This window comes from Flavobacterium sp. Flavsp81 (assembly GCF_059491325.1).
The window spans coordinates 692058-749728 of the sequence record NZ_CP168505.1; the positions used below are offsets into that span (position 1 = coordinate 692058).

Genomic DNA, 57671 nt, shown 5'->3' on the forward strand with positions numbered 1-57671 from the left:
TTTGCCTAAATACGAAGCCTGGGGTGACATTTTACGTTGGAATTTACAGGAAAATGTTCCCGGAGAATTTCCGTTTGCGTCAGGTTTGTATCCGTTTAAGCGTGAAGGTGAAGATCCGTCAAGAATGTTTGCGGGTGAGGGCGGACCTGAAAGAACCAATAAGCGTTTTCATTATGTGAGTGCAGGATTGCCGGCAAAACGACTTTCAACAGCCTTTGATAGTGTGACTTTATATGGAAACGACCCCGATATCCGTCCGGATATTTACGGAAAAATTGGAAATGCAGGAGTTTCAATCTGTTGTTTGGATGATGCCAAAAAACTGTATTCAGGTTTCGATTTGGTTCATGCCATGACTTCGGTGAGTATGACTATTAATGGGCCGGCACCAATGTTGTTGGGGTTTTTCATGAATGCAGCGATTGATCAGCAATGTGAATATTACATCAAAGCTAATGATTTAGAAAAAGAAGTTGAAGACAAAATCAACAAAATATATGCAGTAAAAGGTACGGAACGCCCTAAATACCAAGGCGATTTACCGGAAGGAAACAATGGTTTAGGATTAATGCTTTTGGGCGTTACCGGAGATCAGGTTTTACCTTTGGAAGTTTATAATGAAATAAAAGCCAGAACATTATCACAGGTTCGTGGAACGGTTCAGGCAGATATTTTAAAAGAAGATCAGGCACAGAATACCTGTATTTTCTCAACCGAATTTGCTCTAAGATTAATGGGTGATGTTCAGGAATATTTTATTACCAAAAACGTACGTAATTTTTATTCCGTTTCGATTTCGGGATATCATATTGCCGAGGCAGGAGCGAACCCAATCACGCAATTAGCATTCACGCTTTCGAATGGTTTCACTTACGTGGAATATTATTTGAGCCGTGGAATGAGCATCAACGATTTCGGACCAAATTTATCATTCTTTTTCTCCAACGGAGTTGATCCGGAATATTCGGTAATTGGACGTGTGGCGCGTAAAATTTGGGCAAAAGCCATGAAAAACAAATACGGAGCCAACGAAAGAGCACAAATGCTGAAATATCATATTCAGACTTCCGGACGTTCGTTGCACGCTCAGGAAATTGATTTTAATGATATCAGAACCACTTTGCAGGCCTTGTATGCTATTTACGACAACTGTAATTCATTGCATACCAATGCGTATGACGAAGCGATTACAACACCAACCGAAGAATCGGTGCGTCGTGCCATGGCCATTCAGTTGATTATCAATAAAGAATTAGGTTTAGCGAAAAACGAAAATCCAATTCAGGGGTCATTTATCATCGAAGAATTAACAGATTTAGTAGAAGCTGCCGTTTTACAGGAATTTGACCGAATCACAGAACGCGGGGGAGTTTTGGGTGCAATGGAAACCATGTACCAACGTTCTAAAATTCAGGAAGAAAGTTTGTACTACGAAACCTTGAAACACAACGGAGATTTCCCAATTGTGGGTGTAAATACTTTTCTGAGTTCAAAAGGTTCTCCAACGGTAATTCCGGCAGAAGTTATTCGCGCCACCGAAGAGGAAAAACAATATCAGATTACGATGCTGAATAATTTACACCAATTCCACGAAGAAAAAGTAAACGAGCATTTAAACAAACTACAGGAAGCCGCCATTAAAAACGAAAATTTATTTGATCATTTGATGGAAGCTACAAAGGTTTGTTCGTTAGGCCAGATTACTTCGGCATTGTTTGAAGTGGGAGGGCAGTATAGAAGGAATATGTAAGATAGGATATATGATGACAATCGAACAATATCAAGATAAAATAAAAACCTTATGCACAGAAGGCATCTGCAAAAATCCTGATCATACCGATCTGGATAATATTATCATGAAAATTTCTGTAGATATTAATAAATTCTATTTTAATCTTTCTAATTTGTTCCTGGAATTAATAGACGACCAAGAAAATAAAAATGGGGAAGAAACTATACTAAACCCTGAAATCATAAATCAAGTTTCAAATTGCTTAGGTTTACTATTTATAAACGAAAAAGAAACAGAAGGAAATCTTTGTTTCATCAATAGTAGCGAATTACGTCCCGAATTCAGACAAAGTTTTACAAGTACAGATTTATTGGATTATTGTTTTGCTGTTTTGCACTCTACGATTAATGAAATTTCAGAGATCAATTCTGCCAGGATTCCAATTATATCTGATTCTTCAGTTTTTTGGGAACTGGTAAATTACGGAAGTGAATTACGAAAGAAAATTTCATTAAAATAACATACTTGGATTATAGCATAAAAAAGCAGCTCAATTAAGAGCTGCTTTTTATATATGTATTGGTTGTTGAAATTATTTTTATATTCCTTATTTTAAATTATGAAAGTATAAAACAAAAAAAAACAGCTCGAGAACCACCAAGAGCTGTTTTGAAAACATTTAAGTTTTTAAACTTTACTAACTATCTAACCTCATTTTATACTGTATGCGAGTATAACTTTTTTAGCGTACTGCTACGCTTGTATTTTTAGCAGAGGAACCTGCTTTGTAAACTAATGAAACTGTTTTTGGTGATAAAATTATATCGTCACCTTTAATAGTGATTTCATGTTTTGTTGTTTTTACGCTATCTTCTACTTTTAAGAAATAAGTTCCTTCCGGAAATTGTTCAAATCTAAAAGTTTTTAAGATTCCATCTTTGCCTGAAGCATTTTCAGAATAAATTAGAGTTCCTTCACTATCATAGATGGATAAGGTTGCTTTTGTTACATTGTTTAATGCAAAAGTAACTTCGTTACTGCCATTTCCATTAATTACATGAAGAAATGAATCTCCATTCCCGTCAATTGCATATGTGTTGATTCCTGCAAAAAGTACTGCTACTACTAAACTTAATTTTAACATCTTTTTCATGGCTTTATTTTTTTAAATTATTGTTCTAATTCTATAGTGCTAAATTACTTCAACAAGGGAGTAAAACACACAACTCTATTTTCCTATATATGTGCTATATTCTCATTTACGAAACCGTTATAGGTTAAAATTTAAATTATAGTAGGTGTTTTTGTTAATTTGATTATTATTTTTCAATGTTTTTGATCGGATTGAGAATATGGAAACCAATCAGCTGATTTTATTTATTACTCGTAATTTTTGTCAGAAAAAAATTAGTTTATAATAATTTATTGGTAAAAACAGAAAATAAAAAAACAGCTCAATAACCACAGTGAGCTGTTTTAAAAAACAATTAAGTTTTATTTCTAACTATCTAACCATTCTTATACCTGACTAAGTATAATTTTTTTAGCGTACTGCTACGTTTGTATTTTTAGCAGAAAACCCTGTTTTGTAAACTGATGATATTGCTTTTTTTGATACAACTGTTGTATCCTCAGTAATAGTAATTTCATGTTTTGTAGTTTTCACACTGTCTTCGATTTCTAAGAAATAAGTTCCTGTTGGAAATTCCTCAAAACTGAAGGTTCTCAAAATTCCTTCTTTACCTGAAGCATTTTCAGAATAAATAAGTGTACCGTCTTTATCATAAATAGATAAATTTGCTTTTTTTACATTATTTAATGCAAAAGTGATCAGCTTACCGTTTCCTTTAATTACATGAAGCGCAAAATCTTCATTCCCGTCAATTGCATAAGTACTCATTCCTGTGAAAAGCACTGCACATACTAAACTTAATTTTAACATCTTTTTCATGACTTTTATTTTTTAGATTATTGTTCTGATTCTATAGTGCTAAATTACTTCAATAATAAGGTTTAGTGCACAACCCAGTTTTCTTATTTATGTGTTATATTCTCATTTACGAAACCGATATAGGTTAAAATTTAAACTATTTTAATCGTTTTAGTTAATTCGCTTATTATTATTTAATGTTTTGGAATTTATAAATTTTGCTTTTTCCTAACTTTATGGTAACCTTATTGATTGTATAAAAGGAATCAGGCTGAATCTTTTTCTTCAAAAAACAGGGCACAAAAAAACAGCTCACTAACCACAATGAGCTGCTTTCAAAAAACAGTTACGTTTTATTTTTTTTACTATCTAACCATTTTTATACTGATAAAAGTATAACTTTTAACGTACTGCTACGTTCGTATTTTCAGCAGAAAAACCTGCTTTGTAAATTGATGAAACTGCTTTTGTTGATAAAACTGTTGTATCATCAGTAATAGTAATTTCATGTCTTACTTTTTTTACTTTGTCTTCAGCTTCCAGGAAATAAGTTCCTTCCGGAAATTCTTCTAAGCTAAAAGTTCTCAAAATGCCTTCTTTACCTGAAGCATTTTCAGAGTAAATTAAATTGCCGTCTTGGTCATAGATTGCTAATTTTGCTTTTGTTACTTTGTTTAAAGCAAAAGTGATTCGCTTTCCATTTCCTTTTTTCAGTACATGAAGATTAAAATCCTCATTTCCGTCAATTGCGTAAGTACTCATTCCGCTGAAAAGTACCGCACATACTAAACTTAATTTTAAAATCTTTTTCATAGCATTAGTTTTTAAATTAATAGTTCTAATTCTCTGATGCTAAATTACTTATATCTTCCGCTGTTTTGTACAGCTGAGTTTTCTGATTTATATGCTATATTCTCATTAACGAAACCGATATAGGTTAAAATTTGAATTATTTTAACTGTTTATGTTAATTTGATTACAATTATTTAAAGTTTCTATGTTATGAAATTTACTTTTCCCTAACATTATAATAACCTGTTGGATGTAATTAATTGTGGCTCTTTATTTGATATAAAACGAATAGATCAAAAATATAAATTAGAGTAAAACATCTTCATACATTCAGAAATCTAATGTCATCCTGAGCGGAGTCGAAGGCTTTTACATAGAAAGAGTTCCGACTAAGTTTATCCTGAGCGAAGACGAACGGATTCAACCCGGCACTTTTTTGAATTAGATTTAACTTTGATTGTAGAAAAACATTATTCCAAAGCTTGTCTTTCAAAAAAAATGGCAAAAAAAAAACAGCTCAAGAACCACCAAGAGCTGTTTTAAAAACATTTAAGTTTTAAACTTTACTAACTATCTAACCTCATTTTATACTGTATGCGAGTATAACTTTTTTAGCGTACTGCTACGCTTGTATTTTCAGCAGAGGCACCTGCTTTATAAACTGATGAAATTGCTTTTGATGATAACACGGTTGCATCATCAGTAATAGTAATTTCATGTCTTACTTTTTTTATGCTGTCTTCAACTTCTAATATGTAGGTTCCTGTTGGAAATTCCTCAAAGCTGAAAGTTTTTAAAATTCCGTCTTTACCTGAAGCATTTTCAGAATAAATTACAGTACCATCAGTAGAATAGATAGTCAGGTAAGCTTTTTTTACATTGTTTAATGCAAAAGTTACTTCTTTGTCTTTATTCTTTCCTTTCATTACATGAAGAGCAAAATCTTCATTCCCGTCAATTGCATAAGTACTCATTCCTGAAAAAAGCACTGCACATACTAAACTTAATTTTATCTTTTTCATGATTTTTATTTTTTAGATTATTGTTCTAATTCTATAGTGCTAAATTACTTTAACAGACCAGTAAAACACACAAGCCTATTTTCCGATATATGTGCTATATTCTCATTTACGAAACCGTTATAGGTTAAAATTTAAATTATAGTAGGCGTTTTTGTTAATTTGATTATTATTTTTCAATTTTTTTGATCAAATTGAGAATATGAAAACCAATCAGTTGATTTTATTTATTACTCGTAATTTTTGTCAGAAAAAAATTAACTTCTGATAATTTATTTGTAATTGACCAAATAAAAAAAGAGTCAGTATAACCAAAAAAGCTGCTTTTTTAACCAATTTTCAATTCCGGGAGTTGATTTTCTCCATTATTTGTATAGTTTAAATTAACCGATAAAGACTAAAATTTAATTTTAAAAAACCTTTTTCGTGACATTAGTTTTTAATTAATGTTCTAATTTTATCTTGTTAAAATTATTCGATTTTGTACAGACTTATTCATTATTTTCTATGTGTTATTCTTATTCACGAAAGCGTTATAGGTTAAAATTTGAATTATTTTAGGTGTTTTTGTTAAATTTGCTAATATTTTTTAAACTTTTTTTGAAATGAAAACAATTGCCCCAGCTCTTGAATTAATATCAAATTCTTACGGAAGTTCTTTTACCTATACTAAATACGCCCAAAAGACGAACAGTAAATCGCATTTATTACACTATCATCCTGAAATTGAAATCGTTTTTGTAAATGGCGGAGCAGGGAAGAGACAGGTGGGAAGCCATATATCCTATTATACGAACGGTTCTTTGGTAATGATAGGTTCTAACTTGCCTCATTGTGGATTTACAGATGAAAAAACAGGTAATAAGGATGAAATTGTAATTCATTTTAAACCTGATTTTCTGGGCAATGATTTTTTTGGCGCTCAGGAGATGAAAAAGATACAAAATCTTCTTAATCAGGCAAAGGCAGGAATTGCGTTTGGTGGTGAAACCAAAAAGCGTGTAGGAACGAAAATGGAATTAATGGAAAATAAGTCTCCGTTTGAGCGCTTATTAACACTTTTAAGTATTTTAGATGAATTAGAATCTTCTGAAGAATATACGATTTTAAATGCTGATGGTTTTTCGCTGGAAATGCAGGTACAGGATAATGACAGGATCAATGTAGTGTTCAATTATGTGAAAGACCATTTTCAGGAACCCATTTCAGTTGATGAAATTTCAAGTCTGGTCAGTATGACAACACCTTCATTCTGCCGCTACTTTAAAAAAATATCCAATAAAACCTTTACTGAATTTGTGAACGAATACCGTTTGGTTCATGCTTCTAAACTTTTAGCGGAAAAAGCAATTAGCATAAATGAAGTTTGTTATGAAAGCGGATTTAATAATTTTAGCCATTTCAGCAAATCTTTCAAACAATATACAGGCAAAAGTGCTTCGCAATACCGTCAGGAACATACGGTTATAATTATGTAACTTTGTGGGAATACCTAATGATAAACTATTGTAAGTCTTTTAAGGATTTATGTGGCATCACAATTTTTCTGGAATGCAATAACTAAACCATCAACTCTTTGATGGTTTTTTATATTCAGGCTAAATGGTTTTTATAATTTTAAAACATAAAAAGTTATATTTACATTTCTCAAAACCATAAAAATATGAAGTATTTTAAAATTCTACTGTTTATAGGTATCGTGTTCTTTTCAGGCATTTCATATGCCGCAAAAGCAGATACTTTACAAATTGCCAGTACAGCTATGAACAAAACCTATAAAATAGCTGTTGTTTTGCCCGACTCTTATGCTAAAAGTAAAACATCACTTCCTGTTCTTTATTTATTACATGGTGCTTATGGACATTTTGATGACTGGCTAAAAAAGACCCCGAATAAAAATCTGGTAAAAAGCTTAGCAGACCAATACAATTTGATTATTGTAATGCCGGAAGGCGAAACCTTTAGTTTTTATCTGGACAGTCCTGTCAATAAACAAAGTCAGTTTGAAACATTCATTACACAGGAAGTGATTCAGAAAGTAGATAAAACATACAAGACCATTAATGATAAAAGCGGCCGTGTAATTACCGGGCTTTCAATGGGTGGTCATGGAGCGTTGTATTTATCAGCAAAACATCCTGATTTGTTTTGCGCTGCAGGAAGTATGAGCGGTGCGGTAGATATGACAGTTATGCTTAATCGTGATCCTTCTGCTCAGGTAGTTAAATTAATGGAGCCGGTTTTTGGAGATAAAAACGCTGACTCTGAAATGTATGCCAAATACTCGGTTTTAGGAATGCTGGATAAAATAAAAGCCAATAAATTGCCCTTAATAATTGATTGTGGTGTGGATGATTTTTTAATAGAACCCAATCGTGAATTACACCGAAGACTGGTTTATAATAAGGTAGATCATGATTATACCGAACGCCCCGGAGCGCATACCTGGGAATATTGGGAAAACGCATTGCCGTATCATGTATTATTTTTCAATAAAATTTTGCTTAAAAATCAAGCTGTTACCGAAAAAAGATAAAAAATTATACCAAAATTCCTTTCAATTATTTTTTTTGGTTTAATTTTTGAAATACCTTTATATATAAACCTTAAAAAAATAAAAGTCATGAAAAAAATACTTTCCCTATTTGCCATTGTTGGATTAATGGCGTTTTCTAGTTGTGAAGGACCAGAAGGGCCTCCGGGGCCGATGGGACCAGTTGCTGAAGTTTTTGAAGTAACAATGAGCTTTACTGCAGCAAATAATTATGGACAAACATTTCCTTTAAGCCCTAAAATTTATTCAGGAGATAATCTTCTAGTTTATGAATTGGTAAATACTAATAGTGGAATCGATACTTGGGCATTACTACCTCAGATTTATTATTTTACAGGAGGTTCTGCGCAATATAATTATGAATTTTCGTATGATCAATTTTCAATTCTTGCAGACGCAAACTTTCCTTTATCTCAGCTGCCAACGAGTTTTACATCAAATAAAACATTTAGAATCGTTATCGTTCCAGGTGATGATGGAGTAAATTCTGGAGGTCCAAATTCTAAATTATCTGTAAGCAAAGTTGATTATTCAGATTACAATGCAGTTATCAAAAAATATAATATTGATGATAGTAATGTTAAGAAATTAAACTAATAATTTTTAGAATACAAAAAAAGGAAATCTTGCGATTTCCTTTTTTTATGAATATATGTATAGAAAAAGCTATTCTTCATCTAAGTCAGTAAGTTCTTTTTCTTCTCCAAATTTTAAGGAAACCAGAACTCCTACCAAAAGTGAAAGGGCAATAAATCCTAAAGAAGCCCATTCCGGAAGGTGAATAAAGTCGTGAAGAATCATTTTTAATCCAACGAAACTTAAGATTGCAATTAAGCTGTATTCAAGGTAACTGAATTTAGCCAGCATATTTGCCAGGAAAAAGTACATAGAACGTAATCCAAGAATTGCAAAAATATTAGAACTGAATACTAAAAACGGATCTGATGTAATGGCCAGGATTGCCGGAACGCTGTCTACAGCAAATAAAACATCCATAACCTCAATTACAATCAAAGCTACGAATAGAGGAGTAGCTGCTTTTTTTCCTTTTTCAGTTATGATGAAGAATTTCTCATGATCCATTTCTGAGGTAATCGGAATAATTTTTCCTAATGTTTTATAGACAAACGAGTTTTTAGGCTGAAAATCTTCTTCCTCACCTGAAAACAGCATTTTTATTGCGGTAAACAATAAGAAACCTCCAAATAAATAAGTAGTCCATGTAAATTTATTGATTAGCATCACGCCAAAGAAAATCATCAATCCACGGAAAATCACAGCACCTAAAATTCCCCAAAATAAAACACGATGCTGGTATTTTTGAGGGATTTTGAATGAAGCAAAAATAATGGCAATCACAAAAATATTATCGATACTTAAAGAAAGCTCAATTAAATAACCGGTAATAAACTTCATTGAAGCAACGGCCGGTTTTAGTTTATCTGGATTTGCAATGTAATCTGTAGTGTAAAGCCAATAGATCACTCCTGAAAAAAGAAAAGATAGTGTTACCCAAATCAATGTCCATTTGCTTGCTTCTTTTGTACTGATAATATGTGGGTTTTTATTGAAGACTCCCAAGTCTAAAGCAAGAATAAGTACTACGGCTAATAAAAAGAAAATCCAGACCATTATGAAGATATTTTTTTAAATGATTTACAAAGATAAGTTTTGAAGTTTAACTTAAAAATTAATTATTGAAAAGTTAGCTTCAAATTTAGATAAACGTTTAAATCTTTTGTGTCTATTGAGAGAAGTCAGAGTAATAAAGGTTCTCGACTCCGCCCGAACTGACAATAAGATGAGTTATTATTATTATTATTATTATTTATGGTGTCACATTGAGCGGAGTCGAAATGTAATTTAGGTTCTCGACTATTTTCGAACTGATAATAAAAAGGGGCTTCGACTCCGCCTTTACTTTGGATTTGATAAAAAGCTTTAAATTTATTCAAAGGAAAGCAGAGGTGAACTTTCGACTCCGCTAGTTAAGAACTATGCTGTGCATTAGTCCTCTGCCTTCCCCTTGAATCCCGTTGAATTGCTTCAAATAGAATGATAGACATAGCGGTCTAATAAAGGCTCTAAAGAAGTTCAACATTTTTGTTTATCTTAAATTCAAAGTTATGAAAAAGTATTCATTTTATGTCGGCATTGATGTATCAAAAGCTAAATTAGATATTAATATTCTTGATGCTTCAACTCTTAGGTCAGAGCATTTTAGCATAGAAAATAATATCAAAAACATTTCTGTTTTTATCAAAAATATGAGCAGGCAGGTTAATAAAGAATATATTCTTTTTTGTTGTGAAAACACAGGTATTTATACCAATCATATATCAAGTGCTTCAGTAAAACTCAATCTGGATTTATGGATTGTTCCTGCGATTGAAATAAAAAAATCAAAAGGAATTTCAAGAGGAAAAAATGATAAAATTGATGCCAGGGATATTTCTTATTACAGTTACAGAAACATAGATAAATTAAAACTATTTACTTTAACAGGCATAGAGATTCAAAAACTAAAAATTCTTTATACCGAAAGAGAAAAAATGCTAAAAGCCTTATTGCTTATACAAGCTACAAAAGAAAATAAAGATTTTACAGATAAAATAATTTTCAGGGAAGTATCTCAAATTAACCAGGCTCTGGCTAAATCTATTAAAAATTCGATCAATAAAATTGAGTCGAGAATTAAAGAAATAATTAAATCAAACGATCAATTAACCAAACAAATCCAACTTATCAGATCAATTCCCGGGCTCGGAGAACAAACCAGCGTGTATTTGATTATTGCAACAAAAGGATTTACAGCGTTTAAAAACTGGAGGCAATTTGCCTGTTACTCTGGTGTTGCCCCTTTTGAACATAGCTCTGGTTCCAGTGTAAAAGGAAGGACCAGAGTGAATCATATGGCTGATAAAAAAATGAAGTCACTATTGCAAATGTGCGCTATGACAACATTAAAATATGATCCACAATTAAAGGAATATTACAATAAGAAAAAAGTGGAAGGCAAAAACTCAATGTTGGTTTTAAATAATATCAGATGCAAACTTATAAGCAGGGTCTTTGCTGTTATAGCAAGGGAAACTCCATATATAAATACCTATAAATTTGCATCGTAATTTTTTAGTACTTTTTGTTGTTTTTTATCATAGAATGCTCAGCCGGACAAAGGTTTCGATGGGATTTAGGATCTTAATTTGGTAAATATTGTTTTTTTTTTGAAAAATCAGTCTCGAACTGACACCCAAAAATCATTTTCCCGATTCAAAGCAGCCCAAATCAGGGCTTTTTCCTTTAAACGGTTGTCCAATATTTATTCCGGCATCAATCAAATTACTTGATGGATTAAGCCTTAAAAAAGGGGTTTCAGGAAGACTTCCATCAGCTTGTCTGGGGGCGGTTAAAAAAGCTTCGTCCAGGCTTAAAAAATCTGTAACGCCAATCGTTAAACCAAGATCAAAATAATTGTTTTTTAAAGTACAGGCCGACTTATTTATATTCACCAATTCTGCACCTGTGGCACCATATCCCAGATTGTTAGTCAATGCATGATCCCAACCCTGGGTGTCTTCAAGATACTCGACTGGTTTTATAGCTTTTCTATTCAGCATATCGTAGTTTGCCCTGTTTTTATACGCCGTATTATTGTACCAATTACTCCCGTTTAAATGATGGTTGGAATAAAAGCCGCCTTGCTTATTTCCCACCGCCAGACAAAACTGAATGGTATTTCTGGGTATCGGATTAGGAAGATACTTCAGAGGGGTGCTGGCATAACCTCCGCATTTAAATCCATTGCCATCAGCACGTTTTTTAAAGTCGGGAGTATAACCATTATAAAAAGCCCAGCAATGATCAATTAAAACAGGCTCGGCAGAATTGATCAAATCAAAACCATCATCGCTGTTGAACCAGGCACGACATCCTCTAAAGACATTATTTTTATTCCCTGCAGGCGCATGACATCCAAAACCGTCCGTATTGCCGCCTTTTCCGTTTTCAGAAACCGAATCCCAATTTCTGTAAGCGTCACAATTTAAGATCAGGTTATTGGAGCCTCGTATAATATAAACACCTATCGCCATATTATCATGCATCTTTATTTGTTCCAGCGTATTATTGTTTCCCTGAATCTCAAAACATTCAGATTGGGTATGGCTTTTTATGGTTACCTGAACACCTGTGATTTCAATTCCTTTAACGGTAATATTATTTCCACTAATAAGAAATGCAATTACACGACGGTTTTCAGGCTTAATTTTCTCATAATTAAACACAGGCATTTCGTTTTTATAAGCCAAATAACTAATGCCATTCTTGTCAAGTTTGGTCACATACGCCCAAATATGATGGTATTGCGCTATTTGTTCCTCTTTAAGTTTATAAACACCTCCGCGGATATAAACAATATCTCCTGAACTGGCCAATTGCTGCGCCTTGTTAACTGTTGCAACGGGATGTTTTATGCTTCCGTTATTGGAATCGTTTCCATTTGGTGCAACATAATATTCAGCCGAAAAGCAAAAATGACAGCTTAGCAAAAAGACAAAAAGTAAAATTTTAGATTTCATGTAAATTCCGTTTTGGAGATTAATTTATTGCTTTTTTTAGGAGCAGAAATTTATGTAATATCTCAATTGTCAGTTCGAGCCTTTCGACAAAAAGCTCAGGACAGGCTAAAATCGAGTACCTTTAGGATCGCGGGCCTCTATTGCATCTTGACTCCGCTCGATGTGACAAAACAACCGATGTAATATTTAGTCCAAAAAATAACCCGAACTCATCATTAGACTTCTAATGTGAATCCGGGTTTAATAGGATACAATAAAAAACTTTTTATTTAAGAATTTCGATATAGTCTTTAAGTCCGCAATCTTTTATTTTTTTGAGACTTTCTGCAACAGCAAGTGCATTAAAAGCAGCTCCTTCAGCTCCGGTATGCGTGTGATCTTTTGGGAAAAATAGCTTCACTTTTTCTTTTCCTAAAGCTTCATATTTCAAGGCAACAATTTCATTCAGATCGATATAAAAAGCACCTTGGTTTTCAGCAGCTGTTTTAGACCATTTCCCATATGAATCGCTTCTGCGTTCCACCTTATCATTTGGCCATTCGTTTCTTGGCGTCTGACTTAAAACAATCGGAACAGCATCTTTTTCTTTACTTTCCTTGATGAATTTTTCCATGTACCAGCCAAAAGTATGAACGGTTTCGGTTAAGCTGTCACGAACAACCTGTTGTGTTTCATCTCCATTTCCTTTTAATGAACCTCTGAATTTTTCTTTGTCAACCGCTCCGGCATCGTTATGACCAAACTGAATCATTACAAAATCACCAGGTTTCAACTGATTTTTAACTTCATCCCACAATCCTTCTTTGGTATAAGTACGGGTGCTTCTTCCACCTCGTGCTTTATTGATAACTTCAATTCTGGTAGTATCGCAATATTGAGGAAATGCAACTCCCCAGCCCACAGCATTGGGGTTATTACCGTTGTTTGCCATCGTAGAATCACCAATTAAGTATACTTTTTTCTTGGAAGGAAGTACAATTTTCGGGTCTTTTAAAATATATTTTTTTAAAGAATTTTTGCTTGATTTCAATTCATTGATAATTAACGAAGCAGCTAAAATAGCACCTTTTGCTGATGGATGTGTATGATCTTTTTTATAGAAATATGTTCCGGTTACTTTTTGTTCGCCTAACTTTTCCATTTCAAAAGCCATTTTATCATTCAAATTGATAAAAGTTACTTTTTCCTTTTCAGCAATTTGTTTGGCCCACAATCCATATGATTTGTCGTTGCGCGGTACTTTTCCTTCCTTCCAGTCATTTCTTGGAATAGGGGAACAAATAATCGGAATTGCGCCTTTAGATTTCGCTTCCTGAACCACTTTCTGAATGTACCAGCCGTAACTGTGAACGATTTCATGCTTTTTGGTCAGGATGTTATCAATTTCCTGAGTTTCATTTCCAATTCCTTTAATTGTTCCTCTGGCACGAAGACTGTCGTTTAATGGGCCATCATCATTATGCCCAAACTGAATCAGGACATAATCACCTTTTTTAAGCTTTTTATAAACGGCTTGCCACAATCCTTTATTCTGAAAAGTTCTGCTGCTGGTTCCGCCCAAAGCGTGATTTTCGATATTGACTTTTGTCGTATCCAAAAACTGTCCAATATAATCTCCCCAACCCCAAAGTCCTCCGGATCCGTCGCCTCTGCCATTTTTTACGGTGGAATCACCTACGGTATAAACAGTAGGTTTATTGTTTTGTTTTGAGGTAAAATTGAAAAATAATAGACCTAAAAACAGTATTGTGATTATTTTAATTGATTTCATATTAATTGTGAATTGTAAATTGTGAATTGTGTAATTCAGTACAGTTTGTCATTGTGAGGAACGAAGAATCTCCGTAAGTATCTCTACAAAGATTGACAATCGTTATGGATAATTGCCGCTAAGATTCTTCGTTCCTCAGAATGACACAACTATGAACATATATTACAAACAAAGAGAGAAACCTGAAACCTGAAACAAAGAAAGCCTGAAACAAATTTTTATTTCCTAAAATCAAACCATAAAGTCATTTTGATTCCGTCATCGCCGCTTTTAATACGAATGTTGGTTGGCTGGCTTTCAGGTCCCTGATGTTCTAAGGGTTTAAAATCTCTCATGGCCGGAATTTCATACATAAAAGAAATATCTCCTTCGGGAAATGTCGGTTGAGGATAACTTCCTGCAAAACCATTTTTAGGCAAATCAGGTGTAAACAACCTCAAAAATAAATTATCAGACTCGCTGAAAACTTTAAACGATGATGCGCCTGCTTTTAAGTTAGCGCCCAATAAATTCGCATGATACCCTTTAAACTCAGGATACACCAGATTTTCAAAACTTTCTCCGGTTATAGTGGTGTTATAATCCTTCTCCCAAATACCGTAAGTAGTTCCTTTTAATCTGTTTTTCCAAACATGGTAAGGACCTTTTCCAAACCATTTTATTCCTGTAACTCCTTTTTCCGGAAAACTAAAAGTAACTCCCCACGAATTTATTTTATCTTCAAAAGCAGCGCCATCAAAACCGCCATTGTTTTCTGAATTTTTCAACGCAATGATTTCCATTTTAAATCGGCCATCCGGTTCCATAATCCATTTGATAGATGATAAACCGCCCAGATACAAAACTTTACAGATAGCTTTGTCACCTTCCTGTGAAACCTGAACGTCTTTTAGCTTGGCTTTCATTCCAATCGGACGAGGACCATTTGTTAACGGAATAGTAGATGTTCCGTTTTTTACAGAAGTGATTTCTCCTGTCAAAGCATCCAAAGTTACCGTTACATCACTTCCTTTTAAAGTAATTTCATTACCATTTTTTGTTGCTGAAGCTTTTGCTTTTGTATTTTGAACTGCTAAGAATTTTTCAGCATAATATTTTGCTTTGTGAATAGGCCAAGTCCAGGTATAAATCTCTTTATTGAACTGATCGTAAGCCGAGATGGATAAAATATCACCTTCGGCAAAAGTAGTAGGAACAGAGAATTGTATTTTTCGTGTTTCTCCCGGATCAATACTCGGAATCTCGATTTTACCTGAACTTATTTCTTTTGAAGTTCCATTTGAATACAGCACATTTTTATCAGATTGTAATACTTTAAATTCCATTTTGCAGGAATTCAGATTACTGAAAAGATAATCATTGGTAATTAAAAACGATCCGTCAAAAGTAGAAGTGACCTGCTTCGGCTGAAACTGAATAGGCGCCCAAACTTCTTTTACGGTGTAATAACTGCCTTCTTTTTCACGGTGTGGACCTAAGATTCCGTCCGCCGCCAATGAACCTTTTGAGTCGAATTTCGCATCTCCCGTCCAATCAGAACGAAATACGGCCTCGTCTAACATCGCCCACATAAATCCCCCTGCAAAAAGCGGACTTTGTTTGTAGCGTGTCCAGAAATCTTCCAGAGCGGCTCCGTGTCCGTTGTCGTAAGTTCCGTGCATGAATTCTGTTGGAAAGAATACATTTTCTCCGGCATTAAAACGATGCATTCCGGTTAAATAGGTTGGATAATGATGTGTATCCCAGCCATTAAAATCGGACCAAGGATGAATAACAATTCTTTTTTGAGGATCTAGATTGGCAAAAACTTTGTCGGTTTCATAATTCCAGCCTCCTTCATTTCCATTGTCCCAAATAATAACCGATGCATGATTGACATCACGTGTGATCATTTCAGTTGCTAATTTTGTCCCGGTTTCGGTATCATACGAGTTTTGCCAGCCTGCTAATTCATTCAGGACAAAAAGTCCTAAAGAGTCACAAACGTCAAGAAAGTGTTCGTCAGGAGGATAATGTCCGCGAACGGCATTCATGTTCATGTCTTTCAATAACTTCACATCCAAATCACTGATTCTCTTGCTGGTACTTCGACCGCCTTCAGGCCAGAAGGAGTGACGGTTGATACCCTTCATGATGATTTTAGTACCATTTACATAAATTCCGTCTTGTTTTTTGAATTCTAAAGTTCTGAAACCAATTCGCTTATCGTATTTATGAATGATGTTTCCGTTTTGCTTTAAAACAAGTTCCAAATCATATAAATTCGGACTTTCCGGATTCCACGGTTTGATGTTTTTCCATTGTGCTGCAATGGATTCTTTAGTGCTTTTTGCCTTAATCGGGAAAGTAAAAGTTTGAAGATTTTCTCCGCTTAAGGTTTTAAGTGTAGCTTCTAAAGTGGTGTTTTTAGAAATGTTTTTAAGATTCAGATCTACAGTAATCGAACCGTCCATTTTCGGATTTACGGCAATATGCTGAATATTGGTTTTAGGAGAAACCTCCAGCCAAACCGGACGATAAATTCCGCCAAACAGCCACCAATCGGCTCTTCTTTCGGCTGCGTTTACCGATTTATTGGCAGAATGTTTCCAAACATGCACTTCTAAAGTATTTTTAGAACCAAATTTCAACAGCGTAGAAATATCATATTTAAATTCATAAAAGCCACCCTGATGAATAGGTCCCGCCAGTTTTCCGTTGATTTTTACTTCTGTATCCGTCATGGCGGCGCCAAAAGCAATCAGAACTTCCTTATCTTTGTAATCGGCAGGAACTTCAAATTCGTATTTGTATAAACCTTCTTCTTTGCTCGGTTCTTTTTGGTTTAATTCCTTATACCATCTTCCATAAGTATACTCTCCAAAACCTTCCAATTCCCATTGCGAGGGAACGTTTATTTTGGACCATTTTTGACTGTTATTGCCTCCGGTACAATAAAAATCCCATTGTACAGGATGCTCAAAATCTTTTCCGGAAAGGTAGACTTTATCAGTTTGCTGTGCTGCGCTATTTTGGCAGTAGAATAATGAAACGGCAGTAATAGCAAAGTTTTGGATGGTGTTTTTTAGTAACATAAAAGGTTATTTCTATAATGGTTAGTTGCCATCTGGTTTAGTAATTTCAAAACGATCACTCATTGGAAGTGTCCATTTCAAAAAGGAATTAGGTTTCTTTGGATTGTAGTTTGGAACTTCTTTTTGAATTTGTTTTTTTAATGGAATGTCCAATTCGCGAATTCCTTTAAGAACACAAAGCGCAATTTCGTTTGCCCCAAAACTATTAAAATGCGTGTTATCTTCCAAAGCTTTTACCTGCCCCGGAAAAGTATTGGCAGGATATTGCACAAAAGCTTTTCTGGAAGGTTCATCGCCCCAGGTTTCATATAATTCGGTTGTCATTTTGGTAACATCAATAAAGGGAACATTGTTTTTTTGAGCCACAGTTCGCATCGCAGCAGGAAAATCACCATGGGTTTCTTTTAGAGTGCCATTTTCATTAAAAGCACGGCGTTGTGTAGGCGTTACCAAAACCGCATTTGCTCCTTTATCTCTGGTAGCTTGTACAAATTCAGCCAAAAGAGCAGAGTAAGAACCCCAGGCACCGTTTCCTTCACCTTTTATTTTTTCGTCATTATGCGCAAACTCCACAAACAGATAATCTCCTTTTTTAATTAGTGAAAGAATCTTTTTTAAACGATTTCCACCTTTAAAAGAACTAAGTGCTGAACCGGAAACCGCATAATTGGCAATGACAACGCTATCGTCAAAATAGTTCGTGATAAATTGTCCCCACGAAGCCCAAGGCTCCACATCCTGATCGGTAACAGTTGAATCTCCTGCTAAATAAACCACAGTTAAATTATCTTTTGGAGTGATTTTTATGCTTTGAATAGTAACATCGCCTAAAAATTCCAATGTAAGTTTGTCATCCCAGTCAAAAATATCTTTTTCGCGGTCTTTAAGTGAAATATTCAGGTTCTCATCAATTTTTGGAGTTCTGACATTAATATTGAAAATTTTTGTAACAGATTTTCCCTTTTTGATGGAAAGCTGATCCAGCATTAATCTTCGGGATTCTGCTTTTATCGTAATATTCGATTGTTTTTCTGCACTTCCCATAACCACTTCAACCTGATAATTTCCTTCGGGCAGTTTTACTGAAAAGTAAGTTGGTTTACTGGCAGAAAATGTATTCGAATTGATTTTTACATTGGAAGCTGAATTAAAATCAAAACCATAACCTGTAGCAGAATTATAACTTAATGAAGAATTTATTAATGTTCCTTTTTTGTTTTTTGAAGTATTTCCAAAATAAAATAGTTGAGTTTCAGTATTGTTTTTTACTGTATCCTGATCATTAATTTTAGCTAATGAATTATTGTGATTGCTTAAATAGGTATTAAAATTTAAAGCAAATAAATTTACCTGTATCGCAAAACAAAAAATAATACAAAGGGAAGTTTTAATTTCTATCAAGTTTTTTTATTTTAAATTATACAGAATCAAAACTAACGGTTCCTTTTTTATATAGCATCCTGTACTATGATGTTAAAAGATTGAAAGAATATAAATTATGATATTGCAAAAATCAGGTAGGTGCAGGATGCTATACCGTAAAAAAACAAAGAAATTGCGTCTAAATTATCAAAATAAATAAGTATGGATTTCATTAATACCTGCTTTCTGATTGCCTAAATTTATGAAAACCAAAAAATATATTATTCAGATCCTTATTGGCTTATTGTTATGTCCTATTTTAATTATCGGGCAGGAAAAACTAGCTAAGCGTAAAATACATTATGCTCCTGAAGACAATAGTTTTGTTTTAAAAAATGGTACCCGAAAATTCAACCGTGCACTTTATGGTTCTAATACAGGCTTTAGGGTTGAAACCGGAGATTTGCCGGAGTTCGCCATGTACATGCCTGGAATGGGAGGGAACTTTAAATTAGGTTTGGTAAATGGTAAAGAGAGCAAATGGATCACCGAGGCTTCAAAAATTGATACAAAATATGTGTTGGGAACAATGCAATACGAAATTCAGGACCCTATTTTAGGGAGTGGAAAGCTAATTGTGCATGTTGTTGCCTTAAAAGAAAAAGAAGGTTTTATTGTAAAAGTATCGGGCGAAAATATATCCAAAAAAGTAAATTTAGTCTGGGTTTATGGAGGAGCAACAGGTAAAAAATTCAGTCGTGACGGCGATATTGGCGCAGATCCGGAATCGGTATTTTATTTGCAGCCTGAATATTGCCTGAATAATAAGTACACTTTAAAAAAGCAATCTTTTTTGTTGGAATATGGCTCTGAAAGCAATAAACAGAAAACGGGTAACAACAAAAGTCTTGTGGGGTATTTTCCAGGATCAGATATAAAACTTGCCAATCCAAAACAGCAAAAAAAACCATTGGAATTATATAGTTCTAATCCGGAAACTTTGACACTCATTACAGGAAAAAATACTATTTCAAAAAATGAATTGTACTGGCTTTTTTCAAGTGAGGATTTAAAAGCTGATGTTTCGCAGAAAGGATTATCGCAATTGTATAACAAATCGGTTCAGGAAACACATATTTTGGCAAATAGAGTTAAAGTTACAACTCCAGATCCTTATATTAATACCTTGGGTTCCGCACTTTCCATTGCGGCTGATGGAATTTGGGAAAGTCCTGCTTATCTTCATGGGGCAATTGCATGGAGAATGCACCTGAATGCCTGGCGCGGTGCATATACAGCTGATCCGTTGGGGTGGCATTATCGTGCCAAAACGCATTTTACAAGTTACAGCAATTCGCAGGTTACCACTCCGGAAAGCGGCCCAATTGTTTTGGATACGGTTCGCAATTTTGCCCGTCAGAAAGAAGTTTTGGGGACATCGATGTTCAGCAGTGGTTACATCAGCCGAAATCCGAATAAGAATACAGTTGCGCATCATTATGATATGAATCTGGTTTTTTTCGACCAGATGTTACGCCATTTTAAATGGACGGGAGATACTTCATTTATGAACGAAATGTGGCCAACAATTCAAAGACATTTGAATTGGGAAAAAAGAAATTTCGATCCGGACAATGACGGACTTTATGATGCCTATGCCTCAATATGGGCAAGTGATGCCTTGCAATACAGTGGAGGCGGTGTGATTCATTCTTCGGCATATAATTATTATGCGAATAAAATTGTCGCTGAAACCGCTAAAAAAATCAATAAGGATGAACTTCAATTTACCAAAGAAGCAGATAAAATCTTAAAAGCTTCGAAAGATCATCTTTGGATTCCGAAAAAAGGAATTTTTGCCGAATATAAAGACGCTCTCGGAAACCGATTATTGCACGATGTTCCGGGAATCTGGAGTATCTATCATACCATCGATTCAGAATTGTCGAATCCGTTTGAAAGTTATCAGATGCTTTCTTATGTGAATAATCAGATTCCACATATCCCGATTTCAGCAGAAGGATTGGATAAGAAAGACTTATATATGATAAGCACGACCAATTGGCAGCCTTATACCTGGTCAATTAATAATGTGGCTTTGGCAGAACAGTTACACACATCATTGGCTTTTTGGCAGGGCGGACAAACGGAAAAAGCATACACCATGTGGGAAAGTGCTTTAATTGAAAGTATGTATTTGGGCGCTTCACCTGGAGGGTTTGAACAGCTAATGTATCAGGATGCTATTCGTGGAGAATTGTATCGTGACTTTGCGGACCCAATCGGAATGGCTTCAAGAACACTGGTAGAAGGACTATTCGGAATTCAGCCGGATGCTTTGGCGGGAGTTTTAACCATTAAGCCTGGCTTTCCTTCAAAATGGAATGATGCAGCTTTGGATATTCCAGACGTTAAAATTGATTTTAAAAGAGAAAATAAAACAGATTCTTATCAAATCGAAAATCGTTTTGGAACAAAAATGAACCTGAAATTGGTTGTAAATGCTCCTTATGATCGGGTAGAAAATGTTATTGTGAATGGTAAAACTGTTGAATGGAAAGCAATTCCGGAAAGTATCGGAAATCCAAAAATTGCAATTGAAGTTTCTTATGCAGCTAATTTTGATGTAAAAATCAACTGGAAAGGAGATCTTTTAGAAGAAGTACAGTCAGATTTACCTTCAACTGCCGGAGAATCTGTTTCTCTAATAACATCTAAAGCTGAAATTGCTTCAGTTTATGATCCTCAATCTATTCTGAGTGAAATTTCAAAAACGAATAAATCATATGTGGCAATTGTTTACGGAAGTAATCATAAAACCTTTTTTGTTCAGTTGAAACAAGGGGATTTAATGTGGTGGAAACCTATCGAAATGGATTTGAAACCTAAAATCGAATCCCAAATTATTGAGTCAAAAGATAATAGTGTAGAAATTTCGTTACAGAATAATTCGGAAAGTAAAATTGAAGGAACTGTAGTTTTTGATGCTTCTGCAAAAGAAAATCAACAAAAGATTGTTTTAGGCGCAAATCAAAAAGAAACCGTTGTAATTCCGTTTCAGAAATTAGTTCCCGGCACTAATAATTTTTCAATCAAAACAGATTCAAATACTATAAAAAAAATCGCTTTTACGAATTGGGATATTCCATTTGATGCTTCGAAAAAAACAGAAACAGTTTCGCTTTCTTCCTATTTTAATTCGAAGGTAACCGCTGTTTTCAATCAAAAATATTTATCTCCAAGGCCGCAAACGGTGACTTTACAGCTTCCAACAAACGGAATAGGGAATTGGTGTTATCCGAATGTATCTGTAAATATTGATGATTCAGGATTGCGTGAAAAAGCTAAATCAACAGGAGAAATTGCAACTCCATTTGGTTTTTCTTTTAAAACACCTTCTGATGAAAATCAGAAAAATATCATTTTTACATCACAGTGGGATAATTTCCCAAAAAGCGTTAGTATTCCTTTAAACGGAAAAGCTTCGCACATTTATTTTATGTTGGCCGGAACTACAAATCCGATGCAAAGCCGTATTGTAAATGGTGAAATCGAGGTCAATTATACTGATGGAACTTCCGAGATTCTGCAATTGAAAAATCCCGAAAACTGGTGGCCAATTGAGCAGGATTATTTTGTAGATGGACTCGCGTTTACTACTGATGCACCAAAACCGCCAAGAGTATATTTGAAATCAGGTGAAATTTCAAGAACGTTTAAAGACTTAACGACTATAAAAGGTTTTTCTAATTTTGGAATTGACGGTGGAGCGGCAACTATTTTGGATTTGCCTTTAGATAAAAACAAAACATTAAAAAGCCTTACTTTAAAAACGATTGCCAATGATGTGGTAATTGGTTTGATGAGTGCGACTCTAATAAGATAATTTGACAATTAGAAAATTAGTCAATTCTGAAACTGAAACTATCAAAAAATATAAATTAATATCAGATGAAAAAATATCAATTACTTGTTGCATTTGTGTTTTCTATTTCGCTTTCGGCACAGCAAAAAATAGATAGGAAAGCATTGGTAACAAGACATAATGTTCAGATTACTGCAATAGATACTTTAGCTTCTTTAAGTGTTGGAAATGGCACTTTTGCTTTTACAGTTGATGCAACCGGATTGCAAAGTTTTCCTGAAAAATACCAAAACGGAATTCCGCTCGGAACGCAATCGGAATGGGGTTGGGACAGTTATAAAAATACGGAGAATTACAAGTTCTCTGAAACTTTGAGAGACGTAGATCAGTATGGCCGTAACATTTCGTATTCAACGCAAATTAAAGAACCTGCACGAAAAAAAGAAGCAGTCGAATGGTTTCGTCAGAACCCGCATTTATTGCAATTGGGAAATATAGGTTTTGAAATCACCAAAAAAGATGGCAGTTTGGTAAAGCCGGAAGATATTAAAGCTATTAATCAAAAGCTGGATTTATGGACAGGAAAAATTGAGAGTTATTTTGAGGTAGAAGGTACTTCCGTGAAAGTGATAACGGCTTGCGATCAGACAAAAGATGCTGTAGGCATTAAAGTAGAATCGGATTTAATTCAGCAAGGGCGTCTGAAAATTCGTGTCCGAATCCCTTTTCCAACAGGTCTATGGGGTGATATGGGTACGAAATGGGAAGAAAAACAGGATGTGGATATTTCAAAAGTTGCTATTGCGGGAACTGAGATGGGGAAAAAATGGGGAGGAAAACAAGATTATAAAAGCAATCTGAAAATCAAAAATAAATCGGAAGCTACCATTACACACGTAATGGACAGCATTTCGTATGATATTAATCTGAAATGGAAAGGCACTGCATCGATTAAAGAAAAAGCAAAACATTATTTTGTTGTAGAACCTTCAAAAAGCAATACAATCGAATTGAGTTGTTCGTTCATCCAAACAGATAAAAACAAAGCTGTAAACCCTTCTTTTGAAGCAATTGAAAAAAGCAGTATCACTGGTTGGGAATCCTTTTGGAAAAGCGGAGCAGCGGTTGATTTTTCAGGCAGTACAGATAAACGTGCACATGAATTGGAACGACGTGTGATTCTTTCGCAGTACCTTACGAAATTACAATGTACCGGAAAAGTTCCGCCACAAGAAACCGGTTTAACCTACAATAGCTGGTTCGGGAAACCACATTTAGAAATGCATTGGTGGCACGGCGTACATTTTGCACTTTGGGACAGGCCTGAATTACTGGAAAAAAGCCTTCCGTGGTATCAGACAGTTTTTGAAAAGGCTAAAAATATAGCGAAAAGACAAGGTTTTGAAGGTGCAAGATGGCAAAAAATGACAGATTATGATGGTAATGAAAGCCCGTCTTCTGTGGGAGCATTCCTGATTTGGCAGCAACCACATTTTATTACTTTTGCTGATTTGATTTATCAGGCAAAACCAACAACAGCTACTTTAAATTTATACAGCGAGCGTGTTTTTGCAACGGCAGATTTTATGGCTTCATTTGCTAATTATGACAGTAAAAACAATCGTTATGTTTTAGGACCTGGCGTAATTCCGGCACAGGAAAGATTCAAAGCCATCGAAACTTTTAATCCAACGTATGAACTGGCATATTGGAACTGGGCTTTGAAAACAGCTATTAGCTGGAAGAAAAAATTAAACCAAAAAGTACCTGAAAAATGGGAAGATGTTTTGAAAAAACTATCGCCATTGCCAATTGCAAAAGATGTTTATCTGGCAACAGAAAGTAGTACAGACTCCTACACGAATTCGGAATTCAAAACAGATCACCCATCTGTTTTAGGAACTTACGGAATGCTTCCGGAAACGTCTCTTTTGGATAAAAAAATTATGAAAAATACGTTTGACTTGGTTTGGAATACCTGGTCATGGGACAAAACCTGGGGATGGGATTTTCCTATGACAGCGATGTCTGCAGCACGTTTGCAAATGCCGGAAAAAGCTGTTGATGCCCTTTTTATGAATGTGGTAACGAATACTTATTTGAAAAACGGTCATAATTACCAATCGCCAAGACTTACACTTTATCTTCCGGGTAATGGAGGTTTATTGACAGCTGTTGCAATGATGTGTGCAGGCTGGGAAGGAAATACAATTGAAAACCCTGGGTTTCCTAAAGACGGGACATGGAAAGTGAGAAGCGAAGGATTTAAGAAGATGTTTTAAAGTTGAGTTAATAGTGAATAGTAAATAGTAATTATTGAATAGCAAAAAAAGTGCGTTGAATTACAATAATAAATAATACAATTTATGAGTAAGTCTTTTAAAAGAAATAGAATTTTATTTTCACTGTTACTTTTGTCATGTACAATTTTTGCACAAAGGCAAATGGAAAATTTAGACCGTGGCGTTATTGCGATTAAAAATAATAGTCAGTTTTTTATCAGCTGGCGGGTTTTAGGAACTGATGCTGATGATCTGGCCTTTAATTTATATCGAAAAAGCGGTTCTAAAAAAGCAGTCAAATTAAACGATAAACCCATTACCGGAGCGACTAATTTTCAGGATACAAAAGCTGATGCTAAAGAAGAAAATACCTGGTCTATAAAAACGGTTTTGAAAGGAAAAGAAAAAGAAGAAAAAGGAAGTTTTACTGTTCCGGCTTCAAGTCCTGACAAGGATTATTTGTCAATTGTGATAAAGCCGGTTGAAGGTTATATTCCAAATGATCTCTCAACGGGGGATTTAGATGGGGACGGAAGATACGATCTGGTGGTACATATGACCGGAAAAGGGCATGATAATTCACATACTGGAATTACGGATCCACCAATATTTCAGGCCTATACTTTAAATGGTAAATTTTTATGGCAGATTAGTTTAGGAAAGAATATCCGCGAAGGAGCTCATTACACACAATTTATGGTATATGATCTGGATGGAGATGGCATTGCGGAATTGGTTTGTAAAACGGCCGATGGTACAACGGATAGTCAGGGTAATGTAGTAGGAGATGCTTCTAAAGACTGGGTTGACCGGGATCCTAATTCAGGAACATTTGGGAAAATTTTAAAAGGTCCTGAATATCTTTCTGTTTTTAACGGAAAAACAGGAAAGCTGGTTACAACAGTTAACTACATTGCAGAAAGAGGTGATCTTGCCGGATGGGGAGGACATGGAGGCAGTGGAGGCAACGATACCAAAGGAAACAGAATTGATCGTTTTACAGCCTGTGTAGCCTATCTGGATGGGATTCATCCAAGTGTGGTAATGTGTCGTGGTTATTATGGAAGAACCGTTTTGGCTGCATGGGATTTTAAAAATAACAAACTTACATCAAGATGGGTTTTTGATAGTAAAGATGCCGAAAATCCGTATTCGGGAATGGGAAATCACGGACTATCTGTAGCTGATGTCGACAATGACGGAAAAGATGAAATTATTTACGGTTCCATGTGTGTGGATAATAATGGTACAGGTTTATATACCACAGGTTTCAGACATGGAGATGCGTTACATGTTACAGATCTGGATCCTGAAATTCCAGGATTAGAAGTTTTTGGAATTCATGAAATTGAAAATAACACAACAGGTCCGGGTGTAACACTGTTTTCTGCAGCTGACGGGAAAGTTCTGTTCACGGATTCTCTTAATAAAGATGTTGGAAGAGGTGTGGCCGATAATATAGATCCAGCCAGAAAAGGCGCACAATGTTGGTGGTCTGATTCACCTTTTTTATATGACATCAAAGGAAATAAAATAGGGGATGCTCCTAAATCAATCAATTTTTTGATTTATTGGGATGGCGACACTTCAAGAGAACTCCTAAATTCAAATTATATTGACAAATATGCTAAGGGAAGATTGTTTACCGCAACGGGAGCTGTTTCAAACAATGGAACAAAATCAACTCCGGCACTTTCTGCAGATATTTTGGGAGACTGGAGAGAAGAATTGATTCTAAGATCTGAGGATAATAGAGAATTAAGAATTTATTCGACTACAATTCCAACAGATGTAAGACAATATACACTGATGCACGATCCTCAATATCGCCTGAGTATTGCCTGGCAAAATGTAGGTTACAACCAGCCGCCGCATACCGGTTTTTATTTTGGAAGTGGTATGGAGCCAGCGCCAAAGCCTAATATTGTTTTGGTTCCTTTAAAGTAAAAAAGCATTAAAAGTAAGTAAGTTTTGAATTGCCTCCAGCTTTAGCTGGGGGTCATAATTCAATACAACAAAAAGGGCTTTAGCCAAATAAAACTGTCGAGTTTTTTCGGCTAAAGCCAATTTATCCTTCAATTCAGTTTACCTCCAGCTAAAGCAGGAGGCAATTCAAAAAAATAGAATCGAACTCAGGTTATTGGATTTAAAAGTTTTGATTTTTTTAATCTCGCAAAGACGCGGAGTCACAAAGCTTTTTAATTTAATACTTAATATTTTGGGACTCCGCGTCTTTGGAAGAACATTAAAGAAGCTATTTTTAAAATCTTTGCACCTTTGTCTCTCAGTACCTTCATCTTTTAAATAGAATTCCTGTCAATAAAATTAAAAGGAACTTTTACTTCTCCTTTTTCTTTGTTTAAAATCATTCTTGCGGCTATTTCTCCCATTTCATTAAAATCGGTAGACATAACGGTTATTCCTAATAATTCTTTTAAAGGAGTATCATTATAAGAGATAACTCCAATGTCTTGTCCTAAAACATATTCTTCGTCCCTAATTTGTTTTACTAGATTAACCAAATCAGATTCTTCAATAGTAATAAATAAATCTCCTTTTTTCAGAATCATATCGTCATAAACTTCATTCAGGATTTCAAAATTAATTTCATGTTCAACACAAAATTTCCTGAAACCGTGCAAAATTCTTCTTGGATAAGGATAAACGGCTTTTTCCGGATATACTAATATGAGTCTTTTGTATTTAGTTATCTTAGAGAGTCCTTCTTTTAATGCATTATAAATGTCATTCTCAAAATCCTGGTAAATTTTAATAACCTCATTATTTAATCCAAGTTTTATATTATCCATGATTACCAACTTATCCTGTGGTATTCTTTGAATAGCTTTAATTACATCATCAGTAAAACTCAGATGTTTTAGTTCCTCTGTTTTAAAGTGTGTTGTAATTACATAATAATCGTATGCGCCTTCAAATTTATCCAGCAAATTTAAAAACAGCGTTTCATCGCAATGATATATATGTAAATCGGTATGGGCATTTGCTCCTAAAGTATTAATAAAAGAGCTGTATGTTTTCATTTTATAAGCACTCAGTTTATTAAACAAAAACAGGATATTAACTTTCGATTCCAACTTGGTTCTCGTAATATAATATCCCTTCCCCCGAATTGAAGAAATAATTTTACGCTCCTTTAAAATATTATAAGCTTTCTCAACAGTATCCCTTGACATATAAAATTCTTCGCTAAAACTATTTATCGATGGGATTTTTTGATTTATTTTCAAGTTGCCATTGGCAATATTCTGCAATATTGAATCTACAATTTGCTTGTATTTAGGTACCCTTGAATCGTCATCAATTTTAATTAGTTTGATCATGTGTGTATATTCTAAAGATCTCTTTTGGTGGAGATGTAATTATAAATTGCATTATATGTAATATTTTTCTTTAAAAAAGCTTAAAAGATATTAATTACGCAAACGTTTGCTAAAATATAAATTTTAAATTTAAAAAATCATAATAAATTGAATCTTCTCGCAATAATTTATGATTTTAAATAAATATACATTGGGGTAAAGGACAGTACAGGATAGTTTTCTTTTTTACATTCTCTTATTTTACACAGCCAAATTTAACTATCGACTTAACCAAAAAATTAATTATTAAATGGAATCATTACTCGGAATTATTTTTCACTCCATAGGAGGATTTTCCTCAGGGAGTTTTTATATGCCTTTTAAGAAAGTAAAAGGATGGGCCTGGGAAAGTTATTGGATTGTTGGAGGGTTTTTCTCCTGGTTGATAGTGCCGCCAATTGCTGCTTATTTAACAATTCCGAATTTTACTGAAATTATCGCAGCCACCTCTTCTGATATAAAAGCATTAGTGTACACTATGGGATTGATTTGGGGAATAGGAGGACTTACTTATGGTCTTGGTGTTCGCTATTTGGGTATGTCATTAGGGAATTCAATTGTATTAGGTTTTTGTTCTGCTTTTGGAGCTTTAGTCCCTCCAATTTATTATAATCTTTATCACACAGAAGGTAAGGTGTCTTTTACTGATATGCTTACAAATACAGGTGGACGCCTTGTTTTGCTTGGTGTATTGGTATGTTTGACTGGTATTGCGATTTCAGGAAAAGCAGGAATGCTGAAAGAAAAAGATTTTGCAACGGGCCACGAAGATAAAGACAAAGAATTTAGTTTAGTAAAAGGTTTAATCATTGCCATAATATCAGGTATTCTGAGTTCATTTTTTAACTTCGGAATTGAAGCAGGAAAACCAATGGCTGATGTGGCTAATGAGGCATGGAAAGCGTTGAATCCAAATGAAGGCCAATTTTTGTATCAAAATAATGTAACCTATATTGTGATACTTTGGGGAGGATTAACAACCAATTTTATATGGTGTATGTATCTTAATTTCAAAAACAAAACTTTTGGAAATTATACAGATAAAAGCACACCAATTTCAAAAAATATACTTTTTTCGGCAATTGCAGGAACAATGTGGTTCTTACAGTTTTTCTTTTACGGAATGGGCGAAAGTAAATTAGGAAACGGAGCGAGCTCCTGGATTCTGCATATGTCAACAATTATTCTTACTGCAAACTTTTGGGGTTTTTACTTAAAAGAATGGAAAGGTGTTTCTAAAAAAACCTTTAATACTTTTCTGTTAGGAATTGTACTGATAATGTTATCCATTGTTTTAGTCGGAATTGGAAACTCATTATAAATAATAACCAAAACATAATATATCATAATGTCAAATATAAACACAAATAATATGACTTTTCAGCATGTAAGCTATCTTTGGGATGATGCTAAAGCTGCAGCACTAGCAGGAGATGAAGTAGCTCTTTTTATTTATCGTTCTAATTTATTGGGAGCTGATTTAAGACTTACTAATTATGGAGGAGGAAATACTTCAGTTAAAATTACAGATAAAGACCCATTGACAGGCACAAGTTCTGAAGTAATGTGGATAAAAGGTTCTGGCGGAGATATCGGAACATTGACAAAATCAGGTTGTGCAGCCCTTTATTTAGACAGATTACGTAATCTTGAAAATGTATACAGAGGTATTGAGTTTGAAGATGAAATGGTAGAATTGTTCAACCATTGTATATTTGATTTAGCTTCAAAAGCGCCTTCTATTGATACACCATTACACGGTTTTTTACCATTTAAACATATTGATCACCTGCACCCTGATGCCGCAATTGCAATTGCTGCAGCAAAAGACGGAGCAAAAATTACTGAAGAATTATTTGATGGTGAGATTGGATGGGTAGGATGGCAGCGTCCCGGTTTTGACCTTGGACTTCAGTTAAGAAGCTGTTTGGAAGAAGCGGAAAAAAAAGGTAAAAAATTACGCGGTATCATGTTAGGATCTCATGGTTTATTTACATGGGGAGATACTGCTTATGAGAGTTATATCAATACACTTGAAGTAATTGAAAAGTGTGCTGAATATTTAGAAAGTAATTACGGTAAAAAACGTCCTGTTTTTGGAGGAAAAAAAACAGAAAGCCTTTCGTCTGCTGACCGCAAATTAAAAGCCGCTAAAGTAGCTCCGATCTTAAGAGGTTTTTGCTCTTCGGAGCGCCAGATGATTGGTCATTATACAGATGATGCCAGAGTTTTGGAATTCATTAATTCAAATGATTTATCAAAATTAGCTCCTCTTGGAACCTCTTGTCCGGATCACTTTTTGCGTACTAAGATCAGTCCATTGGTCTTGGAATTAGATCCAAACGAAGATTTATCAGATGTAAATGCAATTAAGGCAAAATTAACTCCTGCTTTTGAAGCTTACAGAGCAATGTATAAAGATTATTACAATGCTTGTAAAAAGTCTAATTCTCCAGCTATGCGTGATCCAAATCCGGTGGTAATTTTATATCCGGGAGTTGGTATGTTTACGTTTGCCAAAGATAAAACAATGGCTCGCCTGGCATCAGAATATTATGTCAATGCAGTGAATGTAATGAAAGGGGCAGAAGCTGTTTCAGAATATACTTCATTGCCACACCAGGAAGCTTTTGATATCGAATACTGGTTATTGGAGGAAGCAAAATTACAGCGTATGCCAAAACCAAAAGCACTATCAGGAAGAGTAGCCCTAATTACGGGTTCTGCCGGTGGAATTGGAAAAGCTATTGCCAAAAGATTCGCTGAAGAAGGAGCTTGTGTAGTTATCAACGATATTAATGAAGAACGCTTAGAAGGTGCTACGACAGAATTTATCAAATTATTTGGTAAAGATGCTGTATCAAATACTTTATTAAATGTTACAGATGAAAAGAGTACTGAAAAAGCATTAGATGATGCATGTTTAGCTTTTGGTGGTGTTGATATTGTTGTAAACAATGCCGGTATCAGTATTTCAAAATCAATTGCAGAACATACTCTTGAAGAATGGGACAGATTATATGACATTTTGGTTAAAGGGCAATTTATTGTTTCTAAAGCCGGAATTGAAGTAATGCGTAAACAAGGCTTTGGTGGAGATATCGTAAACATCGTTTCTAAAAATGCTGTCGTAGCAGGGCCAAATAATCCTGGATACGGATCAGCAAAAGCTGCTCAGGCACATTTAACACGTTTGATGGCAGCCGAATTAGGAGCTGATAAAATTCGTGTAAATACTGTTAATCCGGATGCTGTAATATCAGATTCTAATATTTGGTCTGGCGGATGGGCTGAAGGTCGTGCAAAAGCATACGGAATTACCGTTGCGGAATTGCCTGCATATTATGCAAAACGTACCTTATTAAATGAAATTATATTGCCTGATGATATTGCAAACGCCTGTTTTGCATTTGTTGGCGGTCTGTTGAATAAATCGACAGGAAATGCCTTGAATGTAGACGGTGGGGTAACAATGGGCTTTTACCGATAAGTTGTTTAGTTTTTTTTTAAGTTTATTTTAACAAAGTGGTTTTTGTTTTCTAACGTTCGATTCTGTCGGACGTTAGATTTTTTATAGCAATTATTTTTTTAGAAATAAATTTATTAATCACATTTAAACAAGCAAACAGTATAAAAAAGTAAAGTAAAACAAGGGTTCAGTTTATAGAATAGTTATATATTGTAAGCCCTATTAAAAAGGAATAATTATGTTAATTCAATCAAATACTATAGCATCACATAATGATGGTTTATTAAAAAAACACCAAAATAAATTAATTTTTACTGCATCAGAAATTGGTGAGACAGAATCAATTATTCAAAAATTAATCGATTTTCAAATTGCAATTCCATCATGGGCATTAGGAACAGGAGGAACAAGATTTGGACGTTTCCCAGGTGGAGGAGAACCTCGTTCAATCGAAGAAAAAATTGAGGATGTAGGTTTGCTTCATGCTTTAAATAATGCTTCAGGAGCAATCTCTTTGCATATTCCGTGGGATATCCCAACAGACCATAATGCCATAAAAGCTTTAGCAGCACAACATAATTTGAAATTTGATGCTGTAAATTCAAATACATTTCAAAATCAGGAAAATCAGGAACATTCGTATAAATTTGGTTCCTTGCAAAATGTAAACAAAGCAGTACGTAAGCAGGCAATCGCCCATAATATCGAAGTTATTCAGCAGGGAATTGCTTTAGGCTCAGAATCATTAACGGTTTGGCTGGCTGACGGATCTTCTTTTCCGGGACAATTAAATTTCAGAAAAGCATATCAAAATACCTTAGAAAGTTTAGAAGAAATCTATGATGCATTACCTTCTAACTGGAAATTATTTTTAGAATACAAATGTGCAGAGCCTAATTTCTATTCAACTACAGTTGCAGATTGGGGACAATCTTATTCTTATGTAAAAAAATTAGGAGACAAAGCTCAGACATTGGTTGATTTAGGTCATCATTTGCCAAACGCTAATATTGAGCAAATTGTTTCTTTATTATTGATGGAGAACAAACTTGGAGGTTTCCACTTTAATGATTCAAAATACGGAGATGACGATTTAACTGCCGGAGCTTTAAAACCTTACCAGTTATTCTTAATTTTCAATGAATTGGTTGAAGGAATGGATGCCCGCGGTATGAATCATGCTAAAGATTTAGGATGGATGATTGATGCTTCTCATAATATTAAAGATCCTTTAGAAGATTTATTACAATCTGTTGAAGCTATTATGATTGCTTATGCTCAGGCACTTTTGGTTGACAGAAAAGCGTTGGAAATCGCTCAGGATGAAAACGATGTTGTAAAAGCTCAGGAAATTTTACAAAACGCTTTCCGTACAGATGTTCGTGCATTAGTTGCCGAAGCACGTTTGCGTTCCGGAGCAGCTTTAAATCCGGTAGAATTATATCGTAATCTTGCTGTAAGAAGTAATTTGATTTCAGAAAGAGGATTAAAAACAATGGCTACAGGATTATAAGTTATGACTAGAGTAAACGCCGTATTTGATATTGGTAAAACGAACAAAAAGTTTTTTCTTTTTGATGAAGAATATAATGAAGTGTATCGTGACTATGTAAATTTGCCTCTTACGGTAGATGAAGATGGTTTTGAAACAGAGAATCTTGAAGCCCTGCGTAATTGGATAAAAGAAACTTTTGATGCAATTTTAGATGATTCCCGTTTTGATATTAAGACTTTAAATTTTTCTTCCTACGGAGCAAGTTTAGTGCATCTTGATTATAAAGGAAAACCACTGACTCCGCTATATAATTATACAAAGGAGATTCCTCAGGAAATTTTGGAAGATTTTTATAAACAGCATGGCGATGCATTGACTATTGGAGCAGAAACCGCTTCACCTCCTTCAGGAATGCTGAATTCAGGAATGCAGCTTTATTGGCTTAAAAAAACAAAACCAGATCTGTTTTCTCAAATAAAATATAGCTTGCATCTGCCGCAATATCTTTCCTATTTATTTACAGGAATACCTGTAAGTGAATATACCAGCATCGGATGTCACACTAATTTATGGAATTACGATGAGGAAGATTACCATAAATGGGTTCATGATGAAGGCATAGACAAAATATTACCGCCAATTGTTCCTACGTCAGCCAGCATCAATACAACTTATAAGGACAAAAAACTTAAAATCGGAGTAGGGATACATGATAGTTCATCCGCTTTGCTGCCTTATATTTTAAGTAAAAAGAAGCCATTTCTATTGCTTTCAACAGGTACCTGGAGTATTGCGCTAAATCCGTTTAATTCTGAGAGTTTAAGTAAAAAAGATATTGCAGACAATTGTTTGAATTATCTTCGAATTGATGGTAAACGAGTTAAAGCTTCCCGTTTTTTTATGGGTAATGAATATCGTTTACAGGTAGAAAAGCTGTGTGAATATTACCACAAAGAATACGGTTATCACAGAGATGTGACTTTTAATACCGATATTTATTTGGCTTTGATTGAAAAGCCGGCAGTTTATTTTAAATTTGAAGGCATTTCGTTGCAGCGCCTGCCCCATAAAACAGCATTAGAACCGTTTGATACTTTCGAAGAAGCGTATCATCAATTGATGATTGAACTCATGGAATTGCAAGTAGATACTATAAACAAGGCTATCGGAAACAGCAAAATCAAAAAAATATTTATTGATGGAGGGTTTACGGACAATGATGTATTTATGAAATTAATGTCACATCATTTCAGTTCGTTCAAGGTTTTATCTACACATTCACCGTTAGGTTCAGCTTTGGGTGCAGCAATGGTAATTTCTGATAAACAAATTACTTCTCAATTTCTTAAAGAAAATTACAGAATGAAAAAATTGGTTCCTTTATTATTTTAATTTTGGAGTCAATAAAAATAGAATTATTAATCTCTATGAGATAAATCTCAGGAAAAATCGTCATGCGATATTCTTAAAAATATTATTTCCGTATGAAAGTTGGACTTTTTATTCCCTGTTATGTGGATCAGTTTTATCCAAAAGTAGGTATTGCGACTTATGAGTTATTATTAAAATTAGGCTGCGATGTTTATTTTCCGATGAAACAAACTTGTTGTGGACAGCCCATGGCCAATAGTGGTTATCAACATTTAACCAAAGGCTGTGACGCTAATTTTATAGCTAATTTTGCTGAATTTGATTATATCGTTTGCCCGTCTGGAAGTTGTGTCCTGCATGTAAAAGACCATTTGCATGATGAAAAGCAGGAAGATTTGGCCACAGAAATGCGTAAAAAAGTTTTTGAACTGACGGAATTTATTACCGATATTCTTAAAGTAGAGCACATCGAAGGAAATTTTCCGCACAAAGTAGGAATGCACGTAAGCTGTCACGGACAACGTGGACTAAAACTTTCGCAAATGACTGAACTAAATGCGCCTTTCTTCTCTAAACCTGAACAATTACTGCAAAATATAAAAGGTCTCGATTTGGTTTCCTTAACCAGAAAAGACGAATGCTGTGGTTTTGGCGGAACTTTTTGTGTAACCGAAGAAGCTGTTTCCGTAAAAATGGGCCAGGACCGAATTAAAGATCATGAAATCCATCAGGTTGATTATATAACGGGCGGTGATATGTCCTGCTTAATGCATTTGGAAGGAATCCTGAAAAGACAAAAAAGCAATATAAAAACAATTCATATTGCTGAAATATTAAATTCTTCAACTATTAAAATTTAATATTAAAAATTTGTAGTGAGTTTTAAATTGAAAAAGATGACTTTATAATGAAAAAATTAACGCTCTGTTTTGCATTATTACTTTCACTTATTTCTTTATCGTTTAAAAACGATGTGTCTTTGGTAACTTTAGAGGAAGTAGGGGTTAAGGCACCTTTTGAAATGCCAGCTATAAAAATACCGAACTTTAGCAAGTGCAAAAAATATTCAATTGTTGATTTTGGAGCCGTTCAGGGAAATAAAAATAAAACTTCTGAAGCGATAAATAAAGCAATTTCAAAAGCGAATAAAGATGGAGGTGGAATTGTCATAATACCGGAAGGTGAATGGCCGACCAAGAAAATTCATTTTAAAAGTAATGTAAACCTTCATTTAAATAAAGGAGCAGTTTTACTTTTCTCAGAAAATCCGGATGATTATTTACCTGCAGTTAACTCAACTTGGGAAGGTTATGAATGCTACAATTATTCTCCATTGATTTATGCTTACAAATGTAAAAACATAGCCATTACCGGTGAAGGAGAGCTGAAAGCTAAAATGGATATCTGGAAAGAATGGTTCGCCAGACCAAAAGCACACATGGAAAGTCTGAAAAGATTATATTTTTTAGCGTCTTATAACAAGCCCATGAAAGAACGTCAAATGGTAAATGACAGTGCTCATTTTCGTCCGCAATTTATTCAGTTTAACCGTTGTGAAAATATAGTAATGGACGGAGTTACGATTACCAACAGCCCTTTTTGGACCATTCATCCTTTCTTATCTAAGGATGTCGTGCTTAGAAATCTTAAAGTATATGCACACGGGCATAATAATGATGGCGTTGATCCTGAAATGAGTCACAACGTATTGATTGAAAATTGCATTTTTGATCAGGGAGACGATGCGATTGCCATAAAATCAGGAAGTAATCAGGACGCCTGGAGATTAAATACTCCTTCAAAAAATATTATAATGCGCAATTGTACCGTCAAAAACGGACATCAGTTAGTAGCCATTGGCAGCGAGCTTTCAGGCGGAATAGAAAATGTATTTATTGATAATTGTACTGTCGTGGATGGTGCAAAATTAAATCATCTTCTTTTTATAAAGACAAATGAACGCAGGGGCGGGTATGTCAATAACATTTATATGAGTAATATTGTTTCAGGGAAAATTGACGCAGGAATTCTGGGTATTGACACTGATGTATTATACCAATGGAGAGATTTAGTTCCAACAATTGAGCGCAGGCTTACACCTATAAAAAATGTATATCTGGATAATATAAAAGCAACTAATGTGAAGTTTATTTCGAAAATTTCTGGACAGAAAGAACTTCCTGTAGAGAATATATTTCTAAAAAATGTTACTGCCGATGTTGTCCAGGGAAATCAAAACATTCATGAAAATGTTTTGAATTTTGTAAATAAAAATTGATTTAATTTTAACCACCGGTTTATTTTAAACTATTAAAAAAATGTCTTCAAAAAAAATAATGCCACATAGCGAAGCTGCAGCCCGTTTTAATAAAGATGTAAAACGAGTTGACTGGCACGATGAAACACTTTGGTTTGTCCGTGAAAAACGGGATAAATCTGCCAATCAAATTCCGGATTGGGAATTACTCAGGGAAACGGCTTCACAAATCAAAAATAATGTACTTTCTAATATTCATGATTATTTAATTGAATTTGAGGCAAATGCTCAAAAGAACGGAATAATTGTCCACTGGGCAACAGATGCAAAAGAACATAATGAAATAGTACATTCGATTATGGCAAAGCATGACGTAAAGCAAATGGTGAAATCCAAATCAATGCTTACAGAAGAATGTCATTTGAACGATTATTTAACCGAAAAAGGTATTGAAGTTATCGATTCTGATTTAGGAGAATACATTGTACAGCTCCGTAAAGAACCGCCAAGTCATATTGTTTTGCCTGCTATTCACCTTAAAAAAGAAGATGTAAGTGAAACTTTTCACGAGCATTTGGGAACGGAAAAAGGAAACATTGACCCTCAATATTTAACCGAATCTGCACGTTTAAGTTTAAGAAATACTTTCTTAACCCGAAAAGTCGCTTTAACCGGAGTGAATTTTGCCATTGCTGAAACCGGTGAAATTGTAGTCTGTACCAACGAAGGAAATGCAGACATGGGAGCGCATTTAGCAGATGTACACATTGCCTGTATGGGATTTGAAAAACTGATTCCGCAGCGTAAACATTTGGGTGTTTTTCTTAGATTATTGGCCAGAAGCGCTACGGGACAGCCTATTACTACTTTTTCGAGTCATTTTAAAAAACCAAGAGAAGGAAAAGAAATACATATTGTGATCGTTGACAATGGCAGAAGTACACAATTAGGAAGAGAAGATTTCAGGAATTCATTAAAATGTATTCGTTGTGGTGCCTGTATGAACACTTGTCCTGTTTACAGACGAAGCGGCGGACACAGTTATCACAATGCGGTGGCAGGACCAATTGGTTCTATTTTAGCTCCTAATTTAGATATGAGCAAAAATGCTGATTTACCTTTTGCCAGCACACTTTGCGGCTCATGTACCAATGTTTGCCCTGTAAAAATTGATATTCACGATCAGTTATACAAATGGCGTCAGGTATTGGTGAAAGAAGGCCATACACCGCAGGCAAAAACGATCGCAATGAAAACGATGGCTACAGTTTTGGCAAATCCTGCCATATTTAATTTAGCCGGAAAATCAGGAAGATTTGTAATGAAAAACATTCCTTCAATGGTTAATAACAAGATGAACAAATGGTATGACCAACGTGAAATGCCAGCCGTTCCTGAAGAATCATTTAGGGAATGGTACAAGAAAAATTCAAGAGAATCTAAAGCTAAGGATAATGAGTAGTAAAGCCGAAATATTACAGAAAATAAAACAAAATCAGCCAGTTATAAGTGCAGATTTACCTGATTTAGAAGTTTTATTTTCGGAAAATCTGAATGTTTTGGAAACCTATAAAACGGTTTTAAAAAATATTGGAGGAGAAAGTGTCGAAGTAGCTGATTATAATGAAATTTTAGCCTTCCTAAAAAACAATTATTCACTGGATAAAAGAATAATTACAACTATTCCCGAACTTTCTGAAGTGGCGGTTTTAGATTGGAAAAATGATGATCCACATACGCTTCAAAATGTTGAATTAGCAATCATAAAAGCTCATTTTGGCGTTGCCGAAAATAGTGCGCTTTGGGTGACCGATGATATATTAGGACAACGTGTAACTCCTTTTATTACACAATATTTAGCAATTATTGTCAATAAAAGCGAAATTTTAGCAACCATGCATCAGGCATATAAAAGAATTGGAAATCAGGAATATGGTTTCGGAACTTTTATTGCGGGACCGTCAAAAACAGCAGATATTGAACAGTCTTTAGTTTTGGGAGCACATGGCGCAAGAGGATTAATTGTTTTTTTACTGGATTAAATTAAAAAATAAAAATATAAAGATTTGAAAACAGATTTTACATTAAAAGGAAAAGTAATAATTGTAACGGGCGCAACCGGAGTATTGGGTGAAGCTTTTGTTAACGGTATTGCAGCTGCAGGTGGAATAGTTGGCGTTTTAGGCCGAAATGAAAAAGTAGCCAATGAAAGAGCAGAATCCATTATTAAAAATGGAGGAGAAGCTTTAGCTTTAATTGCTGACGTAACTATCGAAAGTGATTTGATAAAAGCACGCGATTTAGTTCTTTCAAAGTACGGAAAAATAGATGGTCTGGTAAATGCAGCAGGTGGAAACATGCCCGATGCTGTTATTCAGCCGGATCAGGATATTTTTAAACTGAATATGGATGCTTTGCAAAAAGTGATGAACCTGAATTTATTCGGAACACTTTTGCCAACACAGATTTTTGGTGAAGCAATCAAAAATAACAACAGTATTGGCAGTATTGTAAATATTTCATCCGTGGCAACAGAACAGGCTTTGACGAAAGTTTTAGGATATAGTCTGGCAAAAACAGCTATCGATTCTTATACAAAATGGTTTTCAGTTGAACTTGCAAAACGATATGGCGATAAAATCAGGATGAATTCAATTGTTCCCGGATTTTTCTTAACGGAACAAAACCGAACATTACTAACAAATCCCGACGGAAGTTTAACCGAAAGAGGAAATTTAATTATTCAAAATACCCCGTATAAACGTTTTGGAAGCCCCGACGAATTAATAGGAGCATTGGTTTGGTTATTAAGCGATGCTTCAAAATTTGCTACAGGTTCAAAAGTGACTTTAGATGGCGGTTTTACAATCTTTAGCGGTGTATAATTTTAAAAAAAAAAGAAAGTATGAACAGAATGATACAAACCTGGAGATGGTTCGGCCCAAATGATCCGGTAAGTTTACAACATATAAAACAAACCGGAGCTACCGGAATTGTAACTGCTTTACACCATGTTCCTCATGGAGAAATATGGACTATTGAAGAAATAAGTAAAAGAAAAGCTGAAATTGAAAAATACGGCTTAACATGGGATGTAGTGGAAAGCATTACGGTTCATGAAGACATTAAAACCAAAACTGGCGATTATAAAGTTTATATCGAAAAATATAAAGAGAGTATTCGTAATGTTGCAGCTTGTGGGATCAAAATTATTACTTATAATTTTATGCCGGTTAATGACTGGACAAGAACAAAATTAGATTATGAAATGCCTGATGGCTCTCAGGCCCTGTATTTTAACTGGGTTGATCTGGCGGTTTTTGATATTTATATTTTAAAAAGAGAAAATGCTGAAAACAGTTACCCTGCAAACATAGTTTCTCAGGCAAAAGAACGTTTCAATACATCAAACGAAGAGCAGTTACAGGCGCTTTCGGATGTAGTCATGTTTGGAATTCCAGGTGAAAAAAAGATGACTGTTGCTGATATGCAGGCCAAATTAAAACCTTACGCCAATATCAACAGAGCCATTTTAAGAGAAAACCTGAGTTACTTTTTAAATGAAATTTGCCCGGTTGCAGATGAATGCGGCGTAAAATTGGCCATTCATCCGGATGATCCTCCTTTTGATATTTTAGGATTGCCACGTATTGTAAACTCAATGGAAGATTATGATTATATTCTTTCAAAAGCACCTTATAAATCAAACGGAATTTGTTTTTGCACAGGTTCTCTTGGAGCATCAGAAAAAAATGATTTACCTGAAATTGCAAAAGCTTTAGGCGATAAGGTACACTTTATTCATTTACGAAATGTTCGCAGGGATGAAGAAGGTAACTTTTTCGAAGCAGATCATTTAGATGGAAATGTAGATATGTATGCAGTAGTAAAAGAATTATTGCTAATACAAAAAAAGAGCAATATTTCGATTCCGTTCAGACCGGATCACGGCCATCAAATGCTGGATGATTTAGGAAAAATAAATAATCCCGGTTATTCAGCTATTGGGAGATTAAGAGGTTTAGCTGAGTTAAGAGGTTTGGAAGAAGGTATAATTCGTTCCTTGTAAGTTTTATAAAATAATAATATAACTGTCATATTTATAAGCCAATAATTAAAACCTAAAGAAGTTATTATTAAAGTGAAATAATCTGTAAAGCCAACAGGTTTTAAAGAAACATAAGTCATATAAGTACATTTAAATAGTAGAATAAATCTATAGTTTAGATCGAACTTATATGACTTATTCATATCTATCATATTTTTAATTAAAAAAAAATAAGACCATGGAAATTAAAAAAATATATCCTGCAATCACATCTTTTTTTATGTTGGTTATTATTTTAGGTATAATGAGCAACGTCAATGCGCAGACTGGCAACATCAAAAATGATATTTTTTGGAATACAAAAGATGGACAGCCAATAAATAGTCAGGGTGGTGGTATTTTTAAATTTGCAGATCCTATGACAGGAGTACAAAAATATTACTGGTATGGTGTTTATTATGAAGAGGCTGACAGCTATAGAAACGCTCCATTTATTACACAAAAGAATGCTACTTTTAAATCTGTAACCTGTTATAGTTCAGTTGATTTAGTGAATTGGACGTTTGAAGGAGATGTTGTAACTACAGATGAAGTGAATAAATTCGGCAAAACCTGGGTAGGGCGCTTAGGAGTTGCTTATATAAAAGAGCTGAATAAATATGCGATGTTTGTTCAGCATGGAAGTGAGGTATTAATTACGCTTTCGGATTCTCCAACCGGTCAATTTATCTGGAATCAAAAAATAAATATGGAGAAAATGATAGGAACCAGCAATACTGGCGATCAAACCGTATTTACCGATGAAGATACCGGAAAATCTTATTTGATTTATTCTTATGGTAAAGGAAGGAACAAGATATATGTTTCTGAAATTGGTGTCAAAGAAGGGAAAGTAAACCTTTTAGACTGCACACAGGTCTTTAAAGGAGAAAGCCGTGAAGGAAATTGCATGTTCAAGTACCAAAATAAATATTATATGTTTGCATCCAATATTTATGGCTGGGATGCTTCATTTGCCTATTATTTAGTTGCTGATGATATTAGAGGACCGTATCTTCCTGCCAATGAAATGCTGGTTATAAACGGGGCTTCAGATGATTTTGCACATGTATCACAAACTGGTTTTTTCTTTTCTGTAAAAGGAAGCAAGCAGGAAACAATAGTATACTGTGGAGACCGATGGGCAGATTTTGCAGGCAACGGTTTAGGATATAACCAATGGTGTCCGATTTCATTTGATGGAGAAACTCCTTATTTTAATTCGCTTAATTCATGGAATATTAATGCCAAAACAGGCGAGTGGAAAGTAGCCAAAGATAATGATTACATTAAAAACGGAAGCTTTGAAGCCGATCGCAGGCATATTCCAAGTCCTGTTAAACCTGTACAAACAGAATTAACCGGATGGTCTAATGAGGTAATTGAAGGAAATAAAATTGGACTGGATAGTATAAATTCTCCGGTTATAAATTACTTCAATACTGAAAACGACAGAAGGATTGTTATCGGCGAAAAAAGCTTAAATATTAATGACAAGGTTAACTTTAAACGAAAAACTTTTCAAACAATTGTCTCTTCTCCTTATGTCAAACTTGAAGACGGATCGTATACGCTTACAGCCAAAGTAAAAAATACCAAAGGTTTTACAAATTTAGAAATGTATGCTTTAAGTAATGGTAAAAGACTCATTTACAATTTAAAAGATGAAAATTCATCATGGAAAACGATAACCATCAATAATATATCAGCTAAGAAAGGAAAGATTGAAATTGGTTTTCTGGCTGATGGTACAGCAAATGCTTCTTGCCAGGTTGACGATGTTTCATTGGTTAAAAATTAATCTTGTGTACTTGTTTGATCATATTGCGCATTTTCAGCGGATTTTAATCCGCTGAAAATGCGCAATATTCTCCTTTCGTCGAAATGACAAACTGTACTAATAAATATTCTTGTAAAAATGCTTATCCTAGCCCCGATAGAAGTGGAAATCCTTTTGTGGTGGGGTTAGCCACAAAAGATTGCAACGGATAGCGGGATTAGCTTCTTAAAAAATCACCATTAAAAATGAAGAAATGAAATAATTTAGTTTTTAAGCACTAAAATTCATTAAACTTTGATAAAATACTATTAATACTCCCAAATTAAACAGGCTATCTTTACAGCCTTTGCTAATTATTAAACCATACTTTATGAAAACTATTTCTTTAAAAGGAATCTTTCTCTATTTTATTTTGTTGATATCCTTTTGTGCTGCTGCTCAAAAAAGATCAGAAAGAGATTTGATTTTAATCGATAAAGACTGGCGTTTTTCTCTCGGACATCTATATGATACCCAGAAAGATTTCAATCATGCTACAAGTTATTTTTCCTATTTAACAAAAACAGGATATGGGGATGGCCCTGCCGCACAAGGTTTTGATGACCGTGCCTGGAGAAAATTAGATCTTCCGCATGATTGGGCAGTAGAGCAGCCTTTTAGTGAAAAGGGAAGTTTTAGCCACGGATTTAAAACAGCCGGAAAAGGTTTTCCTGAAAAGAGTATTGGTTGGTATCGAAAAAAAATCACTATTCCGGAGGCTGATAAAGGCCGAATCATTTCAATAAAATTTGATGGTGTTTTTAGAAATTCTAAAGTATTTTTCAATGGTTATTACCTCGGAACAGAAGAAAGCGGTTATAACGGTTTTGAATATGATGTTACGTCGTATGTAAATTATGGAGGAGAGAATACGATTGTCGTTCGTGCAGATGCTTCAATGGAAGAAGGATGGTTTTATGAAGGTGCCGGAATTTACAGACATGTTTATCTGCAAAAGACAAATCCGATTCATGTTACTGCAAACGGAACTTATGTTACTTCGGAAATTCAAAATGATAATGCAGAAGTTACAGCCCGGGTTACTATAGAAAATAAAGGAAACTACAAAGGTTCAATTGAAATTGCACAAAGCATTTTGGATGCTTCAGGCAAACAAATTACAACTGTTTCTGAAAATGTGCCAGCTCCTGATTTTTACAAAAAAACCGATTATACTTCAAAATTACAAGTTAAGAATCCGTTATTATGGGATATTGAAAATCCGAATTTATATCGTTTAGTTACTGAGATTAAACAAGACGGAAAAATTATTGACAGTTATGAAACTCCGTTCGGAATAAGAACAATTAAATTTGATGCAGAGAAAGGTTTCTTCCTTAACGGAAAATCGGTAAAACTGAAAGGAACAAACAATCATCAGGATCATGCGGGAATTGGAACCGCTTTGCCAGACGAATTGCAATATTTCCGAATCAAAAAATTGAAGGAGATGGGTTCGAATGCCTATCGCTGCTCACATCATCCCCCTACACCTGAGCTGCTTGAAGCTTGTGATAAATTAGGAATGCTGGTAATTGATGAAACCCGATTGATGGGAATTAACGATTATCATCTAAATGATTTAAAACGAGTAATTGAACGCGATCGCAATCATCCGAGTATTTTTTGTTGGTCAGTAGGAAATGAAGAATGGAATATTGAAGGTGGTGTTGTTGGAGAACGTATCACGAATGTCATGCAGGGATTTGCAAAAAGTATCGATCCAACAAGACCTGTGACGGTAGCGGTAAGTAGTGGTTTTAGAAGCGGTATCTCCTCAGTAGTTGAAATTATGGGTTATAATTATCTTGGAAACGGAGATATTGATGCGCACCGAAATGAATTTAAACAGCAACCCGGAATGGGAACTGAAGAAGGTTCGACGTTTGCAACCCGTGGAATTTATTTTACAGATGATGCCCAACATTATCAAAGTGCCTATGATAAAAAACCGCGACCATCTTTTTATAGTATTGAAGAAGGCTGGAAATTTTATGCAACACGTCCGCACATGGCCGGAATGTTTATCTGGACCGGTTTTGATTATCGCGGAGAACCTACACCATATGGCTGGCCATCGGTAACGTCTTATTTTGGAATGATGGATGTTTGCGGTTTCCCGAAAGACAATGTCTTTTATTTGAAATCATGGTGGGGAAAAGAACCTGTATTGCACTTACTACCACATTGGAATTGGAGTGGTATGGAAGGTAAAGAAATTGATGTCTGGGCATACTCGAATTGTGATGAAGTAGAACTTTTCTTAAACAAAAAGAGTTTGGGCAAAAAGAAAATGGAGCAATTAGGGCATTTAGAATGGAAAGTAAAATACGCTTCGGGAACTCTTGAAGCAATTGGATATAAAAACGGAAAAAAAGTTCTGACGGAAACTCAAAAAACAACCGGAATTGCTGAAAATATCAAGCTTTCGGTCGATAAAGAAAATGTTTTGAATTCGAATGTTAGTGTAGTAACGGTTGAAGTTACTGATAAAAAAGGACAGCATGTACCGACAGCAAATGACGAAATAAACTTTTCAATAATAGGAGGGAAAATAATTGGTACAGGAAATGGTAATCCGACATCATTAGAAAAAGAACAATTTATTGATGATGTTGCATTGGTTTCTATAACTAATCTGGAGGAACAGAAACTTACCACAGCCGATCTTCCAAATCAATTAGCTTCTGATTCAGAAAATAACTGGACAGCAGCTTTTAAGGACAGGGATTATAAAAATCAGGCTCCATCTTATATTTATAGAGGACAGTTTGATTTGAAGAATATTGCAAATACAAATATCGTTAGCTTCTATTATAAAAAAATAGGAACAGATGTAGTCATTTTTATTAACGGAAATAAGTTGGCAGCAAGTTCAGAAGATGCTCAAAAGTACATTTTAAATGCAGCTATATTAAAAGAAGGTAAAAACACAATTCAGATTGTAGCAACACCATTACAAAGAATAAGAGACTGGGACGTTATGAATACAGATCCGGGAATTATACAGGTAATTACGCCAGCTGAACCCTGGAAGCGAAAACTTTTTAACGGATATGCCCAGGTAATTGTTCAGAAAGACGGTAGTGGAAAAGAGATTGTTTTATCGGCAACTGCCAAAGGTTTAAACGCAGGAAGTTTAGTATTGAAAAAATAGTTTCAAGTTTCAGGTTTCAGGTTCGCAAAGTTTGCGGTTAAATACCTGAAACCTGAAACAAAAAACTTAATTTATTCTTTGAATAATATAAGTTGACTGACTCTTATCTCCTGATAACAATTTACCCAATTTCGAACTGATAGCATAAACATTTCCATCAGAAGCCAAAGCGGCAGTAGTTGGGAATTCATCTTTTCCAATAGTAGTTTCACCTATTTTTACAGCACTTGCCCAGTTGTTGTTACTTGACAAAGTATATGTTTTTCCTTGGGCTAAGCCATTTTCTACAACAACCAAATTATTGTTTTTGTCAAATTCGATACCATCAGGAGCGCTAAATGTAGTTCCTGTTACCTCAGTAATATTGGCAGGATTTGAAAGGGATATTTTCAATAGTTTAGAAGTATCGGTTTTTGCCACTAATAAATAACCATCAGGGTGAAAAACAATTCCGTTTAGACCAAATTCATTTGGTTTGGGCTGAAACAAAGTGTTAGTCGCAAATACAGAAGCAGCATAATTATTGTCAATTTTGTAAATAATGGGAGAAAATGAATCTGTAATATAAATATTGCCATTAGTATCTACAGCAATATCATTTGGACAAGATCCTGAATTTGGCGTAAAATTCTTCAAATCAATCTCTTTGATCAACTCACCTGAAGTAAGATTAAAAATACTTACCGTAGCAACAGATCCGGCGCTTCCTGCAGTACTTTTTTGAGAAATTCCCAAATCAGCGTTAGCAACTATTAACCGGTTTCGGACTTCATCAGTATAAACTCCTGTTGGTAAAACCAGTTTGCTGCTCGTTGCAAAAATGGATACTTTCCCTTTGGTATTCATAGCATAAACAGCTCCTTTGTACAATGAACTAATCAGGAATTTTTCATTTTTTGTATCGTAATCAATCCCTTCAGGATAAAGTCCAATAGCTGTAATGGTGTATTTGCTTTGCAGGGAAACAGAAGGATCTCCCGTTTTTTTTTCGCTGTCGCACGCCATGAAAAGAATTGAAAAAGCTGAAATCAAAATTGTGTTTTTCATTTTTATTAATTTAAGTTATTCGTCGGTATTGACAATGCAAATCTGGGACAGAATAAGAAAAATAAAAATGAACTGGTTTAGGAAATATAGTTGAACCAGTTTAACTTTTTGAGGTTTTACGATTACGTATTTTACTTAAATACTCCGTACTAAAACCAAGATAAGAAGCTAGTGCATATTGAGGAACACGTTTAGCAATTGCTGAATATTTACTCATAAATTCATCATAGCGTTCTTCGGCTGTTTTTGTAAAATTTGACAGCAGTCTTTTTTGCTGAAAAGCAAGCGAACGCTGGGTAATAATGCGCTCGAATTTTTCAAGTTTTGGAATCTCCTTCAGAAATTTTTGCTCGTCTTCGTATTCAATTTGAATAAGAACCGAATCTTCAAGAGCTTCTACAAATAAAGTGGCAGGTTCCTGATAAATCAAACTGCTGTAATCAGATATCCACCAGTCTTCAATAGCAAATGACAGCGTGTGTTCTTTTCCTTCATTATCAACCAGATAACCTCTAAAAGCACCTTTTACAACATAACTTTTATGTTTACATACAAAACCGGGCTGTACGATAAACTGCCTTTTTTTTACTTTGGTAATCTTCAAAAAAGTAGCCAGATGCTTTTTTTCGTCATCTGTTAAATCAACATATCTTGATACATAATCTATTACTGGCAGCAGGTCCTTCATTTAACAAAGATATTAAAGTTGTTTCAGGTTTCACGTTTCAAATTCCAGGTTGCCCAAACTTTGTCTATGAACTAAAGTTTGCGCAATTCTGTCATAGAAATTGAAATGACAACGATGAGAGCCTGAAATAAAAAAACTTGAAACCTAAAACAATATTTTTATTTATTTGAATTTCATAACTTTGTTGCATGAACGACCAAACAATTTCTCAGCCGGCTGATTTTAATACTTCAGATTTAAAAATGAAAGGTTTTAAAGTGTATGAAATTGGAAGTGATTGCAGCGCAATACCAACTTACAATCGCAGGGATTTCTATAAAATCTGTATGAATACTTCTCAAAGCCTCATTCACTATGCAGACAGGGGTATTGAAACCAATGGGACAACATTGTTTTTCGGGAACCCGCATATTCCGTATTCATGGGAATTGCTTTCTTCATCTTATCATGGTTTTGCATGTGTTTTTACCGAAGAATTTTTAAAGGTAAACGACCGTTCAGAAAGCCTTCATGAATGTCCGTTATTTAAAATTGGCGGAACCCCAATCTTTTATTTATCAGAAGAACAGAAGATCTTTGTAACTTCTTTATTTCAGAAAATGATTGTTGAACAAGATACTGACTATGTTTTTAAAGATGATCTGATCCGAAATTGTATCAATCTGATTATTCATGAATCAATGAAAATGCAGCCTTCGGAGAACTTCTTTAAACATAAAAATGCTTCTTCAAGAATTACATCATTATTTATTGAACTTTTAGAAAGACAATTTCCAATAGAGAGTAAAGATCAGCCACTTGCTTTTAAAACACCGCAGGATTATGCGCAAAGCCTTGCTGTGCATGTCAATCATTTAAATCGTTCTGTAAAAGAAATTACAGGAAAATCTACTACAGCACATATTACCGAAAGAATTATCAGCGAAGCAAAAGCTTTATTGCAGCATACAGATTGGAGTATTGCAGATATTGGCTATTCACTTGGATTTGAATATCCAAGCTATTTTAACAACTACTTCAAAAGGCTTACGGGAACAGTTCCAAAATCATTAAGAATGTAAAATTGTTTGATATTCTTAATTTTTTGTTTGAATTTTATTATTTCTAATTGAATTTGCTTACTTAAATTTGCATCAGATAATCAATCATGTATCAGATTTTTTGACTGACTAAATTATAACTCCAAAAGCACATTCTTTGCTTCATTTAGTTTCAGTTCCCATTAAACAAAAGCTTTAAATTATTTAGGGCAAACCTATTACTGATAATTTTTTAAATAGAAAACTAAACTCAAAAAACAATTATTTTATGTCAACACCTTATACCACCGTAATTGAAGAAGGAGTAATTCCTAACAGATACATGACAGGCGAAGTTTTTTATAAAAAACAAACAAGCAATATTCATCCGGATAATACTGTCATCAAAGAAATGGCTTTTGAACCCGGCTCAAGGAGCAATTGGCATATTAATCCAACTTTACAATTGCTAATTGCAACTGATGGTGTTGGATATTTCCAGGAAAGAGGCAGTGCAATACGCTTGTTGCAGAAGGGTGAAGTTGTTACTATAATGCCCGGAGCAGAACATTGGTATGGTGCTGTGCCTTATAGTCAATTTTCGCAAATTACTATTATTACAGAAATTGATAAAGGATCAGGAATCTGGCTGAAAAGTGTAACGGATGAAGAATACAATAGTTTTGAAAAATAGGCTTTAACACAAAATAATAAAAACAAAAATCACTCCATATTAGAGTGGTTTTGTTTTTATGTATCTGTAGTAGTTTCAATTTTTTTTATTTCGACTTTTTCTTTTTTAATGGCCTGTCTTAACAAAGCAAAAAGGCTCATGTAGGCATTAGCTAAAAAAACTAATGAAAACCCAGAAATTAAATATCCACGCCAGTCAGGTATCAGAAGTTTAAAATCACAAATAAGAATAAAAAAAAGAGTGATATAGTGACTAAAACAATACTCGCAGGTAAAAAGATAAAAAAACTTCCTGATTAAAATCTTGCTGTCATTTTGAGAACGGTTTACACACCATTGTCTTGGTTCCCGAAATATTTCTTCCTGAGTTACAGTCCAGCTAATACAGGCAATAGGAATAGCCAGGATAAATAACCATATAATTTGAGATATTAAATTCATTTGAAATTAATTTAATAAAACTTTAAATTACAAAGATTTCACTTTTTTGATTTATATAATTTTTACGATAAATTATATAATTTGTTTTGTTTTTCTTCTAAAAAGTCCCGGAACCACAAACCGGATTGTTTAATAGTTCTCTTTTGAGTATCAAAATCAACATGAATTAATCCAAATCTGGCATTGTAACCTTCAGCCCATTCAAAATTATCGGTAAGGCTCCAGACAAAATAGCCATCGACTTTACAGCCTTCCAGCTTAGCTTTATATAATTGTTCTAAATTATCTTGTATAAAATGAGTTCTGCTAATATCGTATACTTTTCCATTGGAAACCGAATCGGGAAATGCAGCACCATTTTCAGTTATTATAATTTTCTTTATTCCTTTATAAGTATTAAATTTTTGCAGAATATAATAAAGGGCAGGAGGGTAGATTTCCCATCCCATGGTAGTTGAAATAACGTTTCTTTTTTCGGCACTTACTAGTTCTGCTCCGATGTAAGGAGTAAATAATGAAGATTTTACAATTTCCCTTGTATAGCATTGAAGACCTATAAAATCGAAATCAAAAGCCATATTATTTTTATCATCAGACAGAATATAATTATTGAGTTTTTTTAATACAGGGAGATCGTCCTGCGGATACCCAAGACCCAATAAAGGTTCAATAAAAGTCCTGTTCAGCAAAGTGTCAACACGTTTTGCAGCTTCGATATCTTTTTGCTTTTGTGTTTCAGGTTCGATATGTGTACATGAAAACGTTGTACCGATATTAGCATTTTGTATATTATGACGCAATATTTTTGCACCGGCGGTTGTAGCTAATGTTACATGATGTATGGCTTTAAGGTAGTTTGTGATTCCTTTTTTCCCCGGAGCATGAATACCAAGAAAATATCCTGCACCAGTAAAAACAGATGGTTCATTTATAACCATCCAGTTTTTTACCCGATCGCCAAAATGATGTGCACATACTTCTACATATTCTGAAAACCATGAAACACATTCTCTGTTTGTCCAGCCTCCTTTTAATTCTAATGAATGGGGCAGATCCCAATGGTAAAGTGTAACCCAGGGTTCGATTTCACATTCAAACAAAAAATCAATAACCTTGTTGTAATAGTCAATTCCTGCCTGATTTATCGGGTGAACTCCCGAAGGCATAATACGCGGCCAACTAATAGAAAACCGAAAATTTGGAATGTTTAACTCACGTGCCAATTGGATGTCATCTTTATAGAAATTATAAAAATCACAAGCATTATCGGCATGATGACTATTTTTTATTTTACCTTTTTGTTTGGTAAAAACATCCCATATAGAAAGACCTTTTCCGTCGGCTTCATGTGCGCCTTCAATTTGAAAAGCAGCTGTAGAAACTCCCCAAAGAAAATCCTCACCAAATTGGTCTTTGTTTAAAAATGACCGCTCTAATTTATTCATTCAAATGTGCTTTCCTGTTTGTAAAGTAAATTAATGAAGAAAAGTAGAATGCATCGCTCTTAGAAAAAGCCACTCCTTGAATGAAACTATAAATTTTAGACTAAAGAATTTCATAACTATTTATTTTTAATCAAATTAAGGAAATAAATATGAATTCAATGTAATGTAAATATTATCAAATAGTTGCGTAATGTTTTTCAGATGTTTTATCCACTTCTAAATATTTTTTAGATTAAGTATTTGTAATATTTTTATGATATTGTATAAACCCGTAAATTCTCAATTATATAATTTTAAGCCAGTTATAAAATTTGAATGTATGAAAGATTTTATTCAGGACGTATACAAACATTTAGAAGGGTATTATTATAGCATTGTTGATTTAACACCCAAATTTATATTAGCTGTTGTCGTAATTTTAGTTTCCTGGTTTATTGCTTCACGAATTGGTATAATTGCCGCTAAGAGATTAAAAATTAGAATGCATGATCCTTTGCTTGCTACTTTTATTGCCCGATTAATTAAATCTGTTTTGATTATAATTGGCGTCCTTATTATGTTTAAGATTATTGGATTAAGCGGAATTGCACAAAGTATTCTGGCCGGTGCCGGAATTTCAGCATTTATTATTGGATTTGCTCTTAAGGATATTGGCGAAAATTTTCTTGCCGGAATACTTCTTGCCTTCAAAAGGCCTTTTTCTGTGGGGGATATCATAGAAAGTAATGGTGTGAAAGGCGAAGTACTTACATTGAATCTTCGTGATACAGAAATTAAAAGTGACAGCAAAATTATTTATATTCCAAATGCTTTATTAATTAAAAACACCTTAATTAATTATAATAGCAGTGGCTTTTTATTGCAGACTTTTACAGTTGGACTTGAATACGGCGCTGATTTTAACAAGGCAATAGAGTTGGTAAAAAAAGTCCTTGCAGATAATCATGAAGTTGTTGATAAAGAGCATACTGATTCGGCTTTGATCACAGATGTTACTGCAGGAATAGCACAGTTGAATATCCGTTATTGGGTAGAATCAACTACAAATCCGAAAAGTTCTGAAAATCGCTCAAAAATAATTGCAGAAGTTCTGAGTACTTTAAAAGAAAACGGATTTATTTTGAAGTAATTTTAAATCTATATTAACAATTAATGCATATCTGTTATAATTCACATTAGTTATATTTGTAAGAACAATAATATAGGTGTATTAATTTATGATAAAACTTAAGGCTTTTACAGTTTGTATTTTTCTGTTCTCCGCATTTTCGATTTCAGCTTATAGCCAGCAAGTAAAGCTGCTTAATATTGACCAGCTTAATGAAAGAATAAAGAATGGAAAAGACAGTACCTATGTGGTCAACTTCTGGGCAACCTGGTGTGCTCCGTGTATTAAGGAATTACCTAATTTCGAAAAACTCAAAGCAGAACATAAATCTGAGAAATTAGCAGTATTACTGATTAGTGTTGATTTTAAATCAAAATTGAATTCGGGCGTGATTCCATTTGTGAAAAGAAAAAATTTGAAGAGTGAAGTTTTTCTGCTTAACGAAAGCAGTCCGCAAGAATATATTGACCGAATTGATCCTTCGTGGTCAGGAAGTATTCCTGCTACAATTTTTATTAAAAATGATAAGCGAAAGTTTGTCGAAAGTGAATTTACCTACGAACAATTATTAACCGAATATAAAAAACTGTAACTATGAAAAAAATAATTCTATTAATGATGCTGGCATTTTCTGCCTTTCTTACCCAGGCACAAACTGCAACTCTTAAAGCCGGAGATACAGCGCCTGATTTTAAACTTAATAATGTAGATAACAAAGAAGTTTCTTTTGCAAGTTTCCCTAATGCAAAAGGTTATATTGTTGTTTTTACCTGCAATACATGTCCTTACGCAGTAGCTTATGAACAAAGAATTATTGATTTGGATAAAAAATTCAAACCACAGGGATATCCTGTAATTGCTATTAATCCAAATGACCCGGAAGCTTCTTCAGCTGATGCTTTTAATAAAATGCAGGATTTAGCCAAAGAGAAAAAATACCCTTTCCCTTATTTATTTGATGCCGGACAAAAAGTAACAGACCAATATGGCGCAAAACGCACCCCTCATATTTTTATCGTTTCCAAAACAGCAAAAGGAAATATTATAGAATACGTTGGTGCTATTGATAATGATCCCGAAGGCACGAAGACTGAAAAAATAAAATATGCCGAAGATGTTATTGCAGCTTTAAAAAGCAATCAAAAACCAGCCATAACACAAACAAAAGAAATTGGCTGTACCGTAAAAAGAAAAGCTAAAGCTTAATTATAAGCAGCTTAATTCAAAAAATGCCTCAATAATTTGAGGCATTTTTTATTTTTAAAGGTTTATATTCAAAACTTATTACAGCATAAAAGGATAGATATTCTATAAAACTTTGCCGAGATCATATAAAGCAATTCATTATTGGTATTCTAAATTTGGTAATAATTATAAAAAATATATAAAAATGATACACGTGATTGATACCGCAGATAATGTAGTTGCTTTCAGAGCATTGGCAGAAGTAACCAAAGAGGATTTTCAGGCAGTTGTAGTTCCATCAATAGATAAATTAGTGAAAAGGATTAATGAAATTAATTTTTTATTGGTATTGGATACGGACATAGGAAATTTTACATCTGGTGCCTGGCTTCAGGATATCATGGTAGGGCTTAAACATTTAGGAAAATGGAACAGGGCTGCTATCGTTACCGATTCAGATGAGATAATTTCATTCACTAATGGATTCAGTTACATTGTTCCCGGGGAATTTCGTGGTTTTAAAAAAATAGATTTTAACAAAGCCTTGAATTGGGTAGAAGGTAATATATAGTTTAAAAAATAGAAATCTTAGCAATAGTTTTTAATTGCTATATATTTAACAGTTACATTTCATTTAACTTACGGTATTATAATTTGCTTTTGAATTGTTTTTAAAACAATCCAAAAGCATTATTTTTTTAATATTATACTTCAAAAAAAGAAATTTCATTATTATTTCAAAAAAAGCAACTTAAAATTTTTTTCATAAACAACAATATTATATTTTTACGCAACCGATTGCAATTTAATAACTCTAATACTGTATTCTTTTGTTATTAAATTTATCATATATTTTATTAGAGATATTGATGATATTAAAAAAATAAATTGAAGAAAATGAATTTAAGGAAAAAGACTTTTTTAATATTGATCGCAATGTTTTTCGTAATTACAGAGTCAATTTCAGCCCAGAGTGATTACAAACTATGGCTGCAATATGAAAAGAAAACAAGTCCCGAAATGATTTCAGATTATCTTTCAAATATGAAAGGAATAATTGTATTGGGAAAATCTGAAACTTCTAATATTTCTTTGAAAGAATTAAAGTTGGGTCTGACAAGCATGCTAGGGAACGAAATTGATTCTGCAACAAAATTAGAAGGAGAGAATAAAATAATTATAGGCTCCAGAGCAGTTTTAAATTCAGAAATTCAAAAAGCAGCTGGAATTGATTTCGATCAAATAAATGAAGAAGGTTTTATTATTAAATCTATTTCAATAAAAAATAAAAAGCATATTTTAATAAGTGGTAAAAATGATGTTGGGGTTTTATATGGTGTTTATAATTTTTTAAGATTAATTCAGACAGATAAATCGATCAAAAACCTGAATATAGTTGATGCTCCGAAAATAAATATCCGGGTTTTAAATCACTGGGATAATTTAGACCGAACTGTCGAACGCGGATATGCCGGTTTCTCTTTATGGAATTGGCAGAAACTTCCGGATTTTATCGATCAGCGTTATATTGATTATGCAAGGGCAAATGCGTCAATCGGAATTAACGGAACGGTTTTGAACAATGTAAATGCGAATGCATTAATCTTAACGCCACAATATTTAGAAAAAGTAGCGGCTTTGGCCAATGCGTTCAGACCATATGGAATAAAAGTATATTTAACAGCCCGCTTTTCGGCACCAATAGAAATTGGAGGTTTAAAAACTGCCGATCCAAAAGACACTGATGTAATAAATTGGTGGAAAGGCAAAGCCAAAGAAATTTATAAAATGATCCCAGATTTTGGAGGATTTTTGGTAAAAGCAAATTCAGAAGGTCAGCCAGGCCCACAAAATTATGGAAGAGATCACGTTGACGGAGCGAATATGCTGGCAGATGCGGTTGCACCTTTTGGAGGTGTAATTATGTGGCGTGCTTTTGTCTATTCTGAACATGATGCAAATGACAGAGCCAAACAAGCTTACGCTGAATTTGTACCTTATGATGGAAAATTTAGAGAGAATGTAATTGTTCAGGTAAAGAATGGCGCCATCGATTTTCAACCTCGCGAACCCTTTCATCCGATGTTTGGCGCTATGCCAAAAACACCTTTGATGATGGAGTTTCAAATCACTCAGGAATATTTAGGTTTTAGCACGCATTTGGTTTTTCTTCCAAAATTATTTCAGGAAGTTTTAGAATCTGATACCCATCAAAAAGAAAAAGGTTCTACGGTTGCCAAAGTAATAGATGGCTCTTTAACTAAAATCAGGATTACCGGAATTGCTGGCGTTTCCAACATTGGAAATGATTTAAACTGGACCGGGCATCCTTTTGCACAGGCCAATTGGTATGGCTTTGGAAGACTGGCATGGAATCCTTATTTAGATTCGGAAGTTATTGCTGATGAATGGCTTAGGTCTACTTTTTCGAATGATGAAAATTTCATTAAGCCAGTAAAAGAAATGATGATACAATCTCGTGAAGCGGTTGTAAATTATATGACACCTTTAGGATTACATCATATTATGGACACAGGACACCATTACGGACCGGGTCCTTGGGTTTCAAATTTATCACGACCGGAGTGGAATCCAGTATACTATCACAAAGCCGATAAAAACGGAATTGGTTTTGACCGCTCAAAAACCGGAACAAATGCAACAGCGCAATATGCTCCCGAAGTGGAGAAAATTTTTGATAACCCGGAAGCCTGCCCTGAAAAATATTTACTGTGGTTTCATCATGTTTCCTGGGATTATAAATTAAAAAATGGGCAAACGCTTTGGAACGGAATAGCACTCAAATATCAGGAAGGTGTTGATCAGGTAAAAGAGATGCAAAATACCTGGAATAAAACTGAAAAATATATTGACAGCGAACGTTTCAAAGAGGTTGAGATGCTGCTGGGGATTCAATATAAAGAAGCAAAATGGTGGCGGGATGCATGTTTACTTTATTTTCAACAATATTCAGGTAAAGAGTTGCCTGCAGGAGTTGAGAAACCAACACAATCTTTAGAGTATTTTAAATCATTAAAATTTCCATTTGCACAAGGAAATTAATTCGGTAAAAAATAGCGTAAATAATTACTATTAACCAAAAAATAAAAATAATGAAATTAATTAAACTTTATATACTGGCATTCAGCATCTTGTTATTTGTGAACTGTACTGCACAAAAAGGATCCGGTTCTTTGAAAAACACATATAAAAAAGATTTTTATATAGGAACAGCTTTAAGTGCCGATCAAATTGAACAAAAAGATGCAAAAGCTGATGTATTAATACGTAAAGAGTTTAACGCCATAACAGCTGAGAATATTATGAAATCGATGTTTGTACATCCAGCCAAAAACAAATATGATTTTGCATTGACAGATAAATTTGTTGCCTATGGTAAGAAAAACAAAATGTTTATTCATGGGCATACTTTGATCTGGCACAGTCAATTAGCACCATGGATGGCTGAAATTAAAGACAGCACTGAAATGAAAGCTTTCATGAAAGATCATATCACAACGATTGTTTCAAAATATCAAGGAAAGATTGATTCCTGGGATGTTGTCAATGAAGCTCTAAACGAGGACGGAACGTTAAGAAAATCCATTTTCTTTAATACATTGGGTGAGCAATATCTTGTGGATGCTTTTAAATTAGCTGCTGCAGCTGATCCGAAAGTAGATTTGTATTATAACGATTATAATAATGAAGAGCCTGCAAAAAGAGAAGGAACAATTAATTTGATTAAAAAAATAAAGGCAGCAGGAGGGAAGATTGACGGTGTTGGAATTCAGGCGCACTGGCGATTGGAAACCCCTTCTTTAGAGGAAATTGAAAAAAGTATTTTAGCTTATTCAGCACTTGGGATTAAGGTCGCTTTTACGGAATTAGATATTACTGTACTGCCAAATCCCTGGGATTTAAAAGGAGCAGATGTAAATCAAAATTTTGAGGGAAGTGCAAAAATGAATCCTTATCCTGAAAGCCTTCCTGATTCTGTTCAGGGTAAGCTGGCTCAACGTTATTCAGATATTTTTAAATTATTTCTG

Annotated in this window: 43 protein-coding genes (2 of these 43 cut by a window edge); 29 read left to right on the forward strand and 14 right to left on the reverse strand. The window is 34.3% G+C overall.

The annotated features are described in order from the left end of the window. Together ACEN92_RS03005 and ACEN92_RS03010 are read left to right on the forward strand one after the other, a co-directional pair. Window positions 1-1750: the 3' portion of a methylmalonyl-CoA mutase family protein gene (locus tag ACEN92_RS03005; RefSeq protein WP_495640890.1), read on the forward strand. The gene continues 1691 nt to the left of window position 1, outside the view; only the last 1750 of its 3441 coding nucleotides appear in the window; its start codon lies off the left edge, out of view; its stop codon occupies window positions 1748-1750. Window positions 1751-1760: 10 nt separating this feature from the next. Further along, the gene (locus tag ACEN92_RS03010; RefSeq protein ID WP_495640891.1) at window positions 1761-2252 is read left to right on the forward strand and encodes a type ISP restriction/modification enzyme; all 492 of its coding nucleotides are present in this window, start codon (window positions 1761-1763) and stop codon (window positions 2250-2252) included. Window positions 2253-2474: 222 nt separating this feature from the next. Here ACEN92_RS03010 and ACEN92_RS03015 read toward each other — a convergent pair whose 3' ends face one another. From ACEN92_RS03015 to ACEN92_RS03030, 4 genes are all read right to left on the reverse strand, one after another. Then, window positions 2475-2885, reverse strand: coding sequence for a T9SS type A sorting domain-containing protein (locus ACEN92_RS03015; RefSeq protein ID WP_495640892.1), 411 nt, complete (start codon window positions 2883-2885; stop codon window positions 2475-2477). Window positions 2886-3275: 390 nt separating this feature from the next. After that, on the reverse strand, window positions 3276-3683 hold the full coding sequence (locus ACEN92_RS03020) for a T9SS type A sorting domain-containing protein (RefSeq protein ID WP_495640893.1): 408 nt from the start codon (window positions 3681-3683) through the stop codon (window positions 3276-3278). Window positions 3684-4064: 381 nt separating this feature from the next. After that, window positions 4065-4475, reverse strand: coding sequence for a T9SS type A sorting domain-containing protein (locus ACEN92_RS03025; RefSeq protein WP_495640894.1), 411 nt, complete (start codon window positions 4473-4475; stop codon window positions 4065-4067). A gap of 590 nt (window positions 4476-5065) precedes the next feature. Then, the gene (locus ACEN92_RS03030; RefSeq protein WP_495640895.1) at window positions 5066-5476 is read right to left on the reverse strand and encodes a T9SS type A sorting domain-containing protein; all 411 of its coding nucleotides are present in this window, start codon (window positions 5474-5476) and stop codon (window positions 5066-5068) included. 602 nt (window positions 5477-6078) lie between these two features. On the opposite strand from ACEN92_RS03030, the gene ACEN92_RS03035 reads away from it, so the two are divergent. From ACEN92_RS03035 to ACEN92_RS03045, 3 genes are all read left to right on the forward strand, one after another. After that, on the forward strand, window positions 6079-6951 hold the full coding sequence (locus ACEN92_RS03035) for an AraC family transcriptional regulator (protein WP_495640896.1): 873 nt from the start codon (window positions 6079-6081) through the stop codon (window positions 6949-6951). A 185-nt stretch (window positions 6952-7136) separates the two neighbouring features. Further along, entirely contained in the window at window positions 7137-8009 is an 873-nt protein-coding gene (locus ACEN92_RS03040; protein ID WP_495640897.1) for an alpha/beta hydrolase, read from the forward strand. Between the two features lie 87 nt (window positions 8010-8096). Beyond that, a complete protein-coding gene (locus ACEN92_RS03045) occupies window positions 8097-8624 on the forward strand; it encodes a hypothetical protein (RefSeq protein ID WP_495640898.1) in 528 nt (175 codons plus the stop codon). 69 nt (window positions 8625-8693) lie between these two features. Here ACEN92_RS03045 and ACEN92_RS03050 read toward each other — a convergent pair whose 3' ends face one another. Further along, the gene (locus tag ACEN92_RS03050) at window positions 8694-9662 is read right to left on the reverse strand and encodes a TerC family protein (protein ID WP_495642324.1); all 969 of its coding nucleotides are present in this window, start codon (window positions 9660-9662) and stop codon (window positions 8694-8696) included. A gap of 491 nt (window positions 9663-10153) precedes the next feature. Here ACEN92_RS03050 and ACEN92_RS03055 point away from each other — a divergent pair, with 491 nt between their 5' ends. Beyond that, on the forward strand, window positions 10154-11155 hold the full coding sequence (locus tag ACEN92_RS03055; RefSeq protein WP_495638805.1) for an IS110 family transposase: 1002 nt from the start codon (window positions 10154-10156) through the stop codon (window positions 11153-11155). A gap of 132 nt (window positions 11156-11287) precedes the next feature. Here the strand turns inward: ACEN92_RS03055 and ACEN92_RS03060 are convergent, their stop codons facing one another. The 4 genes from ACEN92_RS03060 to ACEN92_RS03075 all read right to left on the reverse strand — a co-directional run bounded on the left by ACEN92_RS03060 (window position 11288) and on the right by ACEN92_RS03075 (window position 18853). Continuing rightward, window positions 11288-12607 carry a right-handed parallel beta-helix repeat-containing protein gene (locus tag ACEN92_RS03060; RefSeq protein ID WP_495640899.1) on the reverse strand — a complete coding sequence of 440 codons (1320 nt, stop codon included), beginning with the start codon at window positions 12605-12607 and terminating at the stop codon, window positions 11288-11290. Between the two features lie 265 nt (window positions 12608-12872). Beyond that, window positions 12873-14378, reverse strand: coding sequence for a rhamnogalacturonan acetylesterase (locus ACEN92_RS03065; RefSeq protein WP_495640900.1), 1506 nt, complete (start codon window positions 14376-14378; stop codon window positions 12873-12875). A gap of 218 nt (window positions 14379-14596) precedes the next feature. Next, window positions 14597-17452, reverse strand: coding sequence for a glycoside hydrolase family 2 protein (locus tag ACEN92_RS03070; RefSeq protein WP_495640901.1), 2856 nt, complete (start codon window positions 17450-17452; stop codon window positions 14597-14599). A 21-nt stretch (window positions 17453-17473) separates the two neighbouring features. Then, on the reverse strand, window positions 17474-18853 hold the full coding sequence (locus ACEN92_RS03075; protein WP_495640902.1) for a rhamnogalacturonan acetylesterase: 1380 nt from the start codon (window positions 18851-18853) through the stop codon (window positions 17474-17476). 223 nt (window positions 18854-19076) lie between these two features. On the opposite strand from ACEN92_RS03075, the gene ACEN92_RS03080 reads away from it, so the two are divergent. From ACEN92_RS03080 to ACEN92_RS03090, 3 genes are all read left to right on the forward strand, one after another. Continuing rightward, complete coding sequence (locus ACEN92_RS03080) at window positions 19077-22700, forward strand: DUF4450 domain-containing protein (RefSeq protein ID WP_495640903.1); 3624 nt, start codon at window positions 19077-19079, stop codon at window positions 22698-22700. A 65-nt stretch (window positions 22701-22765) separates the two neighbouring features. Beyond that, complete coding sequence (locus tag ACEN92_RS03085; protein ID WP_495640904.1) at window positions 22766-24961, forward strand: hypothetical protein; 2196 nt, start codon at window positions 22766-22768, stop codon at window positions 24959-24961. Window positions 24962-25123: 162 nt separating this feature from the next. After that, complete coding sequence (locus ACEN92_RS03090) at window positions 25124-26908, forward strand: rhamnogalacturonan lyase (protein WP_495640905.1); 1785 nt, start codon at window positions 25124-25126, stop codon at window positions 26906-26908. 353 nt (window positions 26909-27261) lie between these two features. On the opposite strand, the gene ACEN92_RS03095 is transcribed toward ACEN92_RS03090, so the two are convergent. Beyond that, on the reverse strand, window positions 27262-28302 hold the full coding sequence (locus ACEN92_RS03095; RefSeq protein ID WP_495640906.1) for a GntR family transcriptional regulator: 1041 nt from the start codon (window positions 28300-28302) through the stop codon (window positions 27262-27264). A 289-nt stretch (window positions 28303-28591) separates the two neighbouring features. On the opposite strand from ACEN92_RS03095, the gene rhaT reads away from it, so the two are divergent. The 12 genes from rhaT (at window position 28592) to galA (ending at window position 45996) form a co-directional block, all read left to right on the forward strand. After that, entirely contained in the window at window positions 28592-29662 is a 1071-nt protein-coding gene (gene rhaT, locus ACEN92_RS03100) for an L-rhamnose/proton symporter RhaT (protein WP_495640907.1), read from the forward strand. Window positions 29663-29689: 27 nt separating this feature from the next. After that, window positions 29690-31831, forward strand: coding sequence for a bifunctional aldolase/short-chain dehydrogenase (locus tag ACEN92_RS03105; RefSeq protein WP_495640908.1), 2142 nt, complete (start codon window positions 29690-29692; stop codon window positions 31829-31831). Window positions 31832-32048: 217 nt separating this feature from the next. Continuing rightward, complete coding sequence (locus ACEN92_RS03110) at window positions 32049-33323, forward strand: sugar isomerase (protein ID WP_495640909.1); 1275 nt, start codon at window positions 32049-32051, stop codon at window positions 33321-33323. 3 nt (window positions 33324-33326) lie between these two features. Beyond that, window positions 33327-34697, forward strand: coding sequence for an FGGY-family carbohydrate kinase (locus ACEN92_RS03115; protein ID WP_495640910.1), 1371 nt, complete (start codon window positions 33327-33329; stop codon window positions 34695-34697). Window positions 34698-34789: 92 nt separating this feature from the next. Further along, on the forward strand, window positions 34790-35536 hold the full coding sequence (locus ACEN92_RS03120) for a (Fe-S)-binding protein (RefSeq protein WP_495640911.1): 747 nt from the start codon (window positions 34790-34792) through the stop codon (window positions 35534-35536). A gap of 47 nt (window positions 35537-35583) precedes the next feature. Continuing rightward, window positions 35584-36954 (forward strand): glycoside hydrolase family 28 protein, encoded by a 1371-nt coding sequence (locus ACEN92_RS03125; RefSeq protein ID WP_495640912.1) that lies wholly within the window; start codon window positions 35584-35586, stop codon window positions 36952-36954. A gap of 40 nt (window positions 36955-36994) precedes the next feature. Then, window positions 36995-38395, forward strand: coding sequence for a lactate utilization protein B (locus ACEN92_RS03130; RefSeq protein ID WP_495640913.1), 1401 nt, complete (start codon window positions 36995-36997; stop codon window positions 38393-38395). Continuing rightward, the gene (locus tag ACEN92_RS03135; RefSeq protein ID WP_495640914.1) at window positions 38388-38975 is read left to right on the forward strand and encodes a LutC/YkgG family protein; all 588 of its coding nucleotides are present in this window, start codon (window positions 38388-38390) and stop codon (window positions 38973-38975) included. The genes ACEN92_RS03130 and ACEN92_RS03135 overlap by 8 nt, the downstream gene beginning before the upstream one ends. Window positions 38976-38999: 24 nt before the next feature. Continuing rightward, on the forward strand, window positions 39000-39818 hold the full coding sequence (locus ACEN92_RS03140; protein WP_495640915.1) for an SDR family oxidoreductase: 819 nt from the start codon (window positions 39000-39002) through the stop codon (window positions 39816-39818). Window positions 39819-39847: 29 nt separating this feature from the next. Then, window positions 39848-41002 (forward strand): mannonate dehydratase, encoded by a 1155-nt coding sequence (gene uxuA, locus ACEN92_RS03145; protein WP_495642325.1) that lies wholly within the window; start codon window positions 39848-39850, stop codon window positions 41000-41002. A gap of 217 nt (window positions 41003-41219) precedes the next feature. Beyond that, the gene (locus ACEN92_RS03150) at window positions 41220-42821 is read left to right on the forward strand and encodes a family 43 glycosylhydrolase (protein ID WP_495640916.1); all 1602 of its coding nucleotides are present in this window, start codon (window positions 41220-41222) and stop codon (window positions 42819-42821) included. Between the two features lie 349 nt (window positions 42822-43170). Then, window positions 43171-45996 carry a beta-galactosidase GalA gene (gene galA, locus ACEN92_RS03155; RefSeq protein WP_495640917.1) on the forward strand — a complete coding sequence of 942 codons (2826 nt, stop codon included), beginning with the start codon at window positions 43171-43173 and terminating at the stop codon, window positions 45994-45996. A 66-nt stretch (window positions 45997-46062) separates the two neighbouring features. Here the strand turns inward: galA and ACEN92_RS03160 are convergent, their stop codons facing one another. Then, window positions 46063-47043: an SMP-30/gluconolactonase/LRE family protein gene (locus tag ACEN92_RS03160; protein WP_495640918.1), complete on the reverse strand. Its 981-nt coding sequence runs from the start codon at window positions 47041-47043 to the stop codon at window positions 46063-46065. A gap of 100 nt (window positions 47044-47143) precedes the next feature. Beyond that, window positions 47144-47731, reverse strand: coding sequence for a Crp/Fnr family transcriptional regulator (locus ACEN92_RS03165; RefSeq protein WP_495640919.1), 588 nt, complete (start codon window positions 47729-47731; stop codon window positions 47144-47146). A gap of 188 nt (window positions 47732-47919) precedes the next feature. Here ACEN92_RS03165 and ACEN92_RS03170 point away from each other — a divergent pair, with 188 nt between their 5' ends. Continuing rightward, window positions 47920-48792, forward strand: a complete 873-nt coding sequence (locus ACEN92_RS03170) for a helix-turn-helix domain-containing protein (RefSeq protein WP_495640920.1) — start codon at window positions 47920-47922, stop codon at window positions 48790-48792. 247 nt (window positions 48793-49039) lie between these two features. Then, window positions 49040-49444, forward strand: coding sequence for a cupin domain-containing protein (locus tag ACEN92_RS03175; RefSeq protein WP_495640921.1), 405 nt, complete (start codon window positions 49040-49042; stop codon window positions 49442-49444). A gap of 56 nt (window positions 49445-49500) precedes the next feature. On the opposite strand, the gene ACEN92_RS03180 is transcribed toward ACEN92_RS03175, so the two are convergent. Both ACEN92_RS03180 and ACEN92_RS03185 read right to left on the reverse strand, forming a co-directional pair. Further along, window positions 49501-49884: a hypothetical protein gene (locus ACEN92_RS03180; protein ID WP_495640922.1), complete on the reverse strand. Its 384-nt coding sequence runs from the start codon at window positions 49882-49884 to the stop codon at window positions 49501-49503. Window positions 49885-49946: 62 nt separating this feature from the next. After that, window positions 49947-51329 (reverse strand): GH1 family beta-glucosidase, encoded by a 1383-nt coding sequence (locus tag ACEN92_RS03185; protein WP_495640923.1) that lies wholly within the window; start codon window positions 51327-51329, stop codon window positions 49947-49949. 319 nt (window positions 51330-51648) lie between these two features. On the opposite strand from ACEN92_RS03185, the gene ACEN92_RS03190 reads away from it, so the two are divergent. The 6 genes from ACEN92_RS03190 to ACEN92_RS03215 all read left to right on the forward strand — a co-directional run. Further along, entirely contained in the window at window positions 51649-52458 is an 810-nt protein-coding gene (locus ACEN92_RS03190) for a mechanosensitive ion channel family protein (protein WP_495640924.1), read from the forward strand. 88 nt (window positions 52459-52546) lie between these two features. Next, window positions 52547-53029 (forward strand): TlpA family protein disulfide reductase, encoded by a 483-nt coding sequence (locus ACEN92_RS03195; protein WP_495640925.1) that lies wholly within the window; start codon window positions 52547-52549, stop codon window positions 53027-53029. Window positions 53030-53031: 2 nt separating this feature from the next. Then, on the forward strand, window positions 53032-53643 hold the full coding sequence (locus ACEN92_RS03200; RefSeq protein WP_495640926.1) for a thioredoxin family protein: 612 nt from the start codon (window positions 53032-53034) through the stop codon (window positions 53641-53643). Window positions 53644-53827: 184 nt separating this feature from the next. Beyond that, a complete protein-coding gene (locus tag ACEN92_RS03205; RefSeq protein ID WP_495640927.1) occupies window positions 53828-54193 on the forward strand; it encodes a SpoIIAA family protein in 366 nt (121 codons plus the stop codon). Between the two features lie 365 nt (window positions 54194-54558). Further along, the gene (locus ACEN92_RS03210; protein ID WP_495640928.1) at window positions 54559-56685 is read left to right on the forward strand and encodes an alpha-glucuronidase family glycosyl hydrolase; all 2127 of its coding nucleotides are present in this window, start codon (window positions 54559-54561) and stop codon (window positions 56683-56685) included. 50 nt (window positions 56686-56735) lie between these two features. Continuing rightward, window positions 56736-57671 carry the 5' portion of an endo-1,4-beta-xylanase gene (locus tag ACEN92_RS03215; protein WP_495640929.1) on the forward strand. 174 nt of this gene lie beyond the right edge of the window, so the window shows 936 of its 1110 coding nt (coding positions 1-936); its start codon is at window positions 56736-56738; its stop codon lies beyond the right edge, outside the window.

Excerpts from the sequence above, each read along its gene's own strand:
- ACEN92_RS03010 (WP_495640891.1), top strand. The coding sequence starts at position 1,761 with ATGATGACAATCGAACAATATCAAGATAAAATAAAAACCTTATGCACA.
- ACEN92_RS03015 (WP_495640892.1), bottom strand. The coding sequence starts at position 2,885 with ATGAAAAAGATGTTAAAATTAAGTTTAGTAGTAGCAGTACTTTTTGCA.
- ACEN92_RS03020 (WP_495640893.1), bottom strand. The coding sequence starts at position 3,683 with ATGAAAAAGATGTTAAAATTAAGTTTAGTATGTGCAGTGCTTTTCACA.
- ACEN92_RS03025 (WP_495640894.1), bottom strand. The coding sequence starts at position 4,475 with ATGAAAAAGATTTTAAAATTAAGTTTAGTATGTGCGGTACTTTTCAGC.
- ACEN92_RS03030 (WP_495640895.1), bottom strand. The coding sequence starts at position 5,476 with ATGAAAAAGATAAAATTAAGTTTAGTATGTGCAGTGCTTTTTTCAGGA.
- ACEN92_RS03035 (WP_495640896.1), top strand. The coding sequence starts at position 6,079 with ATGAAAACAATTGCCCCAGCTCTTGAATTAATATCAAATTCTTACGGA.
- ACEN92_RS03040 (WP_495640897.1), top strand. The coding sequence starts at position 7,137 with ATGAAGTATTTTAAAATTCTACTGTTTATAGGTATCGTGTTCTTTTCA.
- ACEN92_RS03045 (WP_495640898.1), top strand. The coding sequence starts at position 8,097 with ATGAAAAAAATACTTTCCCTATTTGCCATTGTTGGATTAATGGCGTTT.
- ACEN92_RS03055 (WP_495638805.1), top strand. The coding sequence starts at position 10,154 with ATGAAAAAGTATTCATTTTATGTCGGCATTGATGTATCAAAAGCTAAA.
- ACEN92_RS03060 (WP_495640899.1), bottom strand. The coding sequence starts at position 12,607 with ATGAAATCTAAAATTTTACTTTTTGTCTTTTTGCTAAGCTGTCATTTT.
- ACEN92_RS03065 (WP_495640900.1), bottom strand. The coding sequence starts at position 14,378 with ATGAAATCAATTAAAATAATCACAATACTGTTTTTAGGTCTATTATTT.
- ACEN92_RS03070 (WP_495640901.1), bottom strand. The coding sequence starts at position 17,452 with ATGTTACTAAAAAACACCATCCAAAACTTTGCTATTACTGCCGTTTCA.
- ACEN92_RS03080 (WP_495640903.1), top strand. The coding sequence starts at position 19,077 with ATGAAAACCAAAAAATATATTATTCAGATCCTTATTGGCTTATTGTTA.
- ACEN92_RS03085 (WP_495640904.1), top strand. The coding sequence starts at position 22,766 with ATGAAAAAATATCAATTACTTGTTGCATTTGTGTTTTCTATTTCGCTT.
- ACEN92_RS03090 (WP_495640905.1), top strand. The coding sequence starts at position 25,124 with ATGGAAAATTTAGACCGTGGCGTTATTGCGATTAAAAATAATAGTCAG.
- ACEN92_RS03095 (WP_495640906.1), bottom strand. The coding sequence starts at position 28,302 with ATGATCAAACTAATTAAAATTGATGACGATTCAAGGGTACCTAAATAC.
- rhaT (WP_495640907.1), top strand. The coding sequence starts at position 28,592 with ATGGAATCATTACTCGGAATTATTTTTCACTCCATAGGAGGATTTTCC.
- ACEN92_RS03105 (WP_495640908.1), top strand. The coding sequence starts at position 29,690 with ATGTCAAATATAAACACAAATAATATGACTTTTCAGCATGTAAGCTAT.
- ACEN92_RS03110 (WP_495640909.1), top strand. The coding sequence starts at position 32,049 with ATGTTAATTCAATCAAATACTATAGCATCACATAATGATGGTTTATTA.
- ACEN92_RS03115 (WP_495640910.1), top strand. The coding sequence starts at position 33,327 with ATGACTAGAGTAAACGCCGTATTTGATATTGGTAAAACGAACAAAAAG.
- ACEN92_RS03120 (WP_495640911.1), top strand. The coding sequence starts at position 34,790 with ATGAAAGTTGGACTTTTTATTCCCTGTTATGTGGATCAGTTTTATCCA.
- ACEN92_RS03125 (WP_495640912.1), top strand. The coding sequence starts at position 35,584 with ATGAAAAAATTAACGCTCTGTTTTGCATTATTACTTTCACTTATTTCT.
- ACEN92_RS03130 (WP_495640913.1), top strand. The coding sequence starts at position 36,995 with ATGTCTTCAAAAAAAATAATGCCACATAGCGAAGCTGCAGCCCGTTTT.
- ACEN92_RS03135 (WP_495640914.1), top strand. The coding sequence starts at position 38,388 with ATGAGTAGTAAAGCCGAAATATTACAGAAAATAAAACAAAATCAGCCA.
- uxuA (WP_495642325.1), top strand. The coding sequence starts at position 39,848 with ATGATACAAACCTGGAGATGGTTCGGCCCAAATGATCCGGTAAGTTTA.
- ACEN92_RS03150 (WP_495640916.1), top strand. The coding sequence starts at position 41,220 with ATGGAAATTAAAAAAATATATCCTGCAATCACATCTTTTTTTATGTTG.
- galA (WP_495640917.1), top strand. The coding sequence starts at position 43,171 with ATGAAAACTATTTCTTTAAAAGGAATCTTTCTCTATTTTATTTTGTTG.
- ACEN92_RS03160 (WP_495640918.1), bottom strand. The coding sequence starts at position 47,043 with ATGAAAAACACAATTTTGATTTCAGCTTTTTCAATTCTTTTCATGGCG.
- ACEN92_RS03165 (WP_495640919.1), bottom strand. The coding sequence starts at position 47,731 with ATGAAGGACCTGCTGCCAGTAATAGATTATGTATCAAGATATGTTGAT.
- ACEN92_RS03170 (WP_495640920.1), top strand. The coding sequence starts at position 47,920 with ATGAACGACCAAACAATTTCTCAGCCGGCTGATTTTAATACTTCAGAT.
- ACEN92_RS03175 (WP_495640921.1), top strand. The coding sequence starts at position 49,040 with ATGTCAACACCTTATACCACCGTAATTGAAGAAGGAGTAATTCCTAAC.
- ACEN92_RS03180 (WP_495640922.1), bottom strand. The coding sequence starts at position 49,884 with ATGAATTTAATATCTCAAATTATATGGTTATTTATCCTGGCTATTCCT.
- ACEN92_RS03185 (WP_495640923.1), bottom strand. The coding sequence starts at position 51,329 with ATGAATAAATTAGAGCGGTCATTTTTAAACAAAGACCAATTTGGTGAG.
- ACEN92_RS03190 (WP_495640924.1), top strand. The coding sequence starts at position 51,649 with ATGAAAGATTTTATTCAGGACGTATACAAACATTTAGAAGGGTATTAT.
- ACEN92_RS03195 (WP_495640925.1), top strand. The coding sequence starts at position 52,547 with ATGATAAAACTTAAGGCTTTTACAGTTTGTATTTTTCTGTTCTCCGCA.
- ACEN92_RS03200 (WP_495640926.1), top strand. The coding sequence starts at position 53,032 with ATGAAAAAAATAATTCTATTAATGATGCTGGCATTTTCTGCCTTTCTT.
- ACEN92_RS03205 (WP_495640927.1), top strand. The coding sequence starts at position 53,828 with ATGATACACGTGATTGATACCGCAGATAATGTAGTTGCTTTCAGAGCA.
- ACEN92_RS03210 (WP_495640928.1), top strand. The coding sequence starts at position 54,559 with ATGTTTTTCGTAATTACAGAGTCAATTTCAGCCCAGAGTGATTACAAA.